The sequence below is a fragment of the Streptomyces sp. SP17BM10 genome, from assembly GCF_036322405.1.
Classification (GTDB): Bacteria; Actinomycetota; Actinomycetes; order Streptomycetales; family Streptomycetaceae; genus Kitasatospora.
Genome location: NZ_JAQYXB010000460.1, coordinates 1 through 54,054 on the forward strand (window position 1 = coordinate 1; position 54,054 = coordinate 54,054).

Consider the following 54,054-nt stretch of genomic DNA (forward strand, 5'->3'; position numbering starts at 1 on the left):
CGCCTCCGCGATCCGCAGCGCCTGCTCCACGCCGTACTCGTCCAGCTCCGACAGGAGGCCGTCCACGCCCTCCCGGTCGGTGGTGTGGTCGTCCGCGAAACGACGGTCACCCGTCGCGTCCGGCACGTGCTTCACACAGACGACGATCCTCAAGCTCATGAGCGGTTCTCCTGTCACGGGTGCACTGGATCCATGGCCTCAGGTCATGCCGAGGGTACTGAGTGCCAATCCCGGCCCGGTCGCGCCGTGCGCGCCGCAAGCGCCACCTGGACCGGCATGCCGTGTCGGCTCTCTTCGACTGGCGTCAGAGGCTCCGAGTAGACAATACGGCACTCAGTACCCCTCGTAAAGGAACTCAGTACCCTTCCCGGTGGCCGGGGGCCCTCGGGCCGTCCTGCGGCGCCGGTCCGCCCAGGGCCACGGCGGCCTCGCCGGTGTGGACGCGGAAGGTGAGCGACTCCTGGAGGTACAGCCGGACGGAGTCCGCGTCGTGGGAGAGGTAGCCGACGGAGACGTCCTGGCCGAGGACGAGCTCGAAGTCGCCGCCGCGGGCGGAGAGCAGGAAGGCGCCCTCGATGGCGGGCGCCCAGATGATGTCGCCGTCCAGGAGCCGGGCGAGGTGGTTGTGGACGGGGTAGCCGTGGTCGCTGGTCTCGTTGACGGCCGTGAACGCGTCCGCCCCGAGGAGCAGCGCGTACGGGCCGCCGACGCCCGCGAGGCGCAGCGCCGTGAGGGCCCGGCTGACGGCGTTGGGGTAGTCCCGGACGTCGGCCGGGAGCGGGACGGGCGGGTTGGTGGCGGCGGCGCGGATGCCCTCGATCGCGGCGGCCCGGTAGCCCTCGAAGACGGCGCGGTCCTCGGCGAGGGCGAGGGTGCGGGCGGCGTCCTTGACGGGCTGCCAGTCGCAGTCGCGGGCGCCGCGCTCGACGTCGTCGACGGCCTCGCGCGCGACGGTGAACGGGACGCGGAGCTCGACCACCGGCCGGGCCTCGCGGGCATGGGCCAGGACGCCGTCGGCGGGCGGGTCGATGGCGGCGAGGTGGCCGGTGCCGACGGCGGCCAGTGCGGCGCCCTCGGGGCCGTGCAGGTCGACGGCACGGCGGCCGGCGACGTGCAGCTTGAAGGTCTGGCGGGCCTCCTCCTCGATCTCGGCCCAGGCGGCGGCGGAGACGGGAGCGAGGTCCCGGTGCAGGTTGTCCATGGGGCGCAGGTCCTTGTCAGGGGCCGTTCGGTCAGAGGGTGGACTTGAGGCTGCCGATGCCGAGCGAGCCGTCCCCCGGGAGGGCGGACGGCGCGGGCGGCGGGGGCGGCGGGGCGGCGAGGAGGTCGGCGGTCGGGACGAAGAACAGCGAGCCGGTGACGGCGCTGGAGAAGTCGAGCAGCCGGTCGGTGGTGCCGGGCGGGCGGCCGACGAACATGTTGCGCAGCATCTCCTCGGTCACCTCGGGGGTGCGCGCGTAGCCGATGAAGTAGGTGCCGTACTCGCCGCCGCGCTCGAAGGAGCCGAACGGCATGTTGAAGCGGACGATCTTCCGCTCCTCGCCGTCCGGTCCGGTGAGGACGGTGAGCGCGACGTGCGAGTCGGCGGGCTTGGCGTCGTCGTCGAGCTCGATGTCGGCGAGCTTGGTGCGGCCGACCGCGCCCTCCTGCTCCTCGGTGCTCAGCGCGTTCCACTTGTCGAGGTCGTGCAGGTACTTCTGGACGACGACGTAGCTGCCGCCGGCGAAGCCCGGGTCCTCGTCGCCGACGAGCGCGGCGGCCTCGGCGGCGCGGCCCTCGGGGTTCTCGGTGCCGTCGACGAAGCCGAGCAGATCGCGGTCGTCGAAGTACTGGAAGCCCTGGACGGAGTCGACGACGGCGGCCGCGCCGGCGAGGCGCTCGGTGAGCTTGGCGGCGAGCTCGAAGCAGAGGTCCGTCCGCTGGGCCCGCACGTGCAGCAGGAGGTCGCCGGGGGTGGCCGGGGCGCGGTGGCGGGCGCCGGCGATCTCGCGGAACGGGTGCAGCCCGGCCGGGCGCGGGCCCGCGAAGAGCCGGTCCCAGGCGTCCGAGCCGATGCCGGTGACGCAGGTCAGACCACCCTCCGGGGCGCGGAAGCCGACCGAACGGCGCAGTCCGGCGAGGTCCGGCAGGAGCTCGCGGACGGCGTCCTCGCCGCCGGGGTGCACGGTGAGCACGAGGAAGACCGCCGCGCGGGTCAACGGGGACAGGACGGCTTGCGGCTCGGGCTGCATGGGCGGGTCCCTCCGGAGGGGTCGTCGGGAAGGGGACGTCGGGAAGGGGGCGGCGGGAAGGGGGCGGCGGGGAGTCGTGCCAGGAAGGGGTGAACCTGATCATTCGTACGATTACACCGCAGAGCGGGCGGATCGGCGCGGGCAGCGTGCACCCCGCCGCGGGTCCCCCCGACAATGGGATGAGAGCTCCCGAAGGGCGGCGAACCGATGGCGCCGTACATCGCGGTGAGCGCGCTGAGCCACGAGGGCCTGGTGCGCGAGCACAACGAGGACAGCCTCACGGTCGGGCCGTGGACGCTCTGCGCCACGGTGACCACCAACCCGCAGACCCTGCTCTTCCCGTTCGGCCCGCCCTGCGTCATCGCGGTCGCCGACGGCCTCGGCGGCCATCCGGGCGGCGAGGTCGCGAGCTCCCTGGTCGCCCGTCGGCTCGCCGCGCACGGCCCGGGGCTCGGCGACGAGGAGACGGTCCGCGAGGAGCTCCAGGAGTGCAACCGGGCCGTCTACGCGGCGGCCGCCGAGGAGCCGGAGCTGGCGGCGATGGGCACGACGGTGGCCGGCCTGGTCCTGCTGCCCGAACGGGCGATGGCGTTCAACGTCGGCGACAGCCGGGTCTACCGGGTCACCGCGGACGGCCTGGACCTGGTGAGCGTGGACGACAGTCCGCCGCTGCCGCCCGGCCGGCGCACCACCTCGATGGTCACCCAGACGCTGGGCGGCTCGCTCGGCCTGACCTTCGTCGAACCGCACGTGCGCACGGCGCCGCTCGCCGCCGGCGACCGCTACCTGGTGTGCAGCGACGGGCTGACCGACCCGGTGCCCGAGGAGGAGCTCGGCGGCCTGCTCGCCCGGACCTCCGAGGACTCGGACCGGTCGGACGGGAAGGCGGCGTTCGAGCTGTGGCGGGCCGCGATCGAGGCCGGCGGGCCGGACAACATCACGCTGGCGCTGGTGCGCATCGGCGGATGACGGCGAAGCCGTGGTGACGGTCCTGACGACTCGTCACCACGGCTTCGCCGCTGCGCGGTTCACGCCTACGTGCGGATCAGCAGGGTCAAGCCCGCGGTCGCCAGGCCGACCACGACGGCGGCCGCGCCGTAGGCCAGGCGGTGCGCCCGCACCACCGGCAGGAAGCGGTCCACGGCGTAGCGGCCGGGCCCGGTCAGGGCGAGCGCGGCGGCGCCGGCCGCGATCAGCACCGGGTACTCGTCGCCCTGCGGCGCGAAGAACCCGCCGCCCCAGGTGACGGCGATCGCGTTGATCATCGTGCCGAGGACCGCGGCCCCGGCCAGCGGGGTGAGGAGGCCGATGGCGAGCGCGAGGCCGCCCATCCCCTCGGTGAGGCCCGCGACGACGGCCATGGCGTTGCCCGCCGGGTAGCCGCTCGCGGTGAAGAACTTGCCGGTGCCCTCGATCCCGCCGCCGCCGAACCAGCCGAACAGCTTCTGACTGCCGTGCGCGGCCATGGTCAGGCCGAGCACGAGGCGCAGGATCAGGAGTCCGACGTCGTAGGCGTGCGGGGAGGTCTCCGCCGGTCCGGAGATCATCCGGTTAGTGGTGGGGGCGGTCGTGCTCGGGCTGCTGCTCGGCATGCGCGTCTCCATCGATGGGGGGTTGGTCGCGGGGTGGGGGGTGGTGATGCGGCCGCGCTCGGACACCCTGCTTAGTTGAACTTTGAACCGGCCACCCCCAGACCGTACCGTGGAGTTCGAATTTGAACAACTGACGGTGCACCGGCAATTCGCGGTCCGGGCACCGCGCGGGCAGGGTGGAGACATGGCTGAACCCGCGCACCACGAACTGGCCGCGCTGCCCGGCACGCCCTACCCGCAGGCCCTCGCGGCCTTCGGCGAGCGGGTCCGGCTGATCGGTCCCGGCCAGTGGGACGCCCCCACCCCGTGCGCCGACTGGTCCGTCCGCGACCTCGTCAACCACCTCACCGGCGAGCAGCTCTGGATCCCCGAACTGCTGATGGGCGCCACCATCGCGGAGATCGGCGGCCGCTTCGACGGCGACGTCCTCGGTGACGACCCGGTCGCCGCGTGGACGGCCGCCGCCGGGGCCGCCAGGCACGCCTTCGCCGTCCCCGGCGCCACCGGGCTCACCGTCCACCTGTCGTTCGGCGACGTCTCCGGGCAGTACTACCTGGACCAGGTCACCACCGACCTCGTCATCCACGCCTGGGACCTCGCCGAGGGCATCGGCGGGCCGACCCGGCTGCCCGCCGGGCTCGTCGACTTCGCCCTGGCGGCGATCAGCGGCTACGGCGACCTGTCGGGCACCGGCGCCTTCGCCCCGCCCGTCCCCGTCCCCGACGACGCGGACCCGCAGACGCGCCTGCTCGCCCTCACCGGGCGCCGCGACCGCCCCCGCGAGGGCCGCTGACCCGCTGCTTCGCCGTTCACGCCGACCGATGCCGGACACTGGAGGTAACGGGGGACGTTTCCGTGCGAGAGGCGGGCGTGCCATGGTTCGCAGGCCGGACATCCTCGGCGAGTTCACCGCCGACCACCGGGCGGTCGCCGAGCTGCTCACCCGGGTCGAGTCCGCGCCCGACGGCACCGCCGAGCGCACCGACCTGCTGACGACGCTCACCGACCTGCTGTTCACCCACTGCGCCGCCGAGGAGGAGCACCTCTTCCCGGTCGTCCAGCACGACGTGCCCGACGGCGGGGCGCTGGTCTTCAGCTGCATCCACGACCACCTGGCGATCGGGCAGTACCTGTCCGACCTCCAGGGGCTCTCCCCCGACGACCCCGCGTTCGCCACGCTCCTCGGCGGCCTCGCCGACACCGTCCGCCGGCACCAGGCGACCGAGGAGGAGCAGCTGTTCCCCGCCGCACGCAAGGCCCTGCCCGCCGCGTCCCGCGCGGCACTCGGCGACCGCCTGCGGGCCGACCGGGAGGAGATCGCCGAGGCGGGCCCGGATTAGGGCCGCTCGCCGCCCGGCGCGCGGGGGTGCGACGACGGGCCCTGGGACGCGCCCTTCTGGCTGATCACCGCGAACCGGCCGCCCTGCGGGTCCTGGAGGCGCGCCACCCGGCCGTAGGGGGAGTCGAAGGCGGGCCCGAGCGCCGAACCGCCCAGCTCCCCGGCCAGCGCGATCGCCCGGTCGGTGTCCGCGACGGAGAACGACACCTCCCAGTGCGGCGGCGCGCCCGCCGGACCGCCCGCCTGCTCCTTCGCGAGCGCCGCGACGCTGTGGCCCTCCGCCCGAAGCACCACCCGGTCGTGCTCCCAGCGCACCTCGAACCGCTCCGGGTCGCGGCCGTCCCAGCGGAACACCTCCCCGTAGAACAGGGCCGCGGCGAACGGGTCGGGGGTGCGCAGCTCGATCCAGACCGGGGCGCCCGGCAGTTCCAGCCGCCGGGCCCGTCCCGGCGGACCCTCCCAGATGCCGAACGCGGCGCCGGCCGGGTCGGCGGCGAACGCGATCCGCCCGACGTCGAAGGCCAGCGGCCCGACGGCGAGCGTGGCACCGCGCTCGCGCACCGCGTCGGCGGCGGCGTCGGCGCTCTCCGTACCGAAGTAGCTCGTCCACGCGACCGGGATCTCCCAGCCACCGCCCGCGACGCCGAGCCCGGCCACCGCCTCGCCGCCGACCACCGCGTGCACGTAGGGGCCGAAGCGGTCCGGCCCGGGCTCGAACTCCCAGCCCAGCAGCGGCCCGTAGAACGCCTGCGCGTCCGCCAGGTCCCGGGCCGTCAGGCTCACCCAGCACGGAACGGCCGCCACGCAGCGCACCCGGGCGGTCTCACCGCTGCCCATCGCGGACCTCCTCGCCACCACCCGGCCGCCGGGCCCCTCCCGACACCCACGGCCCACCGGCCGCCCGGGACGCCCACAGCCTAGGCCGACGGGCGTACCCCGCGCCGACAGACACGACCGGGTTCAGCGCACCCGGTCCTTCGACGGCGCGGTGTCCGGCGAGATGCCGACGGGATCGGGCAGGTGGACGGCCTTCTGATGGGAAGGATCTTCGCCTGGACACCCTCGGGGGACGATCACGCCGGCGAGTGGTCACGGGCCGTCCGGCCTCTGACGATGGCACCCATCGACTGTGATGCAGGTCACACTGCGGGGTGAAATATCCGGGGACGGAATCCCCGTTTGGACATTCGTAGGCACAAGCGGGGAGAAGTTCCCCGGTATCCTGATGAGGAGCAGTCGTCGTGACCACCGCCGCCACCAAGCCGGCCCGTTCCGCGGAGAGCGTCCGGGCGCCCAAGTTGCGTGCCGATGCCACCCGGAACCGGGAGCGGATCGTGCTGGCGGCCCGGGACGCGTTCGTCGAGCACGGTGCCGATGTGCCGCTGGACGAGATCGCGAAGCGGGCAGGGGTCGGCAACGCCACGCTGTACCGGAACTTCCCTGACCGCACGTCGCTGATCAAGGCCGTGGCACTGCTCGTCAAGGCCCGCATCCTGGGCCTCGCCGAGACGGCGACGGCCGAGGCGGACGCGGACGGCGGCGCCGGCCCGTTCGACGCGCTCCAGCGGTTCGCGCACGCGACCGTCGAGGAGAAGGTCGGCGCGCTGTGCACGGTCTTCGGCACCCGGGTGGATCCGTTCGACCCGGACGTCGTCGAGATCCGCGACCGGCTGCACGGGGCCGTCGGCGGCCTGCTGGAGCGCGCCCGCGCGGCGGGCGAGCTGCGGCCGGACGTCGACCACGGCGACCTGTTCGTCGCGATGGCCCAGCTCTCCCGCCCGCTGCCCAACACCTCCTGCCGGATGCTCGACGAGTTCGTGCACCGGCACCTCCAACTGTTCCTGGACGGCCTGCGGGCACCCGCCCGTTCCGTCCTGCCCGGCCGGCCCGCCACCTTCGAGGACTTCCAGGCCGCCAACCGCTGATCCGTCCCGACTCCCGGAACCCCCGACCCCGACCGTCCCGACCGACCGGAACCACCAGGCCGCCGAGGCCTGACCCGGCATGCCCGCGCACGGTGCCGACCCGCGCCGCGCGCAGGCCCGTCGACCCCTCTCCCGCCCCGCACGCACCCGCGAAGTGAGTACCGCCATGCCCGAAACCGACGCCCGCCCGGCGACGCTGCCCGATCCGAGGCGCTGGAAGGCGCTGATCTTCATCGGCCTCGCCCAGCTGATGGTCGTCCTCGACGCGACCATCGTGAACATCGCCCTGCCGTCCGCCCAGCGCGACCTCGGCATATCCGACGGCAACCGCCAGTGGGTCATCACGGCCTACGCGCTGGCCTTCGGCGGCCTCCTCCTGTTCGGCGGCCGGATCGCCGACCTGTGGGGCCGCAAGCGCACCTTCATCGTCGGCCTGACCGGCTTCGCCCTCGCCTCCGCGCTCGGCGGCGCCGCGGCCAACACCGCGATGCTGCTCGGCGCCCGCGCCCTCCAGGGCGTGTTCGGCGCGCTGCTGGCGCCCGCCGCGCTGTCCCTGCTCGCGGTGACCTTCACCGAGGCCAAGGAGCGCGCCAAGGCGTTCGGCATCTACGGCGCGATCGCCGGCGGCGGCGGCGCCATCGGCCTGATCCTCGGCGGCCTGCTGACCGAGTACATGAACTGGCGCTGGACCTTCTTCGTCAACATCCCGTTCGCGATCATCGCCGCCGCGGGTGCCGTCCTGGTGATCCGCGAGCCCGCCGAGGGCCGCAACCGCAACCGCCTGGACGTCCCCGGCGTGCTGCTGGTGACCACCGGCCTGGTCTCCCTGGTCTACGGCTTCACCCGCGCCGAGACGAGCGGCTGGACGGCCGGCAGCACGCTGGGCCTGTTCGTCGCCGCCGCCCTGCTGCTGACCTCGTTCGTCCTGGTCGAGCGCAAGGTCAAGGCCCCGCTGCTGCCGCTGCGCGTGGTCCTCGACCGCAACCGCGGCGGGGTGTACCTGTCGCTCGGCATGGCCGTGATCGGCATGTTCGGCCTGTTCCTGTTCCTGACCTACTACCTGCAGATCGTGCTCGGCTACAGCCCGGTCCTGACCGGCGTCGCCTTCCTGCCGATGGTGGCGGGCATGATCACCGGCTCGACCCAGATCGGCGCCCGGCTGATGACCCGGGTCCCGGCGCGCTACCTGATGGCGCCCGGCTTCCTGGTCGCCTCGCTCGGCATGCTGATCCTGACCCAGATCGGCCTGGACTCCTCCTACCCGGTCCACATCCTGCCCGGCCTGATCCTGATGGGCCTCGGCATGGGCACCGCGTTCATGCCGGCCATGAGCCTCGCCACGCACGGCGTCCAGCCGCGCGACGCGGGCGTGGCCTCGGCGATGGTCAACACCTCGCAGCAGGTCGGCGGCGCGATCGGCACCGCTCTGCTGAACACCATCGCGGCCAGCGCCACCACGGGCTGGCTCGCCTCGCACATGACCGCCGCCGCCGCGGCCGACCCGGCCGCCGCCAAGGTGCTGCAGTTCCAGGGCATGGTGCACGGCTTCTCGACCGCGATCTGGGTGTCCTTCGGGATCCTGGTGGCGGCGTCGGCCGTGGCCTTCACCTTCGTCACCGCGGGCCGTCCCGGCGCGACGAGCGGTTCGGCCGCCGGTGCCGAGGACGCCGTCGAGGTGCCGGTGCTGGTGCACTGACCCCCGGCCCACGGCGGGGCCGAAACCCCGGGTGCGCACGCGGCCCGCCCGGTGTCCCACGACACCGGGCGGGCCGTTCGCGTTCCCGGGCCGGCCCAGTGCACACGGGCGGCCCCCGTCCCCTCGAAGCGGCGGCCCCGATCGACGAGAATGGCGGGTACCGCGAGATGTCCGCGGGCCGCCACCACCGGTCCGGCCCCCGGTCCCCCACGCCAGAGGGAGGACATCGTGCACCACCGCACCGAGCAGCTCTCCGACAGCAAGTACCTGCTGCTCACCACGTTCGGCGAGGACGGCAGCCGCCTGGAGTCGCAGATCTGGGTGGTCGCCGACGGCCCGGCGCTCGGCGTCTGGACCCCGGCCCACTCGGGCGCCGTCGAGCGGATCCGGCGCCGCCCCCACGTGCTGGTCGGCCCGTGCGACGCCCACGGGCGCCCGACGGGCCGCCGGATCCCGGCCCGCGCGCGGGTCTGCGACGCGGACGACACCGCCCGCTACCGCACCTCGCTGATCAACAAGTACGGCCTGACGGCCCTGCTCGCGCTGGCCCGCAGCCGCTTGCGCGTCGGCCTCGCGGGGACGGTGGGCGTCCGGATCACGATCGACGAACTCGAGCAGCGGCTGGTCGGGCCGCCGTGGCAGCTGCCGACGACGTACTGCCCCAACTGAGCACCGCCCGGGTCCGGTCCTCGGGCGGCCCGGGTTCAGTCCCCGTCGTCCGGTGCCCGCGCCAGGTCCCCGGGCTCGCAGGCCTCCCGTCCGGTCGCCACGTGCACGACCCGGACCGCCCGCTCGGGACCGCCCGGCACGACCCGCTGCTCGTGCCCGCAGCGCGGGCAGATCAGCGGGATGCGCGGCCGGGCCGGGTCCCGTTCGCCGTCCCGGGCGTACCCCCGCGCGTCCGCACGGGGGCCCGGGCCGCCGCCGGGGCCGGTCACGTCAGCGGGTGGGTCGGGACCGGGCTGACGTCCTGGATCTCGCCGTGGGCCTTGGTGAGGAGCTGCGACGCGAGGTCGTTGAGCGCCCGGGCCCCGGCGATCTCCTCGCCGACCCGCAACTGTTCCGGGTCCGAGGGGTGGCGGCTGCTGTAGCCGTGGGCGCGCACCTCGGTGCCGTCGCCGAGCCGGAGCAGGGCGGCGGCGGTCGTCCGCGGGCCCTCCTCGCGGAACTCCATCTCGATGTGCCAACCGACCAGAGTCTGCATGGCGGATCACCTCCATCGGTTACTCCTCCAGAGTGCGCCGCACCCGGCCCGCGCACCAGGCCAGAGTGGGCGGGTGGAGTTGAACGCGTTCAAGTCAACGGCGTAGAGTCACGGCGGCGAACAGTTTGAACGCGTTCAAGGAGGTGCTCGGTTGTCCGGGACGGGGTTGACCGGGATGGGGAAGGGCACGACCGAGCTGGTCGACCTGCTGATCCTGCTCGGCATGGGCGCGGTCCTCCCGCTCGGCCTCGGCCTGATCGGCGGGCCCGGGCTCGCCCGTGTCCGCCGGCTCTGGCCGCTCGCCGCCGTCCCCGGCGCCCTGTCGCTGTGGCTTCCGCGCGGCGAGTTCGCGGCCGGGTGCGCCGTGCCGTACCTGCTCGGCACGCTCGCCGTCGCCGCCCACGCGCCGCTGCGACTGGCCCGCACGCGCTCGCTCGCACCGCGCGAGGTCGCCGTCCTGACGGCGCTCGCCACGCCCGCGGTGGCCGGGACGGCCCTGGTCGCCGAGCGCGCCGGGTACCCGCTCTTCGGCTTCGAGCCGCACGTCCTGGCGCTGACCGTCCCGCACTTCCACTTCGCCGGGTTCACCGCCGCCCTGGTCGCCGGGCTCGTCTGCCGGGCGGCCGCACCGGACTGCGCGGTGGCCCGCGCCGCCGCGCTCAGCGTCCCGGCGGGCACGCTGCTGGTGCTCGCGGGCTACTTCCTCGGCGCCTGGGTGCAGTTCGCCGGCGCCGTCGTGCTCACCACCGGCATGTGGCTGGTCGGCCTCCTCACCTGGCGCGAGCTGCGCACCCGCACCGCCGACCCGGTCACCGCCCGGCTGCTCGCCGTCTCCTCGGCGGTGCTCGCGCTCACGATGCTGCTCGCCCTGTGGTGGGCCCTCGGCCAGGCGTCCGGGCTGCCCCACCCCACGCTCACCTGGATGGCCGCCACCCACGGCGTCGGCAACGGGCTGGGCTTCGCCCTGTGCTCGCTGCTCGCCTGGCGGCGGCTGCAGGCTCAGACGCCGCCGCTGGGCACCGACCTCCCGCTCACCCCCCACCGATGACCGAGGACCACCCGTGGACGACCTCAGCTACCCCGAAACCGGCGCCAGCGCGACCGGACAACTGCCGGACGGCTACCACCACTTGACGCACCGCGCGCGGATCGGCCACGGCCGGGCCGCCCTGGAGGTGGCCGGCGCCGCGATCCTCGGCTGGCGCATGCACCGCCTGGCCGGCGTGCGGATCGCCGCGGCCGCCGACGCCGCGCCCGGCCTCGCCGTGCGGTGCGCGATCGGCGTCGGCCCGCTGCGCGCGGGCGCCCCGAACCGGGTCCTGCGCACCGAGACCGGCCCGGACCGCTACGGCCTCACGTACGGCACCCGCGGCGGCCACCTGGCCAGCGGCGAAGAGACGTTCCGGGTGGAGCTGGGGCCGGACGGGGCGGTCTGGTTCACCGTCACCGCGTTCAGCCGACCGGTGGCCCGGTACGCCCGCCTGGCCGGGCCCCTCCTGCCGCTCGCCCAGCGGGCCTTCGCCCGGCGGTGCGGGCGGGTGCTCGCGCACGTCGCCGCCGACGCCGGATGACGGCCTCCACCGGGAAAAGCCCTGGCACGGCGGGCCGCCGGTTCGCCATCATCCCGGAGTGATCCTGATGCAGCCCGTGCTGGAAACCGCCGCCCCCGCCGACTTCGGCCTGTGGCCGATCGGCACGTTCACGCCCCACGGGTTCGTCGTCGTGGACGGCGCGACGGCGCCCGCCGACCTCGGCACGGCGCTGGCGAGCATCGCCCAGGGGACCGTGCCCCTCGACGGCGACGCCCCCGATCCGGCCGAGGCGGACGACCCGGTCGGCGCGTTCCTGTCCGGCCTGCTCACCAGCCCCTACCCGTACGCCCCCGGCGGCTTCCGCGTCACCGACACCGGGACCGGGACCGTCTTCGACCCGGGCTGCTGCAACGGCCTCGACGAGTGGCGCGAGTGGCTGGAGGTGCTCGACGGCGACGGCACCGGCGGCTTCGGCCACGGCCCGACCCCGCTGGCGCAGCGCCGAGGCGACGTCGTCCGGCTGACCGTCGACATGGACCTGAAGCAGGACAGCCCCGTCATCGAGGTGCCGGTCGACGAACTCCGCGCCCTGGTCGCGCGCGCCGAGCAGGACCTGCGCGACTTCGTCGGACGGGCCGGTCGCTGGGCCGAGCGGCACCTCCCGGACCACGCCGCCGCCATCGCGGCCGCACTCGCGCGGATCCCCGACCCGGTGACCGAGGACTGAGGGCGGAGGACCGGGGACGTGACCAGCTTCCACACCCACCGTGCCCTCGTGCACGACGCCCGCCTCCCGCCCCGGCGGCGGCTCGCGGCACTGCGCACGTGCCTCACCTGCTTCGCGCCGTACGGGTTCCGGGCGACGTACCACCACCTCACGGTCAGCGCCGGGATCCCGCGGCGGCTGGAGGCGGATCCGGACGCCCTCGTCCGCGCGGTCGAGGAGTTGCACGAGGCGCGGACGCTGTGGCTCGCGCGGGCGGCGGAGTTCGCGGTGCAGCGCCGGGCGGAGAAGCGGGCCGGCCGGCGGGCCGTGCCGACTCCGCGGCCGTGGTGGCTGCGGAGGTACGACACCGTGGGCGACCACGCCTGGTACGACGACCCGTTCCGCCACCCCGCGCTGTGGCTGCCCGACTACGTCCGCCGGCAGAACGCGCTGCTGGACGGTGCCGAGTTGCCCGGCTGCCCGGCCTGCGGGGACGAGGGGGCGGCGGTGGCGGTCCCGACCGGGCACGGCACGGCCGGGGTCTGCCCGGCGTGCTCCCTCGTGCTCCGGCCGTGCGACGCGTGCGGGCAACGGCACCGGGCACTCCTGCCGTACGCTCCGCGCGCCTGGCGCGGGATCTGGCGGCGCTCGCACATGACCGACGAGGGCAGGCCCAACCCCCTCTGGCCCCGGCTCGGCGGGTAGCTCAGGCCCGGTGGGCCGGGACGGAGACGAGCACCGTGCCCGTGCCCTGGACGCGCACCTCGAAGCGGTCGATCTGCCCCGGCTGGAGCGCCGTGCCGCCGCCGGTGTGCAGCGCGTCCCGGCTGTCCGGCTGCGCGCCGTAGCCGTCCGCCGGGACGTTCCACGTGGTGACCGTCTGACGCTCCCCCGCGTGCGAGACCGCGACCAGCGTGCACGTCAACGGGCCCCGGACCTCCGAGAGTTCGAGGGTCACCCGACTTCCCCAGGTGGTGCCGTCCACCCCGACGACGGCCCGGGCTCCGGTGTTCGGGTCGGTCGCGGAGAACTGCTGCGCGACGGCGACGACGGCGGGCGCGGCGCTGCCGCCGACCACCGCGGCCGTGACGACCGGGCCCGCGGCCACCATCGCGGTCGCGGCCAGCGCCAGCACCAGCCGCCGTACCCGGCCCCGCCGCCGGCCGGCCGAGACCTCGGTGACCAGCCGCTCCAGGAGGGCGGAGTCGGGGCCCGGGGGCGGTCCGGCCGGGTCGAGGCCGAAGGCCGCGGCCGAGGCCGCGTACCCGGCCAGCACGGGTTCGACCGGGCCGAGCTCCGCGACCTGCTCCGCGCACCGCGGGCACCCGGTCAGGTGCTCCTCGAACGCGGCGCGCTCGGCGGGCTCCAGCAGGCCGAGGACGTACGCGCCGGCGTCGACGTGGTCGGGTCCGCCGGGGGCGGGGTCGGGGCGGTCGGTCACGAGGTCACTCCCCGTTCCTCCAGCGCGAGCCTGAGCGAGCGCAGTGCGTAGAACACCCGCGACCGGACGGTTCCGGCCGGGATGCCGAGTTCGGCGGCCGCCTCCTTGGCGGTGCGGCCCTTGAGGTAGGTCTCGACGATGATCTCCCGGTGGGCGGGCGAGAGGTCGCCGAGGGCGTCCGCGATGGTCATCATCCGCAGGGCGCGGTCGAGTTCGTCGTCGGCGGGCACCAGCTCCAGCGGCGCGGCGTCCACCTCGCGGGGCCGGGCGAGGGCGCTGCGGTGGTCGTCGATGACGATCCGCCGCGCGACCGTGACCAGCCAGGGGCGCAGCGAGCGGGCCGCCGGGTCGAGCCGGTGGATGTTGCGCCAGGCCCGGACGAGCGTCTCCTGCACGACGTCCTCGGCGCGCTGGCGGTCGCCGGCGACGAGGTGGAGCACGAAGCCGTAGAGCGGACCGGCGTGCTCGCGGTACAGGGCGCGCATCAGCTCCTCGTCCGACGCCCCCGGCCCGCGTGCGGCGGCCTCACCGCGGGGGTGCTCCTCGGTCACCACTTCATCGTTGCGCACCCGTGCCTCCCGGGCGAGCGGCGGCGTCACGGGTCAGTAGCCGCTGCTCGGTGCGGACGGTTTCGGGGTCGCGGGGGCGCTCGGCGCCGGGGTGCTGCCGCTCGGCGCGCCCGCCTTGCCGCCGGTCGGGGTCACCGCGAACCAGACGCCCATGACGCCCTGGCCCTTGGTGTCACCGGGCTTGGTGTCCGGCGCGTACCGGTAGACCGGCCAGCCGTTGATGGTGATCTGCTTGCTGCCGTCGTCGCGGGTGAAGGAGCCGACGAGCTTGCTGTCGATGCCCTTGACGGTGGCGTTGCCGGTGGCGGCCTCGGGCGGCCAGGTGGAGACGCAGCCGGCGTTGCAGTAGGAGTCCGGCGGGGTGCTCTCGTCCTTGTCGAAACGGTAGAGGGTGAAGCCGGAGCCGTCGGTGACGATCGTGCCGAGCTTGGGGTCGGTCGCGGTCTGCAGGGTCGGTGCCGGCGTGGTCGACGGACTGGGCTTGGCGCTCGAACCGGAGCCGGAGGAGCCGCAGCCGGCCACGAGGGCGGTCACGGCGAGGCCGGAGGCGGCGAGCAGCACGGCCTGCCGCGTTCGGGGGTTGCTGCGCATGGTGGGCTCCCGCGGTCGGGGGGCGAGGTGGACACCCTTCTATACGGACGGTGGCGGCGCGCTGCTCACCGGTGCACCCCGGGCAGGACGGTGGAATAGGCCGTACCGGCTCGCCGTTGTCGGGGGCACAGGTCCGAGCCGTCTCCTCCGGAAGGGAAGGAATCGCGAGATGAGCAACACGGTCGAGCTGACCAAGGAGAACTTCGACGACATCGTCCCCGGCCCCGAGGGCAAGGACTTCGTCCTCATCGACTTCTGGGCCGGGTGGTGCGGCCCGTGCCGCCAGTTCGCCCCGGTGTACGAGAAGGCCGCCGAGCGCCACCAGGACCTCGTGTTCGCCAAGGTGGACACCGAGGCCCAGCAGGAGCTGGCGTCCGCGTTCGGGATCCAGTCCATCCCGACGCTGGCGATCATCCGCGAGGGCGTGCTCGTCTTCTCGCAGGCCGGCGCGCTGCCGGAGGCGGTGTTCGAGGACCTGATCGGCCAGGCCAGGAAGCTGGACATGACCGAGGTGAAGCGCAAGGTCGCCGAGGAGCAGGCGGCCGAGGGCACGGCGTGACCCGCTGGTCGACGTGACCCCGCTGGTCAACGCGCGGGCGGGCCCGGGGAGTCGTCCTCCCCGGGCCCGCTCCACGCCGTGAGCCGGGCCGCCAGCGCCCGGACCTCGTCGCGCAGCGCGTCCGGGGTGCGGACGGTGAACGGGCGGCCGAGGCCCGCGAGCAGCACCGCCACGCCGTCCAGGTTCTGCGCGCGGGCGCGCAGCAGCACGCGCCCCTCGGCCAGTTCGGTGACCGTCCCGACGGCGCGCGGCAGGCGCCGGTGCGCCTCGTCGAGCGTCATCCCGAGCTCCACCTCCACCCGGTGCGTCCACGGCACTCCCGCCAGGGACTCCACGACGCGCTGCACGGGGTCGACGTCGGCCGGCGGCTCGAACCCGGCCTCGCGCGGTTCGGCCCGGACGATCCGGTCCAGGCGGAAGGTGCGCTCCTCGCCGCTGCGGTGGTCGAGCCCGGTGGTGTACCAGCGGCCCGAGTGGAAGACCAGGCCGTACGGGTCGAACTCGCGCTCGCTGGGCCGGTCCTCGCGGTCCCGGTAGATCAGCAGCACCCGGCGCCGGCGGCGGGCCGCGTCGGCCAGGGCGAACAGCGCGGCGGCGGCCGGACTCGGCCCGGCGGCGGGCGCGGCGGTCAGGCCGAGGGTCTGTTCGACGGCGTCGATCCGCTCGCGCAGGGCGGGCGGCAGCACCCGCTGGATCTTCGCGAGGGCCGTCCCGGCGGCCCGCTCCCCCACCGTCAGGCCCGTGCTGCGCCCGGCGAGGAGGCCGAGGACGACGGAGGCGGCCTCGTCGGCGGTGAGCATGAGGGGTGGGAGGCGGTAGCCGGGCAGCAGGCGGTAGCCGCCGTAGCGGCCTCGGTCGGCGCGCACGGGGATGCCGAGGTCGGCCAGGCGGGCGGTGTAGCGGCGGACGGTGCGCTCGTCGACGTCCAAGCGGGCGGCGAGTTCGGCGGCGGTCAGGCCAGGGTGGTCCTGGAGCAGTTCCAGCAGGGCGAGCACGCGACTGACCGGGTGGTCCATCGGTTCCCCCGATTCTCTTCCGGGCGGGTTCTGTCCGGATTCGATCCTAGAGTCGTCGGCGAAGGGAGCCGGTCCCCGGATCCCCCCCGATGCGAAGGAGTGAACCGCCATGAGCACGTTCGTACTGGTCCCCGGTCTCTGGCTCGGCGCCTGGGCGTGGGACGAGGTCGTGGCGCCGCTGCGCGCGGCCGGCCACGCGGTGCACGCGGTGAGCCTGCCCGGACTCGCCGAACGCGCCGGGGAGAAGGGCGACTTCGGCCTGGAGGACCACATCGCGGACCTGGCCGAGCTGCTGGTCCGCGAGGACCTGCACGACGTGGTGCTGGTCGCGCACAGCGGCGCCTGCGCCCCGGTCGGCGGGCTCGCCGACCGAATGCCCGAGCGCGTGCGCCGGGTGGTCCACCTGGACAGCGGGCCGATGGCCGACGGCGGTTCGCTGTACGACCTGTGGCAGCCCGACCACCGGGCCTGGGCCGACGCCTCGGTGGTCGACGGCCGGCTGCCGATGCCCTCCTGGGACGCCATCGCCGCGTTCGGCGCGAGCACGGAGGGCTTGGACGAAGCGATGCGCGCCCGGATCGGAGCGCGGGCCACCCCGCACCCCGCCGGCGCCTACCTGGACCGGCTCCGGCTCACCGGCGCCGGGGCCGCGCTTCCGCAGGCGCTGGTGGCCTGCTCGTTCCCGCTCGCCCAGGTGCACGCGATGATCGAGGCGGGCCACCCGTGGTTCGCCGGGCTGGACGGGCCGAACTGGGAGCTGCGCGAACTCCCCACCGGGCACTGGCCGATGTTCTCCCGGCCGGCCGACACGGCCGCGGTGCTGGCCGAACTCGCGGCGCTCTGAGCCGTCCCGGCGTCGCGCACCCGCCCGCCGTTCGACCGTCCGTACGGCCGTCCGACATCCCGTCGTCCGCGTGTTCGCCTGCGCGGACGGGGGGCGTCGGCGCAGGATGGGCACGGCGTCGGGCACGCGGTCCGGCGCCGGTCCGGCAGGGAGGCCGGACCCGAACGGAGAGCGAGCACCACCCATGAGCGAACAGCCCACCGGCACCACCACCGAGCCGGAGTTCAAGCGGGTCACCACCGCCGTCGTCACCGGGAGCGCCGCCGACGCGCCGTACCACGTCGGCGTCTTGGCCGGCACCCACCCGCTGACCGCCGACGAGCCGGTGCGGCGCGGCGGTTCGGACAGCGGCCCGGAGCCGTTCGCGCTGCTGCTCGCCTCGCTCGGCTCGTGCACCGCTATCACCCTGCGGATGTATGCCGAGCGCAAGGAGTGGCCGCTGGAGGCGGTCCGGGTCAGGCTCGGGTACGAGACGAACGGGGCGCGCGGGCGGATCACCCGCCGGGTCGCGCTCTCCGGGTCGCTCGACGAGGCGCAGCGCGCCCGGCTGCTCGACATCTGCGAGCGCACGCCCGTCACGCTGGCCCTGAAGGCCGGGGTGGCCATCGACACGACGGAGGACGGAGCATGAGCACCACGGCCGACACGCGCGAGGAGTACGACGTCATCGTGCTGGGCGCCGGGCCGACCGGCGAGAACGTGGCGGACCGGACCGCCGCGGCGGGCCTGCGCACGGTGATCGTCGAGGCCGAACTGGTCGGCGGCGAGTGCTCGTACTGGGCCTGCATGCCGAGCAAGGCGCTGCTGCGCCCGGCGGCGGCGCTGGCCGACGCCCGCGCGGTGGCCGGCTCGCGCGAGGCCGTCGGCGACGGGCGGCTCGACGCGGCCGCGGTGCTGGCCCGGCGGGACTCCTTCGCCTCGCACTGGCGGGACGACGGCCAGGTGAAGTGGCTGCGCGACACCGGCATCGACCTGGTGCGCGGCCACGGCCGGCTGGCCGGCGTGCGGACCGTGACGGTCGAGGCGGAGGACGGCGGCGAGCGGGTGCTGACCGCCCGGCACGCCGTCGCCGTGTGCACCGGCAGCCGCCCGGTGCTGCCCGCCGGGGTGCCGGGGCTGGCGGAGGCCCGGCCGTGGACCAACCGGGAGGCCACCGGGGCCCCAGCCGTCCCCGGGCGGCTCGCGGTGGTCGGCGGCGGCGTGGTCGGCGTGGAGATGGCGTCGGCCTGGCGGGCGCTCGGAGCGGAGGTCGTGCTGCTGGTGCGCGGCGGCGGGCTGCTGCCGCGGATGGAACCGTTCGCGGGCGAGCTCGTCCGCGACGGCCTGCGCGAGGCCGGGGTGGACGTCCGATTCGGGGTGGAGGTCACCGCACTGGAGCGGACGGACGGCTCCGGACCCGTCGGGCTGACCCTCTCGGACGGGCGACGGCTGGACGTCGACGAGGTGCTGTACGCGACCGGGCGGGCCCCGCGCACCGCGGACATCGGCCTGGAGCAGGTCGGGCTGAAGCCGGGCGACTGGCTGGAGGTGGACGACAGCTGCACGGTGCTGGACGTGCCCGGTGAGTGGCTCTACGCCGCCGGGGACGTCAACCACCGGGCGCTGCTGACCCACCAGGGCAAGTACCAGGCGCGGATCACCGGCGCGGCCATCGCGGCCCGGGCCCAGGGGCGTGCGCTGGACACCTCACGCTGGGGCGCGCACGCTGCGTCCGCCGACAGCGCGGGCGCGCCGCAGGTCGTCTTCACGCAACCGGAAGTCGCCGCCGTCGGCCTGACCCTCGCGGAGGCCGAGCGGGCCGGGCTGCGGGTGAAGTCCGTCGACCACGACCTGGGCGCCGTCGCCGGGGCCTCGCTGTACGGCGACGACTACCGCGGCAGCGCCAGGGTGGTCTTCGACCTGGAGCGCCAAGTGCTGGTCGGCGCCTGCCTGGTCGGCCCCGCGGTCGCCGAACTGCTGCACTCGGCGACCGTCGCGGTGGTGGGCGAGGTGCCGATCGACCGGCTCTGGCACGCCGTGCCCGCGTACCCGACGATCAGCGAGGTGTGGCTGCGGCTCCTGGAGGGCTGCCGGGGCTGAGGTCCGCGCTTCCCCCTCCCCCAAGGTCACCTGCTCGGCGCGGCGCGACATCGCTCGGCGTTGCTCGGCGCGGCGAGATGTGACCTTGGGTGGACGGCGGGAGACTGGCAGTCGGGGGACGTCCCGGGGGGCGGTTTCTCGTGACCAGGTGGTGTGTTGGCATGACCGAGGTGCTGTTGGCCGTCGGAACCGAGAAGGGCCTCTTTCTCGGCCGCAGCCGCGACCGGCTGAGCTGGGAGTTCAGCGGGCCGCACTTCCCGATGAACGCGATCTACTCCGTCTCCGTGGACCGCCGTGACGGCCGCACACGGCTGCTCGTGGGCGCCGACAGCAGTCACTGGGGCCCGTCGGTGTGGCGCTCGGACGACCTCGGCACCAGCTGGAACGAACCGGCCGAGCCCGCGATCCGCTTCCCCGAGGGCACCGGCGCCTCGCTCACCCGGGTCTGGCAGCTCCAGCCCGCCGGGTCCGAGGCGCCCGGCGTCGTGTACGCGGGCACCGAACCGGCCGCGCTGTTCCGCTCCGAGGACGGCGGCGAGACCTTCGCGCTCGTCCGGGCCCTGTGGGACCACCCGCAGCGCTCCCAGTGGGGCGCCGGCTACGGCGGCCAGGGCCTGCACACCATCCTCACCGACCCGCGCGACCCGCAGCGGCTCCTGGTCGCCGTCTCCAGCGGCGGCGTCTACCGCAGCAAGGACGGCGGCGACAGCTGGGAGCCGTCCAACACCGGTCTGCGCGCCGAGTTCTTCCCCGAGGAGAGCCAGTACCCGGAGTTCGGCCAGTGCGTCCACAAGATCGCCCCGGACCCGGTCAACCCCGACCGCCTCTACCTGCAGAACCACGGCGGCGTGTACCGCAGCGACGACTGGGGCGCGAGCTGGCGGGCGATCGTCGACGGGCTGCCCGCCGAATTCGGCTTCGCGATCGCCGCGCACCCGCGCCGCGGCGACACCGCCTACCTGTTCCCGCTCGGCGGCTCCGGCGACCGCATCCCGCCCGGCCGCCGCTGCCGGGTGTTCCGCACCGAGGACGCCGGCGACAGCTGGCAGCCGCTCGCCGACGGCCTGCCCGGCGAGGACCACTACGGCATCGTGCTGCGCGACGCCCTGCGCACCGATGACGCCGACCCGGCCGGTATCTACTTCGGCAACCGCACCGGTGACGTGTACGCCAGCCACGACGAGGGCGACAGCTGGACGCTGCTCAAGGCCCACCTGCCCGACGTGCTGTGCGTGCGCGCGGCCGTGATCTCCTGACCGACCCCGGGGTGGCCGCGGGACCTCCGCTCGCCCGCGAACACCGGCGAAGTCCCGCACGCACCGGTTCCGGACGTGCATTCGTGCCCGTATTCGTGCCTGCATTCGTGCCCGTATTCGTGCCCGTATTCGCGACGACCCGTTGCCCCCGGGAGTCCGGGCTGGCCAGTATGGCCGGAGCACGGACGATCTCGACGATGGGGCAGGCGTGGCGGAGGCGGACTGGGTGATCGCGCGGACCTCCGACGGGGTGCCGGTGCTGCGGTACCGGCGGGGCGAGCGGGAGGGCCTGCCCTGGGCCGACCTGCTCGAAGTCCTCGACGGGTCGGGCGCGGTCGACCCGGTGGAGTTCGTCCGCGACACCATGCCCGGGTGGGCGGTCTCCGGATCCACCGGGTTCGGGCGGGAGTTGCTCGCGCTCGGCGCCACGCCGCTGCGGCACGCCCACGCGCTGCGACGCGACCTGCTGGCCGATCCGCCGCCCGCCGACTGGGCGGACGCGCCGCTGCGGGAGGGCCTGCGGGCCGTGCCCTGCGACCGCGCGCCCGAGGAACTGTTCGACGCCTGGCGGGCCGCGTTCGCCCCCGGCCACGTGGACCGGTTCGCGGGCGACGACCGCCGGGCGCTGGCCGAACGGCTCATCCCGCTGCTCGCCGGCACGGCCATCGGACCCGTGCTGCCCGCCAGCCTGCTCGCCGTGGACGCGGACGACCGGGTGGTGGGCGGCGTCGTGCTCACCGACCGGGCCGGAGTGCCGTGGGTCGGGGACGTCTTCCGCCACCCCGAACGCGGCTACCCCGGGCTCGGCACCGACCTGCTGCGCCGCGCCGTCGCGGACTGCGCCCGCCGCGGGCTCGCCGAGGTGCACCTGACCGTGACCGAGGGCAACCCGGCCCGCCGGGTGTACGAACGGCTCGGATTCACCCTGGTGCACACGGCCCTGACCGTCGTCGTGCCGGGCGACGCCCGGGCAACCGGCGGACCGGCCGGCTCCCGGTGACGGGCCCGTCCGCCCGTCACCGGGCCAGCTCCAGCACCACGATCCCGGCCGGCACCGTGACGCCGGCCGTCAGCCGCAGCCGGCTCAGGCGCTCGCGGAACACCGCCGTGGCGATCAGCGCGGCGATGACGATGCTCGTCTCCCGCAGCGCCGCGATCGCCGCGAGGTTCCCCCGGGACTGCGATCGCGCGCGGATCGGCGCCGCTGCTGGACTGGACGCAGATCTTCGGCAACCCCCTGCCCTGGGACGACCTGCCCTGGCTGCGCTCGATCACCGACCTGCCGATCGTGCTCAAGGGCATCTGCCCCCCCGAGGACGTGCGCCGCGCGAAGGACGGCGGCGCGGACGCGGTCCACTGCTCCGACCACGGCGGCCGGCAGGCCAACGACGGCCTGCCGGCCCTCGCCGCACTGCCCGGCGTGGTCGAGGCCGCCGACGGACTGCCGGTGCTGTTCGACTCCGGCGTCCGCACCGGCGCCGCAGATCACCCCCCGATCACGGAAAGGTCACTGTCAGAGGCTGTGTGTAGGCTCCCTGGCATGGCGAGGGTGACGCGGGACGATGTGGCGAGGGCGGCGGGGACGTCCACGGCCGTCGTGAGTTATGTGATCAACAACGGGCCGCGTCCGGTGGCACCGGCCACGCGCGCGAAGGTGCTCGCGGCCGTCGAGGAGCTGGGGTACCGGCCCAACCGGGTCGCGCAGGCCATGGCGCGCCAGCGCACCGACCTGATCGGGATGGTCGTCCCGGACGCCCGCCAGCCCTTCTTCGCCGGACTCGCCCACCAGGTCGAGCAGGCCGCCGCCGAGCGCGGCCGGCTGCTGCTGATCGGCAACTCGGACTACGCGGACGAGCGCGAGGCGCACTACATCCGCGCCTTCCTCGGCATGCAGGTGGACGGCCTGATCCTGGTCACCCAGGACCCGGCCGGCCCGGGTGTCAGCGGCTTCGACGCGACCGACGGGACGCCCGTCGTGCTCCTGCACCACCGCGCCGAGACGGCCGGCGGCGTGGCCGTCGTCGCGGACGACGAGGGCGGTGCCGCCGAGGTGGTCCGCCACCTGCTCGGCCACGGGCACAGCGAGGTCCACTGCTTCGGCGGCACCTTCTCGCTCAGCCCGGCCGACCCCGTCTCCGGCCGCACCGCCGGGTGGGCCGCCGCCCTGGCCGACGCCGGGATCCCCGCCGAGGGCCGGCTCGTCCCCGCACCCTTCGACCGGGTGCGCGCGCACGCCGAGGCGCTCCGGCTGCTGGCCCGGCCGGACCGGCCGTCCGCCGTGTTCTGCGCGACGGACGACCAGGCGATAGGCCTGCTGCGGGCCGCCGACGACCTGGGGATCCGGGTGCCGGAGGAGCTCGCGGTGGCCGGGTTCGACGACATCGCGGAGGCGGTGATCGCCGGCCCGGCGCTGACCACCGTCGAGACGGCGCAGGAGGAGATGGCCCGGGCCGCGGTGGACCTGGTGCTCGGCGGCGCCGAGGGGCGGGTCACCGGCGCGCGGACGTTCCCGGCCCGGCTGGTGCTGCGCCGCTCGTGCGGCTGCCCGAACCCGTCCGGACCGGCCTGAGCCCGCGCGGCGGCGCCGACGGGCTCAGGGGGCGGCAACTCCCGCCGAGAAGAGGTCAGTTCAGCTGGAAGGTGGCCTCGACCGGGTAGTGGTCGCTCGGCGCGTTGGTGTCGACCTGGCCCGGGGTCCAGCCGGCCTGCGGATCGAAGTCGACCCGCACGGTGGACATCGCGGAGGGCACCGGACGGCCGGGGGCGTTGAGGTAGCCGATGTAGTCGAGGTCGTCCCGGTAGTCCTTCGGGAAGGTCTCGACGCCGGACATGTACTGGCACCAGGCCGAGGCCGGGCAGTCCATGGTGTTCAGCGTCTGGTTCGGGTCGGTGGCCGGGGTGCCGAGGACGCCGTCCACCGCGTACTGGGCGTTGGCGTAGTCGCCGCGGGCCTGGCCGTGGACGTACTCGACGTTGAGGTCGCCACCGATCAGGACGGGCGCGCTGGTGCCGGCGATGCCGTCGACCCAGCTGCGGATCTCGCCGAGCTGCCCGAGCCGGGTGGCCTGGGTGGTGTCGGTGGAGGTGTCCGACTCGTCGGCCTGGAGGTGGGTGCCGACGACCCACGCGGTGGAGCCGTTCTTGGTCACCCGGACCAGCGCGGCGCCCTTGTTGGCGTGGTAGTCCCACGTGCCGTAGGTCGAGTTGCCGAAGACGTGGGCGTACTGCGCGGTGATCGGGTACTTGGAGAGGATCATCGTGCCGCCGTTGATGACGAACCACGAGCTGGAGCAGTTGCCGCTGATGCCGGTCCAGCCACCGCCGGAGCAGGTCTGGCCGACCACCGGGGTGCGGTAGGGGTAGAGGTCGGCGAGCTTGGCGTTGATGTCGGCGGTCGAGCTGTTGTTGAACTGCTCGTCCAGGATCACGACGTCCGCGTCGTGCTGACGGACGATCTGCTCGATCACCGGGGTCCGTCGGGCGGCCTGCTCGTTCTGGGTGCTGTCGACGACGGCGGTGCCGAGGTCGACGTTGAAGGCGAAGACGGACAGCGTGGCCGGGGCCGCCCTGGTGTCGGCGACGGCGGTCGGGGCGGTGCCGCCGAGCAGCAGTGCGGCGGCGGCCGCCGAGGTGAGGGCGGTGGCCGTGCGACGCGAGAGCATGGGCGTTCTCCTGGGGGATTCGTCTACCCTGCGGATCCCGGCGGCCGAAGGGGCACGGTCGCTCGGGGATGGCAGCGGAACGCTAGCTACTGCTCAGTACATCGGGAAGAACGCGAGATGTCTGTACAGCCCTGACCAGATGTACGACGAGATGTCTGTACATCCTCGGAGCTCCTGCCACGTTCTCCGCCGCCGCGCCGGCCCGGTTGACGGTCCGTCGAAGGCCGTGCGGCCGGTCAGCCGTCGACGAACTCCTCCGCCAGCAGGTCCATCAGGAGGTTGTCGTGCCACGTGCCGTCCGGGCCGCGCTCGTAGCGGCGCATGGTGCCGACGGGCCGGAAGCCGACCTTCTCGTAGCAGCGGATCGCGGCGGCGTTGTCGGCGGCCGGGTCGATGATCAGCCGGTGGTAGTGGTGGTCGCGCACGAGGTGCCGGGCGAGGGTGCGGACGGCATCGGTGCCCAGGCCGAGGCCGTGGACGCCCGGGTCGAGGTAGAGGTCCATGCCGGCGTGGCGGTAGTCGTCGTCGTTGTTCGCGTACCACTGGATGGCGCCGACCACCTTGCCGCCCAGTTCCACGGCCAGGGTCTCGGTGTCCGGCGATTCGAGGTCGGTGGCGACCTCGTCCACGAGGTCCTCGCCGCCGCGCCAGCGGGCGTAGACCTCGGGCGTGCCGCGGATCGCCGCCAGCGCCGGGATGTCGTCCCCGGTGGCGGGCCTGAGCGTGACGAGGGTGCCGTGCAGGATCGTCCCCATATGCGGCATGTTGGCACGGAATTGGGCTCCGGGCGAGTGGTTGGGCGGGGCCTTCCGCACCGCTGCGACCGGCGAGGACGAACCGGGCCCCGACCGGCGGATGCGAGGACTCCGGGGTGATCGCCCTGGCAGCTGCGACACACCTCCGGAGGGGCCGTCAAACCCTCTCTGACCTGTGGTTTTCCTATCGGTAGGGTGGGGATTGGACACGGCCGGAACCTCCCCCGTCCCCTTCCCGGGGACACGATCGGAAGGCACCACGCATGAGCCTCAGCATCCGCAACCAGCTGCCCGGCACCGTCAGCTCCGTCACGACCGGCGAGGTGATGGCCACCGTCAAGGTCCGGCTCGCCTCCGGCCAGGAGCTCACCGCCGCGGTCACCGTGGACGCCGTCAAGGACCTCGGGCTGGGCGCGGGCAGCTCCGTCCGGGCCCTCGTGAAGTCCACCGAAGTCGCCCTGGCCACCGGGCCGGTCGCCGGGCTGAGCATCCGCAACCAGATCCCCGGCACGGTCACCGAGGTCGCCACCGGCGGCGCGATGGCCGGGGTCAAGGTCGACGTCGCGGGCGGCGCACTGACCGCCGCGATCACCGCCGACGCCGCCGCCGACCTGGGACTCGCGGCCGGCTCGTCGGTCGTGGCCCTGATCAAGTCGACCGAGATCTCACTCGCGACCGCCTGAGCGGGCCGGAACCACGGGGCCCCTCAGGAGAAGGACTCGCCGAGCGGCCCCAGCCAGACGTCCGTCACCCCGCTGACGTAGCGGGCTCCGCAGTGGTCGTCCGGGACGACCAGCTGCGGGCCGGCCGCGTCCAGCGGGGCGCCGTCCATGCTGGTGGCCAGCAGGATCTCCTGACCGCCGAAGTCCGGGTCGATCTCGGCCCAGGAGACGACCGCCCGGTGCCCGTCCGCGCCGGCGACCGACAGCAGGAAGCGCAGCCGGTGCTTGCGGCCGCTGAAGTCGATCCGCGGCCGCGCCGCGCGCAGCACGTCCCACAGGGCCGGGCCCTCGTAGCCGTGGCGCTGCTCGCCCTCCGTCCGGCAGTCGAAGCTCACCTCGACACGGTGCGCGGGGAGGGTGCGCAGCTCGTCGACGGTCAGCTCGGCGGGAAGGTCCAGGTGGCCGTGCAGCCGGACGGTGGCTCTCGCCGGGGTCATGTGCTCGCCCTCCTCCCGAGCCGCTCCGCCGCGGCCCGGGAGGAGGGTTACCCGAACGGGGTGAGCAGCATTCGCAGGTGCAACGATGAAAGGAACCTTTCAGTCGCATCTGCGATGGATGATGCCCATCAGGGCCAGCAACTGCAATCGTCCTGACGGTCGGTTCCCCACCCCGCCGCCACCGCCCGCCCTGGATGATCCCACGAGAAGAACCACCCCTCCGCGACCTGCATTTACGATGCCCGTGCGAATGTTGACCTTGCAAATGCGAGAGGCGGCGAACAGATGATCGTCGGTGACCTGCTGCACCTCGACGACCTCGGCATCCGGCTGGCCTGGAGCGCGCCGCAGCTCCTCGACCGCCCGGTCACCGGCATCAGCTCCACCGACCTCCAGGACCCGGCCCGCTACCTCCAGACCGGCGAGCTCGTGCTCACCGGCCTGGTCTGGTGGCGGCCCGCCGACGCCACCGGCGCGCTGCGCTTCGCCACCGCGCTGCGCAGCGCCGGGGTGGCCGCCCTGCTGGCCGGCGAGGGCACCCACGGCAGCATCCCCGTCAGTCTCGCGGAGGCCTGCCGCACGCACGGCATCCCCCTGCTTGCGGTGCCCGCGGGGACCAGCTTCCGCGCCGTCACCGACCGCGTCTACCTGCGGCTCTGGGGCGACCTGCGGGCCGGTTCGCCGGACACCGCGGCCATCCCGGAGGCCGTCCGGCACGACGTGCTCGACCTGATCCACGCGGGCGCGGAGCCCGGCGAGGTGCTGACGCACGCGGTCGGCCGGCTCGGCGTGCCGGACTGCTCGATCGTCACCGCCGGCGGCCGGCCCGTCGCCGCCACCGCCACCCCGGTGCCGTCCGCCGTGCGCGGCGACGCCGGGCTGCCGGTCGGCCCGCAGGACGGCTCGCCCTTCGACGGCTGGCGGCTGCGCCCGCACACCCGGGCCGCGGCGGCCGAGCCGATGCTGCGCGCGCTGGCCGACCTGCTCGCGCCGCTCGCCGTCCGCGACCGCGCCGCCGCCGTCGCCCGGCACCGGGCCGGCGGACGCCTGCTGGACGTCCTCGCCGGGGACGGCGGCCTCGCCGAGCCGCTCGCGGCCTGCGAACTGGGCGAGGCGCGGGCGCTGGTGGCGGTCACCGCGCGCATCGACGATGCACGGGCCGAAGCGGATGACGACGGCACACCGGCGCGATGGGCCGCGCACGCGCTGGCCGAGGCCCTGCACCCGCTCGGCGTGCCGTTCGCGGCCGGGACGGACCGGGCCGGCCGCGCCGGTGCCCTGGTGGCCGCGCCGGTCGACCGGGTCGCCGAACGGCTGCGACGGGCCCGGCCCGCCCTCCAGGCCCGGCTCACCGGGCGGCGCACCCTGCGGGTCGGGGTCGGCCCGGCCGCGCCGCCCGACCCCGCGGCCCTGCGGGCGGCCCTGGTGCAGGCCCGCTACGTGTTGGAGGGTTCGGCCGGACCGGTCGGCAGCGCGGCGGAGCTCGACTCGCTGGCCGGGCTGCTGCGCGGCATCCCGGCCGAGGTGACGGCCGCCTTCCACACCCGGCTGCTGGCGCCGCTGGCCGCCCACGACCGGGAGAACGGCGTCTCGCTCCTGGGCACGCTCGCGGTGTTCCTGGACCACGACGGCTCGTGGGCGCGGACGGCGGAGCAGCTCCACGTCCACGTGAACACCGTCCACTACCGGATCCGCCGGATCGAGGAGCTGACCGGGCGCAACCTGGCCCGCCTGCACGACCGGCTCGACCTGCGGGCGGCCCTGCTGTGCGCCCCGGAGCCGGTCCCGGTCCCGGCGCAGGGGGCGGGGCCCCGGTCGGCTTCGGCGGTTACGGGACGTCGTCCGGCCGCAGCCGGGCGCTGACCTCGCCCAGTCCCTCCGCGAGGACGGCGAGCTGCTCGCGGGTGAGCACGTCGATCAGCAGCTCGCGGACCAGGGCGACGTGCCCCGGCGCGGCCCGGCGGACCGCCTCGCGCCCCTGGTCGGTGAGTTCGGCCCTCACGCCGCGCACGTCGCTCGGGCAGGAGCGGCGGCCGACCAGGCCCATCCGTTCCAGCTGGGTGACCTGGTAGGTGAGGCCGCTCTTGGAGGTGACCAGCTTCTCGGCCAGCTCGGTCATCCGCAGCGAACCGGCCGGGACCGCGGAGAGGTGCACCAGGATCTCGTACTGGGTGTGCGAGAGGCCGGAGTCCTCCTTGAGCTGGCGCTCCAGGCGGCGGTTGAGCAGGTTGCTCGCGACGACGAAACCCCGCCAGGCGGCCATCTCGTGCTCGTCGAGCCAGCGGGGCTCACGGGGTGCGGACATGGGCTCAGCCTACTCCTGTTGTTCAAATTCGAACGAAGGTGTACCGTCGGTTGCAGAGGTTCAAATTTGAACTACCTTGCACGGCCCTGGAGAGGAAGTCGCCATGAGCACCGCGGCCCCCGAGCGCATGCCCGCCCTGTACCTCTCGCACGGCGCGCCGCCGCTCGCCGACGACCCGATCTGGCCCGGCCAGCTCGCTGCCTGGTCGGCCGACCTCCCGCGCCCCAAGGCGATCCTGATGGTCTCGGCCCACTGGGAGGAGGCTCCGCTCGCGCTCGGCGCCGTCGACACCGTGCCGCTCGTCTACGACTTCTGGGGATTCCCCGAGCACTACTACCGGGTCCAGTACGCCGCCCCCGGCGCACCGGAGCTCGCCGAGCGCGTGCGCAAGCTGCTGCGCGCCCCGGGCACGCCCGTCCAGGACATCCCGGACCGCGGCCTCGACCACGGTGCGTACGTCCCGCTCGTCGAGATGTACCCCGAGGCGGACGTCCCCGTCCTCCAGGTCTCCCTGCCCACGCTCGACCCTCGGCGGCTGATGGAGATCGGCCGCCGGCTCGCCCCGCTGCGGGACGAGGGGGTGCTGATCGTCGGCAGCGGCTTCTTCACCCACAACCTGCGGGCGCTCAGCAGCGACGGGCGGATCAGCTCCGTCATGGCCGAGTTCGACGACTGGGGCCGGCGCGCACTCGCCGCGCAGGACCTCGACGCGCTGCTCGACTTCGAGCACAAGGCCCCGGCCGGGAAGCTCGCGCACCCGCGGACCGAGCACTTCGCCCCGCTGTTCGTCACGCTCGGCGCCGGCGAGGCCGACCTCGACAGCCAGCGCAGCGTCATCGACGGCTTCTGGATGGGGCTCGCGAAGCGCTCGATCCAGCTCGGGTAGGGGCGGCCGGACAGGCTCCTCACAGCGCGCAGCAGGTGAAGCGCTCGCCGATGTGCTCGGGCTGCTCGATCTCGTCGACCAGGGCGACCGCGTAGTCCGGCACCGAGATCCGGCTGCGGCCGGCCGCGTCGGTGAGCAGCTGCTCGAGTCCCGTCCGGTAGTGGCCGGTCCGCTCCCCCGGGCCGATCTCGGCCGCCGGGCTGAGCACCGTCCAGCGGACGTCGGAGACCGTCCGGTAGTAGTCCAGGGCCCCGCCGTGCGCGTGCATGATCTGCAGGACCGGCTCCGGCAGGCCCGGGGCGTCCCAGACCCGCACGCCCGGCGCGGTCTCCAGGCTGCCCGCCCCGCCGACCGCGATCAGCCGCGGCGCCGCGTCGCCGAGCGCCCGCAGGCCCTCGACCAGCGACCGGGCGGCGGGCTCGATCAACGCGACGTGCCCCGGGCCGTCGCCGCCGCCCACCGCGCTCACCAGGACGTCGCGCCCGGCCGCGACCCGGGCCACGTCCGCCCGGTCCAGCACGTCGCCGCGCTCGACGGCCGCCGCGTCGCCGCGGTACCGGCCCGGATCGCGCACCACCGCCGCGACCTCGTGCCCGCGCGCCCGCGCCTCCGCGACGACGGCGCTGCCGATGGTGCCGTTCGCGCCGATCACGGCGATTGTGGCCATGGCGCACCTGCCTGTTCGTTCACCTACCTCGATTATCGGCTCGCCCGGGCCCCCTGTCCCTGTCGGCCGGAGCGCCGGGGCAGGGGCGGGGGTGAGGCTTCGGGGTCAGGCGTCGCCGAGGGCGACGCGCTCGGCGTGGCTGCGCTCGACGCAGAACTCGTTGCCCTCGGGGTCGGCCAGGAGGGCCCAACCGCGGCCGTCCGCCGTGCGGCGGTCGTCGACCAGCTTCGCGCCCAGGGCCAGCAGGCGCTCGACCTCCTCCTCCCTGGAGCGGTCCTGCGGCTGGAGGTCCAGGTGGACGCGGTTCTTCACCACCTTGCCCTCCGGCACCCGGATGAACAGCAGCGACGCCCCCGCGGACTCCACCGCCGCTTCCGGGTCGCCCGGGTTGTCGTCCTCGCCGACGGTGCCGTCCAGCACCTGCGCCCAGAAGTCCGCGAGGGCGAACGGGTCTGCGCAATCGATCGTCACGTGTCGTACCAGAGAAGCCATGAGCCCTACTCTGGCTCCGGCCGTTGCGATCCGTCCAGCCTGTTCCGGGAGTGCCGGTGGCCGGAGAGCGGGAACTCCGGCGGGAGCGCCGTCAGCACCTCCCGGAGCGCGTACCCGCTCTTCTCCGCCACCCGGCACGAGGCGGCGTTGTCCACCTGGTGCAGCAGGTCGATCCGGGTCAGGCCCTCGTCGGCGAACGCGGTGAACGCCCAGGCCGTCAGGGCCCCCACGGCCCGCGGCGCGACGCCCCGGCCGCGGGCGGCGGCGGCCGTCCAGTAGCCGACCTCCGCCCCCTCACCGCCCGGGGTACCGCGCTTGAGCACCACGTTGGCGACCAGGGCCCCCGCGCCCGGGGCCCTCACGTCGAGGACGGCGAAGCTGTAGCGGGAGCCCTCCGACCAGCCGCGGTACTGCGCGTCCAGCCAGTGCGCGGCCTGATCGGCGTCGTCCACCGGGACGCGGGTGAAGCGGCGCAGCGTCCCGTCCCGGTAGATCTCGACCAGCGCGGGGGCGTCCGCGTCCTCGAACGGGCGCAACAGCAGGCCGTCCGCCGTCGGGAGGGTGGTGAGGGCGACGGTCACCGCAGGCCCTCCCAGCCCCAGCGGGGCGTCGGGCCCGGCTCGCCGAGGTCGGTGCCGGCCGGGGAGGAGGAGACGTCCTCGGCGATCCTCGTGCCCCAGTCGAAGTACTCCAGCACCCGCCGGCGCAGCAGTTCGTCGTCCGGCAGCTCCTTGCCGACGGCGGCGGTCATCAGCTCCATCCAGCGCAGGCGCTGCTCCTCGGTGATGGCGAGGCCGAGGTGGGCGCGGAGCAGCGACCGGTGGCCGCCGAGCTCCTCGGTGTAGCGGGCCGGGCCGCCGAAGACCTCGGCCAGCCAGACGGCGACGTGCTCGATGTGGGTGGTGGTGAAGTGCTCGAAGACGGGCGCGAGGAGCGGGTCGGCGAGGACGCCCTCGTAGAAGGTGTTGCTGAGTCTGCGCAGCGCTTCGATGCCGCCGACGGCCTCGTAGAGGTCGTCCGGCCGCTGGTCGTCGCTCATCGGTGCTCCCCGTCGTGGTGGTTGACCCTGCCCTGTGGTGACCCTGCGTCGGGACTTTCCTAGCACGTCCGGTACGGCTCCTCGGCGGTTCTCCGCATTCCGTGCTTGACCGCCGGTGCTCGCCGCGCTGGCGACGGCGGGCGAGTTGCCAGCGGCGAGCGAGTGCCAGCGGCGGGCGAGTCGCCCCCGGCGACCGGGTCGCCCACGGCCGCCGACGCCACGGCCGCGGACCTGCGTTCGGACGGGTGACACCCCCGATCGGGGGTGTGCAGAGAGCGGCCGGGAGAGGAAAGTAAGCGCATGCAGATTCCACTCTCCGTGATGGACTTCCTCGACCGGGCCGAGCTGGTCTACGGCGACCGGGTCGGGATCGTCGACGAGCCCGTGCAGCCGGCCGCCTCCTGGGGCGACCTGAGCTACCGCCGGATCGCCGAGCTGGCCCGGGCCCAGGCCGCCGGGCTGGACCGGCTCGGCGTCGGGCCCGGCGAGCGGGTCGCGATCGTGTCGCACAACTCCGCCCGGCTGCTCACCTCCTTCTTCGGGGTGAGTGGGTACGGCCGTGTGCTGGTGCCGGTGAACTTCCGGCTCAAGGCCGAAGAGGTGTCGTACATCGTCGAGCAGAGCGGCGCGTCCGTCCTGCTCGTCGATCCCGAACTCGCCGACGCGCTGCACGGGGTGGTGGCCAAGCACAAGTTCGTGATCGGGGCCGACAGCGATGCCGTCCTCCACGACTTCGACAACTCCCCGCGCCGGTACGCGATCTCCGAGAACGACACCGCCACCATCAACTACACCAGCGGAACCACCGCCCGCCCCAAGGGCGTTCAGCTCACCCACCGCAACATCTGGCTCAACGCGACGACCATGGGCCTGCACTACGGCGCGAGCGACCGGGACGTCTACCTCCACACCCTGCCGATGTTCCACGCCAACGGCTGGGGGCTGCCGTTCGCGCTCACCGGCCTCGGCGCCCGGCACATCGTGCTCCGCAAGGTCGACGGCGCCGAGATCCTGCGCCGCGTCGACCGGCACGGCGTGACCTTCCTCTGCGGCGCGCCCGCCGTCGTCCAGATGGTGCTGGACGCGGCGGCCGACTGGGACGGCCCGGTGCCCGGACGCGACCGGGTGCGGATGATCGTGGCCGGCGCCCCGCCGCCCACCTCCGTCGTCCAGCGCGTCGAGGCCGAACTGGGCTGGGAGTTCATGCAGCTCTACGGCCTGACCGAGACCTCCCCGGTGGTCACCGTCAACCGCACCCGCGCCGAGTGGGACGCCCTGCCCGCCGCCGAACGTGCGGAGAAGCTGGTGCAGGCCGGCGCCCCCTCCCTCGGCACCCAGCTGCGCGTCGACCCGTCCGGCGAGGTGCTCGTCCGCTCCAACACCGTCCTGGACGGCTACTGGCGGCAGCCCGCGGCGACCGCCGAGGCCCTGCGCGACGGGTGGTTCCACACCGGCGACGGCGGCCACCTGACGGACGGCTACCTCACCATCTCCGACCGCAAGAAGGACGTCATCATCAGCGGCGGGGAGAACGTCTCCTCGATCGAGGTGGAGGACTGCCTCTACGCCCACCCGGCCGTCGCCGAGGCCGCGGTGATCGGCGTGCCGGACGAGAAGTGGGGCGAGACCGTCAAGGCGCTGGTGGTGCTCCGGGAGGGGCACGGCGGTGTCACCGCGGCCGAGCTGATCGCGCACTGCAAGCAGCGGCTGGCCGGCTACAAGTCGCCCACCTCGGTGGAGTTCCGCGACGAGCTGCCGCGCACCGCCACCGGGAAGCTGCAGAAGTTCCGGCTGCGGGAGCCGTACTGGGGCGGGCAGGAGCGGCAGGTCAACTGAGACCGTCCGTCGGTCCGTCGGTCCGGGTCAGTCGAGCAGCCCCGACTCCCTGGCTGTCAGGGCGAGTTCGGTCCGGTTGCGGACGCCGAGCTTGTGCATGGCGGACTTCAGGTAACCCGTCACGGTGTTGCACGTCAGCCCCAGCCGGGCGGCGATCTCCGGGTTCGTCCGGCCGGTCGCCGCCCAGCGCAGCACCTCGTGCTCGCGCGGGGTCAACGGCCGCGCGAGGGTGGCCCTGCCGGGTTCGCGCTCCGCACGGCCCCAGGCGGCGGCGCCGGCGAGCGCCCGGATGGCGGTCGCCGCCAGCTCGCCGACGGCCGCGATCCGGACGTCCCCGAACGGCACGACGGCGCGCAGCGAGGCGTACACCACGCCGTACACGGTGCCGTCGTGCAGCAGCGGCACCGTGAGCATCGCGTACAGGTCCTCGGCGCTGACGGCGGCGTCGTGGTGGTGCGAGATCGTGGTCGCGGCCCGGTAGTCGGGCACCCAGCTGGGTGCCCGCTCGGCCAGCGCCCGCCCGCCCAGGCCGGTGCCGGTCGGGACGGGGCGATCGTGCAGCAGGTCCGCCCGGGTGCCGGCCCAGTGCCGCAGCACCAGTCCGTCCTCGTCCGCACGGTGACCCGGCAGCGCCGCCGGCAGCGGCTCCGGCACCCCCACCAGGCCGACGTCGGCCCCGCACTCCGCCACCACCCGGCGGGCGAGGTCGCCGAGCACGGCGTCCCTGACCAACTCGGCGGCGCGCGCCCCGAGCCCGTGGTCGTCCGTCGGCGCGGGGGTGGGGGTGTCCGCGGCCCCCGTCATCGCGAGCCCGCCCTTCGCGTCGCGTGCATCGCGAGATTCTCACACGCGGCAGGGGCGCTGGCGAGGGTTCCGGCGTGCGGGTTCGACAGCCTTGATTCGGCGGAGTGGCAGGTATGGGGGCCGCGCCCGGCGTAGGGTGCGGCCGTGGCCGTGGATTACCGGCGGGTAATGCGCCGGGACCGGAGGAAGGGGAACCGATGACGGATCCGAACGCCCCGAAGGACGCCTCGAAGGACGTCCCGAAGGGCGCCCCACAGGGCGGCCCGCAGGACGCTGCACAGGACGTCCTGCGCGACCTGCTGGCCGACCTGACCGCCGAGAGCGCCGTCCTGGACGCGCTGGTGGCCGACCTCCCCGCGGCCGGCTGGGCCCGCCCCACCCCCGCCGAGGGCTGGACGGTCGCGCACCAGATCGCCCACCTCGCCTGGACCGACGACTGGACGGTCCGCGCCACCCGCGACGGCGAGGCCTTCACCGCGGACGCCGGCGCCGCCTTCGGCGACCTCCTCGCGGCCGGCCGCGACCCGGTCGACGAGGGCGCGGCCGCTGGCGCCGCCGACGAGCCCGCCACCCTGCTCGCCCGCTGGCGCACCGGACGCGACGAGGTGCACGCCGCGCTCGCCGCCACCCCGGCCGACGTCAAACTCCCCTGGTTCGGCCCGCCGATGAAGCCCGCCTCGATGGCCACCGCCCGCCTGATGGAGACCTGGGCGCACGGCCAGGACGTCGCCGACGCCCTCGGCGTCACCCGCGAACCCTCGGCCCGCCTGCGGCACATCGCCCACCTGGGCCTGCGCACCCTCGGCTTCGCCTTCACCCTGCACGGCCTCCCCGCCCCGCAGAACCCGGTCCGCCTCGAACTGACCGCCCCCGACGGCACCTCGTGGACCTTCGGCCCGCCCGACGCCCCCGACGTGGTGCGCGGCCCCGCCCTCGACTTCTGCCTCCTGGTCACCCAACGCCGCCACCGCGACGACCTCGCCCTGACCGCCACCGGTCCGACCGCCACCGCCTGGCTCCCCATCGCCCAGGCCTTCGCCGGCACCCCGGGCAAGGGCCGCGGCCCCGCCACCGGCGGCTGAACGGCCCCGGCCGGGGCACGTGCCTGGACTTCGACCTGCCGAATGCCCATTGCGGAGGAGGCAGCATGAGCTTCTACGAGCGGCACCGCGACTTCGTCGAGGAGGTGGTGCGCGGCTCCCGACGGCGTCCGGGTCGATTGGTCCGGCGACACGCCGGTCATGCCGATGTGGATACCGTCACCGAACGTCCGGTCGTGCCGCGCACGGTAGCGATCGCGGTTCGGTTCGGACAAGCTTCGCGACTACGCGGTGATGAGCATCCCGCTCCGCTCCACCGGATCATCGACCCGCGGGAGGGCGTGGTCACGCCCCGATCCGTTCGACTTCGACCTGGACCTGAGCGCGCTCGTGCGGTATCCCGGCCGAGGGCCGGTACCCGGGCTCAGAGGCCGATCCGTAGTGGCGTGAGGCGGGTGGCGATCAGGTTGGTGGCGCCGCGGTCGCGTTCGATGTGGCCGTGGACGAGGAGGCCGGCGCGGTCGAGGGCGGTACGGCGCTGGGACTCCCAGACCGGGCGGTTGCAGATCACCTTGATCAGACCGGTCTCGTCCTCCAGGCTGAGGAACAGCACCCCGCCGGCCGTCGGCGGACGCTGGCGGTGGGTGACCAGGCCGCCGACCACCACCGCCCTTCCCGCTGGGACGTCCGGGAGTTGGGCCGCCGAGAGCGCGCCGCCGCGTTCCAGGTGGGCGCGCAGATGCTGGAGCGGATGGCTGGTGGCGGAGGTGCCGGTGGCCCACAGGTCGGCGATGGTCTCCTCGACCGGGCTCATGCCGGGCAGCTCCGGCGCCTCGGTGCCGGGGGTGGTGCCGGGCAGCAGTTCGGCCGAGATTCCCGCGAACGCGCCCGCCGACCAGAGTGCCTGACGCCGCGTCAGACCGAAGCAGTCGAACGCACCCGCCGTCGCCAGCGCCTCCAGCACGGGCGCGGGCAGGCCCGTCCGGCGAGCGAAGTCCTCCAGGCCGGCGTACGGCTGCCCGGCCACGATCGCCTCGGCCTGCGGGGTGCCGATGCCGCGGACGGTCTCCAGCCCGAGCCGGATCGCCGGCTGCGGACGGCCCGCCGTCAGCGGCGGCGCCGGCGTCGGCCCCCGGTACGGCTCCAGGCCGGGCCGCGCCCCGCTCGCGTTGACGTCCACCCCGCGCACCCGCACCCCGTGCCGCCGCGCGTCCGACACCAGGCTGAGCGGCGAGTAGAAGCCCATCGGCTGGTTGGCCAGCAGGGCGCAGGCGAAGGCCGCCGGGAAGTGGTACTTGAGCCAGGCGCTCGCGTACACCAGGTAGGCGAAGCTGATCGCGTGGCTCTCCGGGAAGCCGTAGTTGGAGAACGCCTCGATCTGTGGCCGAAAGGCGAGGTGAGAGCCGTGCGAACCAATCCCGGCCCGGCCGTCGTCAGACCGGGATCCCGACGATCCCCCACCCGCGACGTTCGGCCTCGCCGACCACTTCCCCCCACCCGGACAACAGCCCCGCGAAGTCGTCGAAACCCTCGATCCTGCCGCCGGGGGCGGCGGCGAGGCGGTCGTAGGGCTCCCGCAGCCTCGGCAGGACGGGGACGATCTCCCGCCAGCGACGGCTCAGCCGCGCCGTCTCACCCGGCCCCCACGCGATCAGCGGCCCGGAACGCAGGCCCGGGTCGTCGGGTGGGAAGACACCGGCCTCCACGTGCTCGTTGTCGCTGTCGACCTCGGGCCCCCACCAGATCAGCGCCCCGAGGAAGTCGTCCAGCAGCGCCCGCGCCTCGCGTCCCATCCCATGACCGCCACCGACCCCGAGGCCGATCTCCGCGTCCACCTCCAGGACGCCCGCGACGTCCTGCTCTGGAAGCTCGACGGCTCCCCGAGTACGACCTCCGCCGCCCGCTCACCCCGACCGGCACCAACCTGCTCGGCCTCGTCAAACACCTCACCGGCGCCGAGGCGCTCTACTTCGGCGACACCTTGGGCCGCCCCTTCCCCGAACCCGCCCCGCTCTGGATCACCGGCGCCGCCGAGCCGAACGCCGACCTCTGGGCCCGGCCCGACGAGACCACCGAGGACGTCGTCGGGCGCTACCGCCGGGCCTGCGCGCACGCGGACGGGACGATCGAGGCGCTGCCCCCCGACGCGGTCGGCCAACTGCCGTTCGGCGCACGGCCGAAGCAGACGCTCCACCGGGTCCTGGTGCACATGGTCTCCGAGACCCACCGGCACGCCGGCCACGCCGGCCACGCCGACCTCGTCCGCGAACTCGTCGACGGCACCGCCGGCCACCGCCCCGACGGCGCCAACACGGCCCCGGGCGACGCCACTTGGTGGGCCGACCATCACGCCCGGGTGGAGCGCGCCGCGCGGGACGCCGCCGGGCTCAGCTGACCTCGGCGTCCGCGGCGAGCCGGAGACCGGCGGCGGAGAGGAAGTCCGCGAGGTCGATGCTGCCGCCGCCGGTCCCGTCGTCCCACTCCGCCCGGAGCTCGTAGCCCTCGCCGTCCCAGGTGTCGACGTCCTCGCTCGGCTGCAGTTCGACGCTGCCGTTGCCGTGCCGGTAGCGCAGGTACAGGTAGCGGCCGGTCGTCGTCCACGCGTCCCACTGCGACGGACTGGCGGAGCAGGTCTGCACCACCCGGGCGAGGGTCGCATCGGCATCGGCGACGTCGGCCACGTCGGCCACGTCGGTGACATCGGTGACATCGGTGACGACGAGGTCGCCGTCGGGCGCGAGCAGGCGAACGGCCCCGCCCGGGAAGACGAGCGTGAGGCCGGCCACGAACCCGTCACGGCCGGGCTGGTATCCGATGTCCCTTACCCCGCGCAGGACTTGGCCGACGTGAGCGGCCAGCGGGACGTCCGACGGGTCGTCGGTGACGGTGACGCGCTCCCGCACGTCGGACGCCTCGTGGGACTCATCGAGCATCGGCCACAGGCCGGCCCCGGGTGTGTGGAGGCGGACCCGCCCCAGCCCCTCCAGGTGGAGCCAAAGGTTCAGCAGCGGCCGGGACTTGGTGTCGGGGTCCTGGCGCCGGGCCGTGGTCACCCGCAGCAGCCGGTTGCCGAGCAGGGAGTGCACGGCCAATACGTTCTCGTCGGCATCGTCGGCCATGTGCCGCTGTCGCTCCTCGGTGGGTAACGGATGCGGGAGTGCTCCCGCGGGGCACCTCGCCCTGCTCGCGTACGAGATGGCGCTGCACCAGGACGTGAAGGGCCACGGCCTGCGCCCCGCCACCTACACGTACCGGCGCGCCGTCGCGACGAAGGCGTCGATCGCCTCCCGACTGCCGTCCCGCCGGACGGTGACGTCCTGCCGGTCCTCCGCCCGGTCGATCCGGCCGATCCGCCCGAAGGCCTCCCCGGCAGCGGCCAGGAGGTCGGGCTCGTCGACGAGCAACTGGAGCTGGAAAAGGGCCCGCTGCGCCCCGGAACGCGTCTCGAACGACCGCCTGCGCAACTCGACCTCGTCCTCGGCGTCCCGCCCCTCGTGCACGCAGAACCAGTGGTGCAGCGCGGCCTGCCGGTACTCCACGAGCAGCCCGGCGTACGAGCCGAACACCTCCAGCCGCTCCTGCCGCCCTCGTTCCAGACGCGCGGTGTGTTCCGTACGGAGTGTGGCCCGCCGCTGGAAGACGTGCGTCACCGTCGACCCCAGGAGCGTGCCGAGCACCGCGATAGTGCTCGTGACTATGGCGTTCATGCCACGCATGCAACCAGACGCCCTAGGCTTCCGGGTATGACTCCGGGTATGACGACGCAGGGTGCGGCGACGGCGGGCCCGGAGCGGGGGTACCGGTACGTGGGGCCGCCGGAGTTGTGGGGCGGAGGCGGACCGGCTGGGCAACTGGTCCGGACGGGGCAGGAGTTCAGCGCATGGGTGAACGAACGGACCGCTGCGGAGCTCGCGGAGCCGTTCACCTTCGTCGTCGGCCTCTCCGGCTTCCTGCGCCTCGCCCCGCGCCGCAGTGAGCACGTGGTCTGCGCGGGCGGTGAGTCGGTGCTGAGCGCCGGGGAGATCCGCTTCGAGCAGGGCGACTTCGAGCGGAGCGACTTCGAGCGGAGCGACGGCGCGGGCTTCAGTGGCTGGACGGCCGCGGAGATCAGCAACCAGTCCACCGGGTACTGCCCGGACGTCGTGTCCTGGCCCGCCGTCGCAGCGGCGCTGGAGCGGATCGGCGTGCGTCATTCGGGAGGCTTCACGTACGGGGTGGTGTTCCGGCGCTGCCCGGGCTGCCGGGGCCTCAACGTCGTCCGCGAGGGCTCCTTCGTGTGCGTGTTCTGCGACGGCGACCTGCCGGCCCGGTGGAACGTGGACGACGGTTCCCGGGTGTAGTGCGGGCCCGGTGCGGGGGTGTCGGGGGTGGCCGTTAGGGTCGGGGTGGTCAGGGGCCGAACGGGGAGGGTGGTGGGCTCGTGGGGTACGGGCTGGTGATGACCGGGGAGCTTCCGGCCGGGGTGGTGCACGTCGGGAGCCGGGAGTTCCTGGAGCGGGAGGGCCTGCCGCGGACGGGGGCGTTCCTGGACTTCGGGCGGTTCGGGGACGGACCGCTGGAGTCGGTGGAGCTGCCGGCGTCGGCGGAGTCGTTCGCTCCGGCGGACGCCGCGACGGCCGGGCGGCTGTTCGTGCTGGGCGAGACGGAGTACTGCGCCCCCTTCGCACGCGCCGGGAACGCGGTACTGCTGGACGGCGTCACCGGCGAGGTGTTCCTCGCGAAGCCGTCGGGCGGGCACCTGGAGCGCGACCTCCTCGCCTCCGACCTGCCCGCCCTGGCCGCGATGGTGCGGGAGGTCGAGTCGGTGGCGGAGGCCGCCCGCCAGCCCGACGCGCTGGACGGGCGGCGCGGCCCGGCCGTCGTGGCCGAGGTCATGGCGGCGGCGGACCGTCGGCTGCGGGAGCTCGACCCCGCCCTGTTCCGCCGCTCGGACGTCCCGCCCGCGCACTGGGGCACGACGCTGCTGGTGCGGGCCCTGGGCTGGGGCGCGCTGCCGGGCGGGCCGGACGGGCCGGCGTACGAGATCGGCGCGGACCTGGTCGCGGAGATCGCGACACTGACGGACGAGGGCCTGGTGCACCGCTACCGCCCCGAGGAGCTGCCGCCCGGCCTCGTGCACGAGCCGACGCGCCGGCTGCTGACCGGGATCGGCCTACCGCTCGGCGGGGCGATGTTCGGGGTGTCCGAGGAACCCCTGATCACCATGGGCGAGGCCTACCCGGAGTACTTCGACGGCGAGGAGGAGCGCCCCTACCAGCGCGACTTCGTCGCCCTCGGCCACTGGCCGACGGACCTCGTGATCGCGCTGGACGGGGCGACCGGCCTGCTGGAACTGCCCGACTGGTACGACGACGGCGAGCCCGAGGCCTACCTCAACCGCGACCTCTCCGCCCTCCTCTACTCGCTGTGGACGTACGAGCGCATGCGCGCCGAGTGGGAGCGCTGGGACCACGGCGTGGGCCGCGGCACCTGGGCGGTGTTCGACCCGCAGTCGCTGCTGGCCACCGCCGTGGACGGCGTGGTGGAGGCGCTCGACCCGGAGGCGTTCGCGCCGGGACGGTCGTGGCGGCTGCTCGCCGAGGACGCGCACATGGGCGGCCTGCTGGGGTGAGCCGGGGCCGCCAGGGGGCGCCGGGGCCTTGGGAGCGCCGGGCCTTGTGGCGCCGCGGCAGGGGGCTCCGGCGGGGTTTCGGCGCGGGGTTTCCGCGCGGGCAGGGGTCCGGGTGTCGGCCAGGGTCCGGGTGTCGGCCAGGGTCCGGGTGTCGGCGGCGGCCCGCGTGGGCGGGCGGAGGCGGCGCGAGGGCGGTAACGGCCACGCCCCGGGGGCTTCACGGCGGCGTTGCGGGAGCCTCCCGCAGCGGTGCGAACACGAATGGTGGACGCCGCGCCGCATGCCCCGCGACGGACCGGTCGTGCCTGCTCGCAGGCCGGTACGCTGCCTCGGTGACGAACATCCGTACGGCGGCCGCGCGAAGACGGGCGGTCCTGCTCGGCGTCGGCGCGGCGCTGTCACTCGCCGGCGCGGGCGTCGTGTACGGGGCGCTGTACGTGCGGTCACTGGACTTCGCGGAGCGGTGCGAACGAGGCCTGGTGACCGGCAGCGGACGGCTGCTGGAGACGGGCGCTTCGTGGCTCCCGCCCGACGCGTGGTGCCGGTTCGAGGACGGGAGCGTGTCCACCACGCCGTTCTGGACGCTGCTGCTCTTCTACGCGCTACTGACGACGGCAGTGTGGGCGCTGACCGCCCTGGCGCGGGTCCGCCGTGCGCACCCGCTGCCCGGGGCGGAGTGGCAGGTGGGCCACGGGCGGGGCTAGCGGGGCTAGTAGGCGCTGGGCCTGATGCATCATTTGTCCTTTTTCTTGACGAATCTTGATGCTCAGTCAGGCGAATGTCGAGTCTGAGCGGCGGTCGCGCCCGCAGGCAAGGGCCGGGGGCGAGATCCGGACAGGATCCGGACACTGGCTCTCCAACGCGAGCTGTCTCGACGTGGCGTCACTGCCGTGCAGAAGCGTCGCCGACTTGAAGTTGCCGCAACGGCAGCTCCTACCGTCGTCACCAGGGCCGGAGGAACCGGCCCCGGAAACGGCGAACGTGCAGGACGGAACCTGGAGGAGGCAGGCATGGCCTGGCCGATCGCGGAGGTCGCCCGGATGTCGGGCGTCACCGCCCGGACCCTGCGGCACTACGACGAGATCGGGCTGCTGCCCCCGGCGTGGATCGGCTCCAACGGTCACCGCTACTACGAGGAACGGCAGTTGCTGCAGTTGCAGCAGATTCTCGTGCTGCGGGCGCTGGGCGTCGGGCTGACCGAGATTGCCCGGATCCTCGGCGAGCAGGTGGACGAGCTGGAGGCCCTGCGCGGCCACCACCACCGGCTGATCGCCGAGCGGGACCGGCTGAGCGGCCTGGCCACCACCGTCTCCCGCACGATCGCCGAACTGGAACGATCCAGGAAGGACGGCACACCCATGACCAGCATCAACCGCCCGGAGAACCTGTTCGAGGGCATCCAGCCCGCGGACGTCGAGGAGAGCCTCCGTGACTTCCCCGAGCACGCGGAGGCCGCCTTGCGGGCGACCGCCGCGATGACCCCGGCCCAGGTCGAGGCCGGCCAGCGCGAGCGGACCGCGCGGATGATCCGGCTCGCCGAGCTCATGGCGGACGGCCTCCCGGCCGACGCCGAACCCGTGCAGACCAAGATCGACACGGAGTACCGGGACCTCGTCGCGCTCCGACCGGTCCCCGTCGAGGAGTACCTCGCGATCGCCCGGTCCTGTGTGGAGAACGAGCAGTGGCGCGCCGTCTACGAGGCCGTCAGGCCGGGCCTGGCCGCCTACCAGCGGGCCGCCATGGAGGCGTACGCGGCGACGCGGCTCACCTGAGCCCGTCCTGCGGGTGATGGCCGGTCGGGCCGGGCAGGGTGGTCGGCTGCGAGTGACGGGCGCCGGACACTCCCCGGGCCGGGCCGGCGCTCCGGCTGCCCCGGCCCGCCGGCCCGCCGGCCTCACTCGGTGCGCAGCGCCGTGACCGTCCGGGTGCGGGCCGCCCAGGTCGCGGGCAGGAGGGCGCCGATCAGCGCCAGCACCAGGCCGCCGAGTATCAGCGGCCCCACCACCGAGGGGGTGAAGACTGCCAGATCCGCCTCGGGCACCCCGACCCCGGCGGCGCTCGCCGTGGCCGGCATCACCCAGTGGTGCACCAGGATCCCGATCGGCACGCCGATCAGCCCGGCCACCAACCCGCTCCCGCAGACGGAGGTGAGCACCATGCCGACCGTCTGCCGGGGCGACATCCCGAGCGCCTTGAACACCCCGAGGTCGTGCACCCGCTCTCGGGTGTCCAGCAGCACCGTGTTGAGGACCCCGAGGCCCGCCACCGCGATCAGCAACAGGGTCAGTGTCCCGGCCAGGGTGTTCATCGCGAGGACGACGAGGTTGAGGTGCGTCCCACCCGGCTCGGCGCCCAGGCCCAGGGGCCGGACGGCGGCGTCGAGTCCGTCCGCGTAGGCCGTGGCATCGGTGCCGGCGGCGAGGTCGATGTGGTAGGCGATGGCTTCGGCGTGGACGGGCGAGCCGAGCGCGGCCGACGCGGCCCGGTCGACGAAGACCAGGTCGTTGGTGGCCAGCACCTCACCGGTGATCCGCACCGGGATGGAGCGCCCCTGGTCGGTGAGGGTGATAGTGTCGCCCACCTTGGCCTGGTTGGCCCGGAGGTAGCCGGAGCCGACCACCGCTTCGCCGGGGCCGCTGAACCAGCGGCCCGAGACCATCTGGTAGCCGCTCCAGGAGGCGTCGCCGGAGAAGGCCACCACTTCGGAGCGGGCGGTGTTCCCGGCCACCGCGACCGAGGTCGGGACGGTGCTGTACCAGGCCCGGGTGCCGGGGCGGGTGTCGATCGCGTTGGCCACGGCTGCCTCGTCGACGTGGTCGGGGACCTTCACGGAACCGTCGATCGGGGCCTCCACCACGACCTTGCCCGCGCGCTCGGCCGTCAGGCCCTCCTGGAAGCCGGTGAGCGAAAGCGTGAGACCGACGCAGAGCGTGACCCCGGCGGTGCCGAGCAGCACGGCGGCGGCGGTGGTCGCCGAGCGGCCCGGCCGGTCGAACGGACTCGCCAGCCCGAGGCTCAGGGCACGCGGCACCGGCAGCCGACCGATCAGCCGGTGGAGCGCGGCCACCGGGCCCGAGCCCGCCGCACCATCACCGCGGGCCGCGGCACGCTTGGCCCCCGGCGCCGTACGGCCGACCGCGAGCGCCTCCACCGTGCGCAGCCGGCCGGCGCGCAGGGCGGGCACCAGTGCGGTGGCCACCACGGCGGCCAGGGCGACCGCCGGCACCGCGAGGTCCACCCAGAGCGGTATGCCGAGCAGACCGCCGTGCAGGGCCTTGTGGGCCAGCCCGAGGACGGGAACGGAGAGCAGGTTCCCGCCGAGCACGCCGAGCGCGGTGCCGATCCCGGCGGGGATCAGCGCCTGGCCGACGTAGGCGCGGGCCACCTGGGCCGGGGTGAAGCCGAGTGACTTCAGGATGCCGATCCGCCGGGTCGCCGCGCTGACGGCACCACTGACCACCACCCCGATGATCAGCACCGACATGGCCAGGCCGAGCACTCCGAAGGCCGTCACGAACGGGACGAAGGTGGCCGCCGTCCGGTTGGCCTCGGCCTTGGCCGGACGGTAGGAGGTGGCCCTGGTGAGCGCGCCGGGCGGCGCCGCGGCGACGAGCGCGGCGTGGTCCGCGTCCACCTCGGCGTCGGTGGCGGCGTGGGCGAAGCGGTAGAGGTACTGCTGGGCGGGCACCGCACCGGGCGCGGTCAGCGCGGGGACCTGCTCGGGAGCGACCCACCCGTCCGCGCTCCAGGAGACGGAGGAGGCGATGCCGACGACCTTGAGGGTCGGTCGGCCGGGCAGGTCGGGGAAAGCCACGCTGTCGCCGACGGCCAACGGCGAGTGGCCGTCCAGGAACACCACCTCGCCGGGGCCGGCGACCCACCGGCCCATCACCAGGTGCAGGTCGTCCATCGGGCCGCCCCGCTCCCGGCCGACCAGCGTCAGCGGCGGGAGCGGGCTCCCGGGCGGCGGCAGCCGGGTGTCCGGCCCGGAGCGCGCCTGGACGGTGACCGCCGGGTAGGGGCCGGCCGCGGCCGTCACACCGGGAACACGCTCCGTCGCGGCGAGCTGCGCGGGGCTCGCCTTGGTCGGGTCGTACAGCACGTTGAGGTGTGCGCCGCGCTGGTCGGCGAAGGAGCGTTGGTAGGGCCCCTGCGCCGCGACCAGCAACCCCGTCGCGAGGATGCACGCCGTCACGGACATCATCGTGGTGAGCACCATGACGAGCGTCTGCACCCGCTTGCGCCCGACCCCGGCCCGCACCACCTTGCTCAGCGCGCTCATGCGTCCACCTCCTTTCCTCCGGCAGGGGCGATCGCCCACCCGCGCCGTCGTGTCGTCCGGTCTCCTCCGGCCCCCGGTCGGGGGCAGCCCTGGCGCCCGCTCACCGCACACCTCCGGCGGCGGGCGCCGCCGCGGTGTCCCGGACGAGCCGGCCGTCGAGCAGTTCGATCGTCCGGCTCGCGCAGGCCTCGGCGAGCGTGGTGTCGTGGGTGACCAGCAGGATCGTCTGGCCCTCCGCGTTGAGGTCGGTGAGGAGGCTCCGCACGTCGGCGGCCGAGGCCGAGTCGAGCGCCCCCGTCGGCTCGTCCGCCAGCAGGAGCGGCGGTCGGTTCATCAACGCCCGCGCCACCGCGACGCGTTGGCGCTCGCCGCCGGAGAGCCGGCCCGGGAAGGCGATGGCGTGCCGGGCCACCCCGAGCCGCTCCAGCAGCTCGCCGGCCCGGACGCGGGCCTTCTCCCGCCGCATCCCGGCCAGTTGGGCCGGGAGCAGCACGTTGTCCTCGACGTTCAGGTCGTCCAGGAGGTTGAAGAACTGGAAGACCATGCCGATCCGCGTCCGCCGGTACTCGGCCAGCGCGGCCTCGCCGAGCTCGTGCACGGCGACGCCGTCCACCACCACGCCGCCCTCGCTCGGCCGGTCGAGCCCGGCGATCAGGTTGAGCAGCGTCGACTTGCCGCTGCCGGACCGGCCGAGCACGGCCAGCGCCTCCCCGGCCCGCACCTCAAGGTCGAGCCCGGCCAGCGCCGCACGGGCGGCGTCGGATCGGTCGTACGTCTTGCCGACGCCGCGAATCTGGATGATCGGCGCACTCACGGGCCCTCCACTGCTCGGGACACGGCACCGGAAGGCCGGTGCCGACTGACGGAACACGACGTTACGAACCGGGGCCGGGGGCCGGACAGCTGTCTAGACGGCGTCTCTGAGGTGTATTCAGATACACCTGGTTTTCGGGGTTCAGACCTAGAGCGCCGCTGGTGGACGGCACTGCAGACTGGCTGCCGACCGATCGACAGGGGGCTTGCGGGCCGCCGTACGGAGAGGAGGCGCGGGATGAGGACCGGTGCCGGGACGAAGACGAACGTGGTGACGCGGGCCACCGCGCGGACGGCGAGCGCCGTCGTGGCCGGCGTGCGGGCGCTCTACACGCTCACGCTGGGCGTGACCGGGCTGGTCGCGCTGGCGGCCGGGCCGATCCTGCTGGCCGCCGCGCTGCTCGGCCCCGACGACGCGGGCGGGCGCTCACCGGGCGGGCCGCTGATCCTGCTCGTACCGCTCGGGCCGGTGGCCCTCTGGGCGCTCTGCTGGGCCACCGGGGGCGGGGGCCGGGCGATCGGGGCCGCCCTGGTCGCACCGGGCGCGCTCGCGGTGATGGCCACCCACCTGTACAGCGGCGCGGCGCCCGGCGGCCGCTCCGGGTCGCTCTGGCTGGCCCCGGCGATGCTCGTGTTCGGTCTGCTCGGCGCGCGCTGGGGCGCGGCGGAGACCAGGCGCGTCGTCGGGAAGTGGAGCGGCCGGCCCGTCCCGGTGCCGTACCGCCGCCCCGCGGGCGCCGAGCCGTGGCGGCGCCTGCTGTCCGGCGGCTGGTTGACCGACCCGGCCACCTGGCGGGACCTCGCCTGGACGTCCCTCAGCGGGCTCGCCTACCTGTTCACCGCCGCGTTCGTCATCCTCGCCCCGGTCTCGCTGGAGGTGCTGGGGCGCAACGGCCCGCTGGTCCACCTGGGAGTCGTCTACATGACGGGGCTCTGGATCGCTCCGGTGGCCGCCCTCTGGGCCGCACCTCCGGTCCTGCGGCTGCACGAGCGGGCCGCGCGCACCCTGCTCGGGCCCTCCCGGCAGGCCGAACTGGCCCGCCAGGTCAGCCACCTGACCCGGACGAGGGCGGACACCATCGACGCCGGCGCCGCCGAACTGCGCCGCATCGAGCGGGACCTCCACGACGGGGCGCAGGCCCGACTGGTGGCGCTGGGCATGCTGCTGACCGTCGCCGACCAGGTGGTGGAGGACCCGGTGGCGCTGCGCCCCCTCCTGGCCGAGGCACGGCTCTCCTCGGTCAAGGCGCTCGGTGAGCTGCGGGACCTGGTCCGCGGCATCCATCCGCCGGTGCTCGCCGACCGCGGCCTGGCCGACGCCGTCCGGGCCACGGCGCTGGACCTGCCGCTGCCGGTCACCTTCGCCGGCGAACTGCCCGGCCGCCCCGCGGCACCGGTCGAGTCCGCCGCCTACTTCGCGGTCAGCGAACTGCTGGCCAACGTGGTGAAACACGCGGGTGCCTCGCACGTGTGGATCGAGATAGGGCACAGTGACGGGCTGCTGCGGATATCGGTGACCGACGACGGGCGTGGCGGCGCCGACCCGTCCCGGGGCACCGGCCTCAGCGGTACCGAACGCCGCCTGGCCGCGTTCGACGGGGTTCTCGCGATCAGCAGCCCGTCGGGCGGTCCGACCATCGTGAACCTGGAGATCCCGTGCGCGTTGTCATCGCCGAAGACCTCTTCCTCCTCCGGGACGGGCTGACCCGGTTGCTGGAGGCCAACGGCATGAAGGTCACGGCAGCCGTGGAGACCGGCGAGGAACTGCTCGCCGCGGTGGCCGCCGACCGGCCGGACATCGCCGTGGTCGACGTGCGGCTCCCTCCCGGCTTCACCGACGAGGGGCTGCGCGCAGCCCTGGCGGCCCGTCGAGCCCACCCCGGGCTGCCCGTGCTGGTGCTCTCCCAGTTCGTCGAGCAGCTGTACGCCCGCGAGCTGCTGGCGGGCGGCAGTACCGGCGGCATCGGCTACCTGCTCAAGGACCGGGTGATGGACGGCGCCCAGTTCATCGACGCGGTACGGCGGGTCGCCCAAGGCGGCACCGCGATGGATCCGGAGGTGATCACCCGACTGCTCACCCACAACTCCTCGGCCGGCCCGGTCGCCACCCTCAGCCCGCGCGAGCGGCAGGTGCTCGCGCTGATGGCCGAGGGCCGCTCCAACGCGGCGATCGCCCAGCAACTGGTGATCACCGAGCGCGCGGTCGCCAAGCACACGGCGTCGATCTTCGTCCGGCTCGACCTCCAGCCCTCGGACGACGACAACCGGCGGGTGCTGGCCGTCCTCGCCTTCCTCAACAACGGGGAGAAGAACTGAACGACCGAGATCCGGACCACCGAGAACCGAGCCCCGAGAACTCGTAGGCCCACTGTCCAGCCACCGGGACCCGGGCGCCTGAGGACCGCCCGGCCGGAGAAGGGCTCCTTGACAAGAGCACAGAGAAGTGGGGGCGAGCCCTCCGCGGCAGGGGGCTCGCCCGACACAGAACGGGTCATCTACGCTGGTGACGTGCTCATCCTTGTTCGTCGTCGCCACGTGGACCTGCTCCGCGTGACGAGCATGTCCTGTCGACGCTCCGGCTGAACCTCGCGCCACCACCCTCAAGGCGGCCCCGTCCGGGCCGCCACCACCACCCGGCACCCGGAGCACGAGCCGCACCAGGCCACCGCTCCGCCCTCCCCCGGTCGACCACCGGGACCGGCCGGGACGAGACCCAGCGGATGTCACCCATGACGCAGCAGCACACCCTGTCCGACCTCCAGTCACTCCCGGTGATCGACCTCTCGCTCGCCGACGGCGGCCCCGAGGACCGCCGCCGCCTGCACGACGAGCTCCGCGCCGCCGCCACCGGCGTCGGCTTCTTCCAGCTCGTCGGCCACGGGATAACCCCGGCCGAGACGGCCGCTCTCACCGACGCGATGCGGGCCTTCTTCGCCCTCCCCGAGGCCGACCGGCTCTCCGTGAGCAACCTGAACTCCCCCCACTACCGCGGCTACACCCGCACCGGCGACGAGCGCACCGGTGGCAGCCAGGACTGGCGCGACCAGCTGGACATCGGTGCCGAGCTGCCCCCGCACGTCCCCGGCCGGGGCGAGCCGCCGTACTGGTGGCTGGAGGGCCCCAACCAGTGGCCCGCGGCGCTCCCCGAGCTGCGCACCGCGACCCTCGGGTGGATCGACCGCCTCGGCTCCGTCGCCCGCCGCCTGCTGCACGAACTCCTCGCCTCGATCGGCGCCCGCCCCGACTTCTACGACGCCGCCTTCGCCGGCCACCCCCACCTGCGGCTCAAGCTCGTCCGCTACCCCGGCACCGCCCCGGACGGCGCCGGCCAGGGCGTCGGCGCGCACAAGGACTACGGCTTCATCACGCTGCTGCTCCAGGACACCGTCGGCGGGCTCCAGGTCGAGCGTCCGGACGGCACCTTCCTCGATGTCCCGCCACTGGAGGGCGCGTTCGTCGTCAACCTCGGCGAACTGCTGGAGGTCGCCACCGACGGCTACCTCAAGGCCACCAGCCACCGCGTGGTGAGCCCGCCCGGAGCGCGCGAGCGCTACTCGGTGCCGTTCTTCTACAACCCCCGCCTCGACGCCCACGTCGAACCGCTCGACTTCCCGCTCGCGCACCACGCCCCCGGCGCGACCGAGGACCCGGACAACCCGCTGTTCGCGGAATTCGGACAGAACGAGTGGAAGGGGTACACGAGGGCTCATCCCGAGGTCACCCGCCGCCACCACCCCGACCTCGTGGAGACCGCGTCCCGCTGAACCGTCCGTCGCCCCACCCCGCCGGTCGCGCGCCCGGAGGCAGTGACCCGATCGACCGTGCCCGCGGATGCGGTGGACCGGCGGGGCGGCCACTGTCACACTGCTGCTGTTACAGCACGAGTGTGCCAGCGCGGCGGGAGGCGGCGGATGGGGGAGCACGGAGCCGTGGCGGGCGAGGTCCGGCTGACGGTGGACGAGCTGGCGGCGCGGGCCGGAGTCACGGTGCGGACCGTCCGGTTCTACGGAACGAAGGGGCTATTGCCGCCGCCCGAGCTGGGGCCGCGCCGCGTCGGGCTGTACGGCGTGACGCACCTGGACCGGCTGGGGCTGATCGAGGAGCTGCAGCGACAGGGGCTGACGCTGGCCGCGATCGAGCGCTACCTCGCCCGGCTGCCGGAGGACAGCACATCCCTCGACCTCGCCATCCACCGCGCACTGGTGGCCTCCTGGACCCCGGAGGCGGCCGAGGAGGTCGGCCGGGCACAGTTGGAGCGCCGGGCCGGGCGCGGGCTGTCCGAGGAGCAGGTGGACCGGCTCCTCGCCATGGGGGCGCTGGAGCGGACGGCCGACCCGGAGGTGTTCCGGGTGGATCCGGGGCTGCTCCCGCTGGGGGTGCGCATCCTGGACGTGCCGATCCCGTTGGAGACGCTGCTGGCGGCCCGGACCGTGGTGCTGGAGCACAGCCGGGCCACGGCACGGGAGTTGCACCGGCTCTTCCGGGAGACGGTGTGGAAGCCCTATCGGGAGAGCGGGCCCGCGCCGGACGATCTGGTGCGGATGAAGGCGCTGACCGACCACATCCAGCCGATGGTGGCGCAGGCGCTCGTGACGGCGTTCCAGCGGTCGCTGCGCGAGGAGTTGGGTGAGGCCGTGCGGGACACGACCCCACCCACTCAGGACTGACGGATCCGTCGCGCCTCCGGCGGAGGACCCCGGCGGAGGATCCCTGCGGAGGCCTCAGTCGGAGAAGGTCCGCCCCTCCGCCGCCATCCGCTCCAGCAGCGCGGGCGGCGCGAACCGCTCGCCGTAGGCGGCGGCGAGCTCGCGGGCGCGGGCCGCGAAGCCGGCCGGGCCGCCCTCGTAGCCGTTGATGTACTGGAAGACGCCGCCCGTCCAGGCCGGGAAGCCGATGCCGAGGATGGAGCCGACGTTGGCGTCGGCGACGGAGGTCAGGACGCCCTCCTCCAGGCAGCGCACCGAGTCGAGCGCCTCGCTGAACAGCATGCGCTCCTTGAGGTCCTCGAAGGGCACCTCGGCGTCGGCGCGGGTGAAGTGCTCGCGCAGCCCCGGCCAGAGCCGCCCGCGCCGGCCGTCCTCGCCGTACTCGTAGAAGCCGGCACCGCCGCTGCGGCCGGGGCGGCCGAACTCGTCGACCATGCGGTCGACGACCGCGTCGGCCGGGTGCGGCGTCCAGGTGCCGCCGGCCGCCTCGGAGGCGCGGCGGTACTCGTCGCGGATCTTGCGGGGCAGGGTGAGGGTGAGCTCGTCCATCAGGGAGAGCACCTTGGCGGGGTAGCCGGCCTGGGCCGCGGCCTGCTCGATGCTGGCGGGCTCGATGCCCTCGCCGACCATGGCGACGCCCTCGTTGAGGAACTGGCCGATCACCCGGGAGGTGAAGAAGCCGCGCGAGTCGTTGACGACGATCGGGGTCTTGTCGATCTGCCGCACGAGGTCGAAGGCGCGGGCGAGGGCCTCGTCGCCGGTCTGCGGACCGCGGATGATCTCGACCAGCCGCATCTTGTCGACCGGTGAGAAGAAGTGCAGGCCGATGAAGTCGCCCACGCGCTGCACGCCCTCGGCCAGCACGCCGATGGGCAGGGTGGAGGTGTTGGAGCAGAGCAGCGCGTCGGGGGCGACGACGCCCTCGATCTCCTGGAACACCTTGTGCTTCAGCTCGGTGTTCTCGAAGACGGCCTCGATCACCGCGTCGCAGCCCGCCAGATCTGCCGGGTCGGCGGTGGGGGTGATCCGGGCGAGCAGTTCGTCGCGCTTGGCCTCGGTGGAGCGGCCCCGGGCGACGGCCTTCTCCAGCAGGCCCGCGCTGTAGGCCTTGCCGCGCTCGGCGGCCTCGACACTGACGTCCTTGAGCACGACCTCGATGCCGGCCTTGGCGCACGCGTAGGCGATGCCGGCGCCCATCATGCCCGCGCCGAGCACGGCGACCTTGCGGACCGTCCGCTTCTCGACGCCCTTCGGGCGGCCGGCGCCCGAGTTGACGGCCTGCATGTCGAAGAACAGGGCCTGGATCATGTTCTTGCTGGTCTGCCCGCAGGCCAGCTCGGTGAAGTAGCGGGCCTCGATCACCATGGCCGTGTCGATGTCCACCTGGGAGCTCTCGACGGCGGCGGCGAGGATGTTGCGCGGGGCAGGGTAGGGCGCGCCGGCCAGCTGCTTGCGCAGGTTGGCCGGGAAGGCCGGCAGGTTGGCGGCGAGCGCCGGGGTCGACGGGGTGCCGCCGGGGATCTTGTAGCCCTTGACGTCCCAGGGCTGGGCGGCGGTCGGATTGGCCGCGATCCAGGCCCGCGCCTTCGCCGCCAGCTCCTCCGGGGTGGCGGCGAGCTCGTGGACGATGCCCTGCTCCAGCGCCTGCGCCGGGCGGTACTGGCGGCCCTGGAGCAGCACCTTGAGGAGGGCGTCGGTGATGCCGAACAGCCGGACCGTGCGGACCACGCCACCGCCGCCCGGCAGCAGGCCGAGGGTCACCTCGGGCAGGCCGATCCGGCTGGCGGGGGTGTCCAGGGCGATCCGGTGGTGGCAGGCGAGCGCGATCTCCAGCCCACCGCCGAGGGCGCTGCCGTTGACGGCCGCGACGACCGGTTTGCCGAGGGTCTCCAGGGCACGCAGCGCGCGCTTGAGCCGCATCGACTTCTCGAAGACGTCGGCGGCGTCCTCGGGGCGGGCGGCGGAGAGCATCCGGAGGTCTCCCCCGGCGAAGAAGGTCTTCTTGCCCGAGGTGACGACGACGCCGCGCAGTTCGTCCGAGGCGGCGAGGCCGGCCAACCGCGCGACGACGGCGTCGAAGTCGGCGGTGAAGGCGTCGTTCATGGTGTTGACGGACTGGGTGGGGTCGTCGAGGACGAGGGTGACCAGGCCGTCCTGGTCCTGCTCCCAGCGGATGGTGGTGGTGTCGCTCATGAGGTCAGGGTCTCCGGGGATCCGAGGAAAAGAGGTGCCGCGCACAGCGCGCCCCGACAAGGGCGGCGGCGGATGACGGGCGGGCTCAGATGCGCTCGACGACGGTGGCGATGCCCATGCCGCCGCCCACGCACAGGGTGACGAGGCCGTAGCGCAGGTCGCGCCGCTCCAGTTCGTCGATCACGGTGCCGATCAGCATCGCCCCGGTGGCACCGAGCGGGTGGCCGAGCGCGATCGCGCCGCCGTTGACGTTCACCTGGTCGTGGCGGAAGCCGAGTTCGCGGATGAAGCGCAGCGCGACGGCGGCGAAGGCCTCGTTGATCTCGACGAGGTCGATGTCGGCGGCGGTGAGCCCGGCCTTGGCGAGGGCCTTGCGGGTGGCCGGGGCGGGGCCGGTGAGCATGATGGTCGGCTCGGAGCCGGAGACGGCGGCGGAGACGATCCGGGCGCGCGGGCGCAGCCCGTACCGCTCGCCGACCTCGCGGTTGCCGATGGCGACCAGCGCGGCGCCGTCCACGATGCCGGAGGAGTTGCCGGCGTGGTGGACGTGGTCGATGGCCTCGACCCAGTGGTACTTCTGCAGGGCGACGGCGTCGAAGCCGCCGGCGTCGCCGATCTGGGCGAAGGAGGGCTTGAGGCCGGCCAGGGTCTCGACCGTGGTGCCGGGACGGATGAACTCGTCGCGGTCCAGGACCACCAGGCCGTTGCGGTCGCGCACCGGGACGACCGAGCGGTCGAAGAGGCCGTCCGCCTGGGCCTTGGCGGCGCGGGCCTGGGACTCGGCGGCGAAGGCGTCCACGTCGGTGCGCGAGAAGCCCTCGATGGTGGCGATGAGGTCGGCGCCGATGCCCTGCGGGGCGAAGTTGGTCTCGTAGGCCGTCATCGGGTCGGCGAACCAGGCGCCGCCGTCGGAGGCCATCTTCACCCGGGACATGGACTCCACGCCGCCCGCCAGAATGAGGTCCTCCCAGCCGGAACGGACCTTGGCGGCGGCCAGGTTGACGGCCTCCAGACCGGAGGCGCAGAAGCGGTTCTCCTGCACGCCGGCGACGGTGTCGGGCAGTCCGGCCGCGATGGCGGCGATCCGGGCGATGTCGGAACCCTGGTCGCCGACCGGGCTGACGACGCCGAGCACGATGTCGTCGATCGCGGCCGGGTCCAGGCCGGGGAAGCGGCCGCGCAGCTCGTGGATCAGGCCGACGACCAGGTCGATCGGCTTGGTGC

Annotated in this window: 57 protein-coding genes and 2 pseudogenes (1 of these 59 only partly in view); 31 read left to right on the plus strand and 28 right to left on the minus strand. The window is 74.3% G+C overall.

Features of this window, described 5'->3' with window-relative positions; translation table 11 throughout:
* The 3 genes and pseudogenes from PUR71_RS05905 to PUR71_RS05915 form a co-directional block, all read right to left on the minus strand.
* Positions 1–159, minus strand: a pseudogene (locus PUR71_RS05905) (electron transfer flavoprotein subunit beta); the annotation flags it as partial.
* A gap of 196 nt (positions 160–355) precedes the next feature.
* A complete protein-coding gene (locus PUR71_RS05910; protein ID WP_329925258.1) occupies positions 356–1,201 on the minus strand; it encodes a family 1 encapsulin nanocompartment shell protein in 846 nt (281 codons plus the stop codon).
* A 31-nt stretch (positions 1,202–1,232) separates the two neighbouring features.
* The gene (locus PUR71_RS05915) at positions 1,233–2,231 is read right to left on the minus strand and encodes a Dyp-type peroxidase (protein ID WP_329925259.1); all 999 of its coding nucleotides are present in this window, start codon (positions 2,229–2,231) and stop codon (positions 1,233–1,235) included.
* A gap of 207 nt (positions 2,232–2,438) precedes the next feature.
* On the opposite strand from PUR71_RS05915, the gene PUR71_RS05920 reads away from it, so the two are divergent.
* The gene (locus PUR71_RS05920) at positions 2,439–3,200 is read left to right on the plus strand and encodes a PP2C family protein-serine/threonine phosphatase (protein WP_329925260.1); all 762 of its coding nucleotides are present in this window, start codon (positions 2,439–2,441) and stop codon (positions 3,198–3,200) included.
* Between the two features lie 65 nt (positions 3,201–3,265).
* Here PUR71_RS05920 and PUR71_RS05925 read toward each other — a convergent pair whose 3' ends face one another.
* Positions 3,266–3,823, minus strand: coding sequence for a DoxX family protein (locus tag PUR71_RS05925; protein WP_443077380.1), 558 nt, complete (start codon positions 3,821–3,823; stop codon positions 3,266–3,268).
* Between the two features lie 184 nt (positions 3,824–4,007).
* Here PUR71_RS05925 and PUR71_RS05930 point away from each other — a divergent pair, with 184 nt between their 5' ends.
* Together PUR71_RS05930 and PUR71_RS05935 are read left to right on the plus strand one after the other, a co-directional pair.
* A complete protein-coding gene (locus tag PUR71_RS05930; RefSeq protein ID WP_329925261.1) occupies positions 4,008–4,616 on the plus strand; it encodes a TIGR03086 family metal-binding protein in 609 nt (202 codons plus the stop codon).
* A gap of 82 nt (positions 4,617–4,698) precedes the next feature.
* On the plus strand, positions 4,699–5,163 hold the full coding sequence (locus PUR71_RS05935; RefSeq protein ID WP_329925262.1) for a hemerythrin domain-containing protein: 465 nt from the start codon (positions 4,699–4,701) through the stop codon (positions 5,161–5,163).
* On the opposite strand, the gene PUR71_RS05940 is transcribed toward PUR71_RS05935, so the two are convergent.
* Positions 5,160–5,999: a VOC family protein gene (locus tag PUR71_RS05940; protein ID WP_329925263.1), complete on the minus strand. Its 840-nt coding sequence runs from the start codon at positions 5,997–5,999 to the stop codon at positions 5,160–5,162. The two genes, PUR71_RS05935 and PUR71_RS05940, sit on opposite strands and share 4 nt — an antisense overlap.
* Positions 6,000–6,403: 404 nt before the next feature.
* Between PUR71_RS05940 and PUR71_RS05945 the strand changes: the two genes are divergently transcribed.
* From PUR71_RS05945 to PUR71_RS05955, 3 genes are all read left to right on the plus strand, one after another.
* Positions 6,404–7,087 carry a TetR/AcrR family transcriptional regulator gene (locus PUR71_RS05945; protein WP_329925264.1) on the plus strand — a complete coding sequence of 228 codons (684 nt, stop codon included), beginning with the start codon at positions 6,404–6,406 and terminating at the stop codon, positions 7,085–7,087.
* Between the two features lie 166 nt (positions 7,088–7,253).
* The gene (locus PUR71_RS05950; RefSeq protein WP_329925265.1) at positions 7,254–8,783 is read left to right on the plus strand and encodes an MFS transporter; all 1,530 of its coding nucleotides are present in this window, start codon (positions 7,254–7,256) and stop codon (positions 8,781–8,783) included.
* Between the two features lie 228 nt (positions 8,784–9,011).
* Positions 9,012–9,452, plus strand: a complete 441-nt coding sequence (locus PUR71_RS05955; protein ID WP_443077382.1) for a PPOX class F420-dependent oxidoreductase — start codon at positions 9,012–9,014, stop codon at positions 9,450–9,452.
* Between the two features lie 35 nt (positions 9,453–9,487).
* On the opposite strand, the gene PUR71_RS05960 is transcribed toward PUR71_RS05955, so the two are convergent.
* A complete protein-coding gene (locus tag PUR71_RS05960) occupies positions 9,488–9,721 on the minus strand; it encodes a hypothetical protein (protein WP_329925266.1) in 234 nt (77 codons plus the stop codon).
* Positions 9,718–9,987, minus strand: a complete 270-nt coding sequence (locus PUR71_RS05965; RefSeq protein WP_218206002.1) for a DUF1876 domain-containing protein — start codon at positions 9,985–9,987, stop codon at positions 9,718–9,720. The genes PUR71_RS05960 and PUR71_RS05965 overlap by 4 nt, the downstream gene beginning before the upstream one ends.
* 175 nt (positions 9,988–10,162) lie before the next feature.
* On the opposite strand from PUR71_RS05965, the gene PUR71_RS05970 reads away from it, so the two are divergent.
* The 4 genes from PUR71_RS05970 (at position 10,163) to PUR71_RS05985 (ending at position 12,930) form a co-directional block, all read left to right on the plus strand.
* Positions 10,163–11,035 carry a YndJ family protein gene (locus PUR71_RS05970; protein ID WP_329925267.1) on the plus strand — a complete coding sequence of 291 codons (873 nt, stop codon included), beginning with the start codon at positions 10,163–10,165 and terminating at the stop codon, positions 11,033–11,035.
* 13 nt (positions 11,036–11,048) lie between these two features.
* Positions 11,049–11,558, plus strand: coding sequence for a DUF1990 family protein (locus PUR71_RS05975; protein ID WP_329925268.1), 510 nt, complete (start codon positions 11,049–11,051; stop codon positions 11,556–11,558).
* Positions 11,559–11,625: 67 nt separating this feature from the next.
* On the plus strand, positions 11,626–12,246 hold the full coding sequence (locus PUR71_RS05980) for a hypothetical protein (protein ID WP_329925363.1): 621 nt from the start codon (positions 11,626–11,628) through the stop codon (positions 12,244–12,246).
* A gap of 18 nt (positions 12,247–12,264) precedes the next feature.
* Entirely contained in the window at positions 12,265–12,930 is a 666-nt protein-coding gene (locus PUR71_RS05985) for a hypothetical protein (RefSeq protein ID WP_329925269.1), read from the plus strand.
* 1 nt (position 12,931) lies between these two features.
* Here the strand turns inward: PUR71_RS05985 and PUR71_RS05990 are convergent, their stop codons facing one another.
* The 3 genes from PUR71_RS05990 to PUR71_RS06000 are packed head-to-tail and all read right to left on the minus strand — an operon-like array spanning position 12,932 to position 14,826.
* Positions 12,932–13,666 carry an anti-sigma factor family protein gene (locus PUR71_RS05990; RefSeq protein ID WP_329925270.1) on the minus strand — a complete coding sequence of 245 codons (735 nt, stop codon included), beginning with the start codon at positions 13,664–13,666 and terminating at the stop codon, positions 12,932–12,934.
* A complete protein-coding gene (locus PUR71_RS05995) occupies positions 13,663–14,235 on the minus strand; it encodes a sigma-70 family RNA polymerase sigma factor (protein ID WP_443077383.1) in 573 nt (190 codons plus the stop codon). Before PUR71_RS05995 ends, PUR71_RS05990 begins: the two co-directional genes overlap by 4 nt.
* A gap of 33 nt (positions 14,236–14,268) precedes the next feature.
* Positions 14,269–14,826: a hypothetical protein gene (locus PUR71_RS06000; RefSeq protein ID WP_329925271.1), complete on the minus strand. Its 558-nt coding sequence runs from the start codon at positions 14,824–14,826 to the stop codon at positions 14,269–14,271.
* 169 nt (positions 14,827–14,995) lie between these two features.
* Here PUR71_RS06000 and trxA point away from each other — a divergent pair, with 169 nt between their 5' ends.
* The gene (gene trxA / locus PUR71_RS06005; protein WP_443077385.1) at positions 14,996–15,385 is read left to right on the plus strand and encodes a thioredoxin; all 390 of its coding nucleotides are present in this window, start codon (positions 14,996–14,998) and stop codon (positions 15,383–15,385) included.
* A gap of 26 nt (positions 15,386–15,411) precedes the next feature.
* Here trxA and PUR71_RS06010 read toward each other — a convergent pair whose 3' ends face one another.
* Positions 15,412–16,401 carry a helix-turn-helix transcriptional regulator gene (locus PUR71_RS06010; protein WP_329925273.1) on the minus strand — a complete coding sequence of 330 codons (990 nt, stop codon included), beginning with the start codon at positions 16,399–16,401 and terminating at the stop codon, positions 15,412–15,414.
* 109 nt (positions 16,402–16,510) lie between these two features.
* Between PUR71_RS06010 and PUR71_RS06015 the strand changes: the two genes are divergently transcribed.
* The 6 genes from PUR71_RS06015 to PUR71_RS06040 all read left to right on the plus strand — a co-directional run bounded on the left by PUR71_RS06015 (position 16,511) and on the right by PUR71_RS06040 (position 23,149).
* The gene (locus PUR71_RS06015) at positions 16,511–17,245 is read left to right on the plus strand and encodes an alpha/beta hydrolase (RefSeq protein WP_329925274.1); all 735 of its coding nucleotides are present in this window, start codon (positions 16,511–16,513) and stop codon (positions 17,243–17,245) included.
* A gap of 184 nt (positions 17,246–17,429) precedes the next feature.
* A complete protein-coding gene (locus PUR71_RS06020; protein WP_329925275.1) occupies positions 17,430–17,876 on the plus strand; it encodes an OsmC family protein in 447 nt (148 codons plus the stop codon).
* Positions 17,873–19,324 carry a dihydrolipoyl dehydrogenase family protein gene (locus PUR71_RS06025; protein WP_329925276.1) on the plus strand — a complete coding sequence of 484 codons (1,452 nt, stop codon included), beginning with the start codon at positions 17,873–17,875 and terminating at the stop codon, positions 19,322–19,324. Before PUR71_RS06020 ends, PUR71_RS06025 begins: the two co-directional genes overlap by 4 nt.
* Positions 19,325–19,485: 161 nt before the next feature.
* On the plus strand, positions 19,486–20,580 hold the full coding sequence (locus tag PUR71_RS06030; RefSeq protein WP_329925277.1) for a WD40/YVTN/BNR-like repeat-containing protein: 1,095 nt from the start codon (positions 19,486–19,488) through the stop codon (positions 20,578–20,580).
* Positions 20,581–20,788: 208 nt separating this feature from the next.
* A complete protein-coding gene (locus PUR71_RS06035) occupies positions 20,789–21,580 on the plus strand; it encodes a GNAT family N-acetyltransferase (RefSeq protein ID WP_329925278.1) in 792 nt (263 codons plus the stop codon).
* Positions 21,581–21,802: 222 nt separating this feature from the next.
* Positions 21,803–23,149 (plus strand): substrate-binding domain-containing protein, encoded by a 1,347-nt coding sequence (locus PUR71_RS06040; protein ID WP_329925365.1) that lies wholly within the window; start codon positions 21,803–21,805, stop codon positions 23,147–23,149.
* A gap of 55 nt (positions 23,150–23,204) precedes the next feature.
* Here PUR71_RS06040 and PUR71_RS06045 read toward each other — a convergent pair whose 3' ends face one another.
* Both PUR71_RS06045 and PUR71_RS06050 read right to left on the minus strand, forming a co-directional pair.
* Complete coding sequence (locus PUR71_RS06045) at positions 23,205–24,242, minus strand: sphingomyelin phosphodiesterase (protein WP_329925279.1); 1,038 nt, start codon at positions 24,240–24,242, stop codon at positions 23,205–23,207.
* 236 nt (positions 24,243–24,478) lie between these two features.
* Positions 24,479–24,997 carry a GNAT family N-acetyltransferase gene (locus tag PUR71_RS06050; RefSeq protein WP_329925280.1) on the minus strand — a complete coding sequence of 173 codons (519 nt, stop codon included), beginning with the start codon at positions 24,995–24,997 and terminating at the stop codon, positions 24,479–24,481.
* 263 nt (positions 24,998–25,260) lie between these two features.
* Here PUR71_RS06050 and PUR71_RS06055 point away from each other — a divergent pair, with 263 nt between their 5' ends.
* Positions 25,261–25,680 carry a TOBE domain-containing protein gene (locus PUR71_RS06055; RefSeq protein WP_329925281.1) on the plus strand — a complete coding sequence of 140 codons (420 nt, stop codon included), beginning with the start codon at positions 25,261–25,263 and terminating at the stop codon, positions 25,678–25,680.
* Between the two features lie 23 nt (positions 25,681–25,703).
* Here the strand turns inward: PUR71_RS06055 and PUR71_RS06060 are convergent, their stop codons facing one another.
* Complete coding sequence (locus PUR71_RS06060) at positions 25,704–26,156, minus strand: molybdopterin-dependent oxidoreductase (protein WP_329925282.1); 453 nt, start codon at positions 26,154–26,156, stop codon at positions 25,704–25,706.
* 285 nt (positions 26,157–26,441) lie between these two features.
* Here PUR71_RS06060 and PUR71_RS06065 point away from each other — a divergent pair, with 285 nt between their 5' ends.
* On the plus strand, positions 26,442–28,019 hold the full coding sequence (locus tag PUR71_RS06065) for a helix-turn-helix domain-containing protein (protein WP_329925283.1): 1,578 nt from the start codon (positions 26,442–26,444) through the stop codon (positions 28,017–28,019).
* On the opposite strand, the gene PUR71_RS06070 is transcribed toward PUR71_RS06065, so the two are convergent.
* The gene (locus tag PUR71_RS06070; protein ID WP_329925284.1) at positions 27,985–28,461 is read right to left on the minus strand and encodes a MarR family winged helix-turn-helix transcriptional regulator; all 477 of its coding nucleotides are present in this window, start codon (positions 28,459–28,461) and stop codon (positions 27,985–27,987) included. The two genes, PUR71_RS06065 and PUR71_RS06070, sit on opposite strands and share 35 nt — an antisense overlap.
* Before the next feature lie 103 nt (positions 28,462–28,564).
* On the opposite strand from PUR71_RS06070, the gene PUR71_RS06075 reads away from it, so the two are divergent.
* Positions 28,565–29,347, plus strand: coding sequence for a dioxygenase family protein (locus PUR71_RS06075; protein WP_329925285.1), 783 nt, complete (start codon positions 28,565–28,567; stop codon positions 29,345–29,347).
* 19 nt (positions 29,348–29,366) lie between these two features.
* Here the strand turns inward: PUR71_RS06075 and PUR71_RS06080 are convergent, their stop codons facing one another.
* The 4 genes from PUR71_RS06080 to PUR71_RS06095 all read right to left on the minus strand — a co-directional run bounded on the left by PUR71_RS06080 (position 29,367) and on the right by PUR71_RS06095 (position 31,545).
* A complete protein-coding gene (locus PUR71_RS06080) occupies positions 29,367–30,014 on the minus strand; it encodes an NAD(P)-dependent oxidoreductase (RefSeq protein ID WP_329925286.1) in 648 nt (215 codons plus the stop codon).
* 105 nt (positions 30,015–30,119) lie between these two features.
* The gene (locus tag PUR71_RS06085; RefSeq protein ID WP_329925287.1) at positions 30,120–30,506 is read right to left on the minus strand and encodes a VOC family protein; all 387 of its coding nucleotides are present in this window, start codon (positions 30,504–30,506) and stop codon (positions 30,120–30,122) included.
* A 5-nt stretch (positions 30,507–30,511) separates the two neighbouring features.
* Positions 30,512–31,087, minus strand: coding sequence for a GNAT family N-acetyltransferase (locus PUR71_RS06090; protein ID WP_329925288.1), 576 nt, complete (start codon positions 31,085–31,087; stop codon positions 30,512–30,514).
* Positions 31,084–31,545, minus strand: a complete 462-nt coding sequence (locus PUR71_RS06095) for a group II truncated hemoglobin (protein ID WP_329925289.1) — start codon at positions 31,543–31,545, stop codon at positions 31,084–31,086. The genes PUR71_RS06090 and PUR71_RS06095 overlap by 4 nt, the downstream gene beginning before the upstream one ends.
* A gap of 300 nt (positions 31,546–31,845) precedes the next feature.
* Between PUR71_RS06095 and PUR71_RS06100 the strand changes: the two genes are divergently transcribed.
* Complete coding sequence (locus tag PUR71_RS06100) at positions 31,846–33,381, plus strand: AMP-binding protein (RefSeq protein ID WP_329925290.1); 1,536 nt, start codon at positions 31,846–31,848, stop codon at positions 33,379–33,381.
* A gap of 27 nt (positions 33,382–33,408) precedes the next feature.
* Here the strand turns inward: PUR71_RS06100 and PUR71_RS06105 are convergent, their stop codons facing one another.
* Positions 33,409–34,185, minus strand: a complete 777-nt coding sequence (locus tag PUR71_RS06105; RefSeq protein WP_329925291.1) for a helix-turn-helix transcriptional regulator — start codon at positions 34,183–34,185, stop codon at positions 33,409–33,411.
* A gap of 197 nt (positions 34,186–34,382) precedes the next feature.
* Between PUR71_RS06105 and PUR71_RS06110 the strand changes: the two genes are divergently transcribed.
* Positions 34,383–35,267 (plus strand): TIGR03084 family metal-binding protein, encoded by an 885-nt coding sequence (locus PUR71_RS06110; RefSeq protein ID WP_329925292.1) that lies wholly within the window; start codon positions 34,383–34,385, stop codon positions 35,265–35,267.
* 382 nt (positions 35,268–35,649) lie between these two features.
* Here PUR71_RS06110 and PUR71_RS06115 read toward each other — a convergent pair whose 3' ends face one another.
* Positions 35,650–36,543, minus strand: a complete 894-nt coding sequence (locus PUR71_RS06115) for a helix-hairpin-helix domain-containing protein (protein WP_329925293.1) — start codon at positions 36,541–36,543, stop codon at positions 35,650–35,652.
* A gap of 115 nt (positions 36,544–36,658) precedes the next feature.
* Positions 36,659–37,018, minus strand: coding sequence for a hypothetical protein (locus PUR71_RS06120; protein WP_329925294.1), 360 nt, complete (start codon positions 37,016–37,018; stop codon positions 36,659–36,661).
* 3 nt (positions 37,019–37,021) lie between these two features.
* Between PUR71_RS06120 and PUR71_RS06125 the strand changes: the two are divergent.
* Positions 37,022–37,620, plus strand: a pseudogene (locus tag PUR71_RS06125) (DinB family protein).
* On the opposite strand, the gene PUR71_RS06130 reads toward PUR71_RS06125, so the two are convergent.
* Positions 37,613–38,344, minus strand: a complete 732-nt coding sequence (locus PUR71_RS06130) for a hypothetical protein (RefSeq protein WP_329925295.1) — start codon at positions 38,342–38,344, stop codon at positions 37,613–37,615. The pseudogene PUR71_RS06125 and the gene PUR71_RS06130 sit on opposite strands and share 8 nt — an antisense overlap.
* Before the next feature lie 123 nt (positions 38,345–38,467).
* Positions 38,468–38,932, minus strand: a complete 465-nt coding sequence (locus PUR71_RS06135; protein WP_329925296.1) for a hypothetical protein — start codon at positions 38,930–38,932, stop codon at positions 38,468–38,470.
* Positions 38,933–39,109: 177 nt separating this feature from the next.
* Here PUR71_RS06135 and PUR71_RS06140 point away from each other — a divergent pair, with 177 nt between their 5' ends.
* From PUR71_RS06140 to PUR71_RS06155, 4 genes are all read left to right on the plus strand, one after another.
* Positions 39,110–39,565 (plus strand): hypothetical protein, encoded by a 456-nt coding sequence (locus PUR71_RS06140; RefSeq protein WP_329925297.1) that lies wholly within the window; start codon positions 39,110–39,112, stop codon positions 39,563–39,565.
* 98 nt (positions 39,566–39,663) lie between these two features.
* Positions 39,664–40,836: an SUKH-4 family immunity protein gene (locus tag PUR71_RS06145; RefSeq protein ID WP_329925298.1), complete on the plus strand. Its 1,173-nt coding sequence runs from the start codon at positions 39,664–39,666 to the stop codon at positions 40,834–40,836.
* Positions 40,837–41,168: 332 nt separating this feature from the next.
* Entirely contained in the window at positions 41,169–41,540 is a 372-nt protein-coding gene (locus tag PUR71_RS06150; RefSeq protein ID WP_329925299.1) for a hypothetical protein, read from the plus strand.
* 306 nt (positions 41,541–41,846) lie between these two features.
* On the plus strand, positions 41,847–42,608 hold the full coding sequence (locus PUR71_RS06155) for a MerR family transcriptional regulator (RefSeq protein ID WP_329925300.1): 762 nt from the start codon (positions 41,847–41,849) through the stop codon (positions 42,606–42,608).
* Positions 42,609–42,730: 122 nt separating this feature from the next.
* On the opposite strand, the gene PUR71_RS06160 is transcribed toward PUR71_RS06155, so the two are convergent.
* Both PUR71_RS06160 and PUR71_RS06165 read right to left on the minus strand, forming a co-directional pair.
* The gene (locus PUR71_RS06160) at positions 42,731–45,118 is read right to left on the minus strand and encodes an ABC transporter permease (RefSeq protein WP_329925301.1); all 2,388 of its coding nucleotides are present in this window, start codon (positions 45,116–45,118) and stop codon (positions 42,731–42,733) included.
* 100 nt (positions 45,119–45,218) lie between these two features.
* Entirely contained in the window at positions 45,219–45,932 is a 714-nt protein-coding gene (locus PUR71_RS06165; RefSeq protein ID WP_329925302.1) for an ABC transporter ATP-binding protein, read from the minus strand.
* Positions 45,933–46,169: 237 nt separating this feature from the next.
* Between PUR71_RS06165 and PUR71_RS06170 the strand changes: the two genes are divergently transcribed.
* The 4 genes from PUR71_RS06170 to PUR71_RS06185 all read left to right on the plus strand — a co-directional run bounded on the left by PUR71_RS06170 (position 46,170) and on the right by PUR71_RS06185 (position 50,598).
* Positions 46,170–47,636, plus strand: a complete 1,467-nt coding sequence (locus PUR71_RS06170) for a sensor histidine kinase (protein WP_329925303.1) — start codon at positions 46,170–46,172, stop codon at positions 47,634–47,636.
* Positions 47,588–48,247, plus strand: coding sequence for a response regulator transcription factor (locus PUR71_RS06175; protein ID WP_329925304.1), 660 nt, complete (start codon positions 47,588–47,590; stop codon positions 48,245–48,247). The genes PUR71_RS06170 and PUR71_RS06175 overlap by 49 nt, the downstream gene beginning before the upstream one ends.
* A gap of 413 nt (positions 48,248–48,660) precedes the next feature.
* Positions 48,661–49,695, plus strand: coding sequence for an isopenicillin N synthase family dioxygenase (locus PUR71_RS06180; protein WP_329925305.1), 1,035 nt, complete (start codon positions 48,661–48,663; stop codon positions 49,693–49,695).
* A gap of 147 nt (positions 49,696–49,842) precedes the next feature.
* Positions 49,843–50,598 (plus strand): MerR family transcriptional regulator, encoded by a 756-nt coding sequence (locus PUR71_RS06185; RefSeq protein WP_329925306.1) that lies wholly within the window; start codon positions 49,843–49,845, stop codon positions 50,596–50,598.
* Positions 50,599–50,652: 54 nt separating this feature from the next.
* On the opposite strand, the gene PUR71_RS06190 is transcribed toward PUR71_RS06185, so the two are convergent.
* Entirely contained in the window at positions 50,653–52,830 is a 2,178-nt protein-coding gene (locus PUR71_RS06190; protein WP_329925307.1) for a 3-hydroxyacyl-CoA dehydrogenase NAD-binding domain-containing protein, read from the minus strand.
* An 85-nt stretch (positions 52,831–52,915) separates the two neighbouring features.
* On the minus strand, positions 52,916–54,054 hold the 3' portion of the coding sequence (locus PUR71_RS06195) for an acetyl-CoA C-acetyltransferase (protein ID WP_329925308.1). Its footprint extends 76 nt past the window's final position; the window shows 1,139 of its 1,215 coding nt (coding positions 77–1,215); the start codon falls outside the window, past its right edge — the gene reads right to left on this strand; its stop codon occupies positions 52,916–52,918.

Coding starts and splice junctions, on each gene's coding strand:
- PUR71_RS05910 (WP_329925258.1), bottom strand. CDS start 1,201: ATGGACAACCTGCACCGGGACCTCGCTCCCGTCTCCGCCGCCGCCTGG.
- PUR71_RS05915 (WP_329925259.1), bottom strand. CDS start 2,231: ATGCAGCCCGAGCCGCAAGCCGTCCTGTCCCCGTTGACCCGCGCGGCG.
- PUR71_RS05920 (WP_329925260.1), top strand. CDS start 2,439: ATGGCGCCGTACATCGCGGTGAGCGCGCTGAGCCACGAGGGCCTGGTG.
- PUR71_RS05925 (WP_443077380.1), bottom strand. CDS start 3,823: ATGCCGAGCAGCAGCCCGAGCACGACCGCCCCCACCACTAACCGGATG.
- PUR71_RS05930 (WP_329925261.1), top strand. CDS start 4,008: ATGGCTGAACCCGCGCACCACGAACTGGCCGCGCTGCCCGGCACGCCC.
- PUR71_RS05935 (WP_329925262.1), top strand. CDS start 4,699: ATGGTTCGCAGGCCGGACATCCTCGGCGAGTTCACCGCCGACCACCGG.
- PUR71_RS05940 (WP_329925263.1), bottom strand. CDS start 5,999: ATGGGCAGCGGTGAGACCGCCCGGGTGCGCTGCGTGGCGGCCGTTCCG.
- PUR71_RS05950 (WP_329925265.1), top strand. CDS start 7,254: ATGCCCGAAACCGACGCCCGCCCGGCGACGCTGCCCGATCCGAGGCGC.
- PUR71_RS05965 (WP_218206002.1), bottom strand. CDS start 9,987: ATGCAGACTCTGGTCGGTTGGCACATCGAGATGGAGTTCCGCGAGGAG.
- PUR71_RS05970 (WP_329925267.1), top strand. CDS start 10,163: ATGGGGAAGGGCACGACCGAGCTGGTCGACCTGCTGATCCTGCTCGGC.
- PUR71_RS05980 (WP_329925363.1), top strand. CDS start 11,626: ATGCAGCCCGTGCTGGAAACCGCCGCCCCCGCCGACTTCGGCCTGTGG.
- PUR71_RS06000 (WP_329925271.1), bottom strand. CDS start 14,826: ATGCGCAGCAACCCCCGAACGCGGCAGGCCGTGCTGCTCGCCGCCTCC.
- trxA (WP_443077385.1), top strand. CDS start 14,996: ATGAGCAACACGGTCGAGCTGACCAAGGAGAACTTCGACGACATCGTC.
- PUR71_RS06010 (WP_329925273.1), bottom strand. CDS start 16,401: ATGGACCACCCGGTCAGTCGCGTGCTCGCCCTGCTGGAACTGCTCCAG.
- PUR71_RS06015 (WP_329925274.1), top strand. CDS start 16,511: ATGAGCACGTTCGTACTGGTCCCCGGTCTCTGGCTCGGCGCCTGGGCG.
- PUR71_RS06020 (WP_329925275.1), top strand. CDS start 17,430: ATGAGCGAACAGCCCACCGGCACCACCACCGAGCCGGAGTTCAAGCGG.
- PUR71_RS06025 (WP_329925276.1), top strand. CDS start 17,873: ATGAGCACCACGGCCGACACGCGCGAGGAGTACGACGTCATCGTGCTG.
- PUR71_RS06030 (WP_329925277.1), top strand. CDS start 19,486: ATGACCGAGGTGCTGTTGGCCGTCGGAACCGAGAAGGGCCTCTTTCTC.
- PUR71_RS06045 (WP_329925279.1), bottom strand. CDS start 24,242: ATGCTCTCGCGTCGCACGGCCACCGCCCTCACCTCGGCGGCCGCCGCC.
- PUR71_RS06050 (WP_329925280.1), bottom strand. CDS start 24,997: ATGGGGACGATCCTGCACGGCACCCTCGTCACGCTCAGGCCCGCCACC.
- PUR71_RS06055 (WP_329925281.1), top strand. CDS start 25,261: ATGAGCCTCAGCATCCGCAACCAGCTGCCCGGCACCGTCAGCTCCGTC.
- PUR71_RS06060 (WP_329925282.1), bottom strand. CDS start 26,156: ATGACCCCGGCGAGAGCCACCGTCCGGCTGCACGGCCACCTGGACCTT.
- PUR71_RS06065 (WP_329925283.1), top strand. CDS start 26,442: ATGATCGTCGGTGACCTGCTGCACCTCGACGACCTCGGCATCCGGCTG.
- PUR71_RS06070 (WP_329925284.1), bottom strand. CDS start 28,461: ATGTCCGCACCCCGTGAGCCCCGCTGGCTCGACGAGCACGAGATGGCC.
- PUR71_RS06075 (WP_329925285.1), top strand. CDS start 28,565: ATGAGCACCGCGGCCCCCGAGCGCATGCCCGCCCTGTACCTCTCGCAC.
- PUR71_RS06080 (WP_329925286.1), bottom strand. CDS start 30,014: ATGGCCACAATCGCCGTGATCGGCGCGAACGGCACCATCGGCAGCGCC.
- PUR71_RS06085 (WP_329925287.1), bottom strand. CDS start 30,506: ATGGCTTCTCTGGTACGACACGTGACGATCGATTGCGCAGACCCGTTC.
- PUR71_RS06095 (WP_329925289.1), bottom strand. CDS start 31,545: ATGAGCGACGACCAGCGGCCGGACGACCTCTACGAGGCCGTCGGCGGC.
- PUR71_RS06100 (WP_329925290.1), top strand. CDS start 31,846: ATGCAGATTCCACTCTCCGTGATGGACTTCCTCGACCGGGCCGAGCTG.
- PUR71_RS06105 (WP_329925291.1), bottom strand. CDS start 34,185: ATGACGGGGGCCGCGGACACCCCCACCCCCGCGCCGACGGACGACCAC.
- PUR71_RS06110 (WP_329925292.1), top strand. CDS start 34,383: ATGACGGATCCGAACGCCCCGAAGGACGCCTCGAAGGACGTCCCGAAG.
- PUR71_RS06120 (WP_329925294.1), bottom strand. CDS start 37,018: ATGGGACGCGAGGCGCGGGCGCTGCTGGACGACTTCCTCGGGGCGCTG.
- PUR71_RS06130 (WP_329925295.1), bottom strand. CDS start 38,344: ATGGCCGACGATGCCGACGAGAACGTATTGGCCGTGCACTCCCTGCTC.
- PUR71_RS06135 (WP_329925296.1), bottom strand. CDS start 38,932: ATGAACGCCATAGTCACGAGCACTATCGCGGTGCTCGGCACGCTCCTG.
- PUR71_RS06145 (WP_329925298.1), top strand. CDS start 39,664: ATGACCGGGGAGCTTCCGGCCGGGGTGGTGCACGTCGGGAGCCGGGAG.
- PUR71_RS06155 (WP_329925300.1), top strand. CDS start 41,847: ATGGCCTGGCCGATCGCGGAGGTCGCCCGGATGTCGGGCGTCACCGCC.
- PUR71_RS06160 (WP_329925301.1), bottom strand. CDS start 45,118: ATGAGCGCGCTGAGCAAGGTGGTGCGGGCCGGGGTCGGGCGCAAGCGG.
- PUR71_RS06170 (WP_329925303.1), top strand. CDS start 46,170: ATGAGGACCGGTGCCGGGACGAAGACGAACGTGGTGACGCGGGCCACC.
- PUR71_RS06180 (WP_329925305.1), top strand. CDS start 48,661: ATGACGCAGCAGCACACCCTGTCCGACCTCCAGTCACTCCCGGTGATC.
- PUR71_RS06185 (WP_329925306.1), top strand. CDS start 49,843: ATGGGGGAGCACGGAGCCGTGGCGGGCGAGGTCCGGCTGACGGTGGAC.
- PUR71_RS06190 (WP_329925307.1), bottom strand. CDS start 52,830: ATGAGCGACACCACCACCATCCGCTGGGAGCAGGACCAGGACGGCCTG.